Origin of the sequence: Promicromonospora sp. NPDC090134 (assembly GCF_044746965.1) — a bacterium.
GTDB lineage: Bacteria > Actinomycetota > Actinomycetes > Actinomycetales > Cellulomonadaceae > Promicromonospora.
Genome location: NZ_JBIVCZ010000004.1, coordinates 57,672 through 114,617, shown reverse-complemented (window position 1 = coordinate 114,617; position 56,946 = coordinate 57,672). Strand labels below are relative to the sequence as shown.

Below are 56,946 nucleotides of genomic sequence, written 5' to 3'. Positions count from 1 at the left end.
GGCCGCGGCCCGCGACGTCCTCACCGCGCGTCGCTACCGTGCCCAGGTCGAGGAGGAGCAGCTGCGCGCGCAGCGCATGGGCGCCACCGGCACGCCGTTCGTCGTGATCGACGGTCGGTACGGCATCGGCGGCGGTGTGGACACGGCCACGCTGGTGAGCGTCATGGAGCGGGTCCGGGCCGAGAGCAGGCCCGTGCCGCTGAGCATGCCGTTCGGTGCGGGCGAGCAGTGCGGGCCCGGTGGCGCCTGCGCGGTCTGAGGGCCGACCACCGCGATCGGGCCCTGTCGTCGTGAGCGGCTCCGGTGACCTCGGGCCACGCGCGCGGATCAGTCGAACAGCCTCCGGAACACGTTCGTGTCGGCGAGGTCGACGAGCTCGTCGCCGCGCCCCGACATGATCGTGCGGATCGCGTACAGCGTGAAGCCCTTGACCTGCTGTGCCGAGATCGCCGGCGGGATCGACAGCTCCTGGCGGGCCGTGACGACGTCCACCAGCGCCGGGCCGTCGTGCTCGAAGGCGGCGCGCAGGGCGCCCTCCAGGTCGTCGGGCTGCTCGACCCGCCGGCCGTGGATGCCCATGGCGTTCGCGACGTCCGCGAGGTTCGGGTTGTCGAGCTGGGTGCCGAAGTTCACGAACCCGGCGGCCTTCATCTCGACCTCGACGAAGTTCAGCGAGGAGTTGTTGAACACGACGATCTTCACCGGCAGCTTGTTCTGCCGGAGGGTGAGCAGCTCGCCCAGCAGCATTGCGAGCCCGCCGTCGCCCGCCAGCGCGACCACCTGGCGCCCCGGGAACGCCGACTGGGCACCGATGGCGTGGGGCAGGGCGTTCGCCATGGTCCCGTGGTTGAACGACCCGATCAGCCGGCGCCTGCCGTTCATCTCCAGGTAGCGGGCCGCCCAGACCACGGGGGAGCCGACGTCGGGGATGAACACCGCGTCGTCGCTCGCCAGCTCGCTCACCAGTCGCGCGACGTACTGCGGGTGGATCGGTTCGCGGTTGCGGTCGTTGTCGGCGAGCTCGTCGAGGTCCTTGCGCGCCTTCGCGTAGTGCTTGAGCGAGGTGTCGAGGTGCCGGTGGTTGGTGCGCTCGTCCAACCGCGGCAGCAGCGCATCGATGGTGTCGCCGACGTCGCCCACCAGGCCGAGGTCGATCGGCGTGCGCCGGCCGAGCTGCTCTCCCCTCAGGTCGACCTGCACGATCTGCGCCTTGGACGGGTAGAACTGCTGGTACGGAAAGTCGGTGCCGAGCATCAGCAGCGCGTCGCAGCTCTCCATGGCCCGATAGCCGGAGGCGAAGCCGAGCAGCCCCGTCATGCCCACGTCGTAGGGGTTGTCGTACTCCAGGAACTCCTTGCCGCGCAGCGCGTGCACGACCGGCGCCTTGAGCTTCTCGGCGATCCGGACCACCTGCTCGTGGGCGCCCTCCGTGCCGGCGCCGCCCAGGATGGTCACCTTCTTCGCCTCGTTGAGGATCTGTGCGGCGATCCCCAGCTCGTGCTCGCCCGGGCGCACCACCGGCTGGGTCGCCCGGATCGGTGCCGACTTCTTGCGGCCCGTGCTCTCGGCGAGGAACACCTCGCCCGGCACGACGACGACGGCGACGCCGCGCCGCTCCACCGCGGTGCGCATCGCGATCTCGAGCACCCGCGGGAGCTGCTCGGGCATGCTCACCAGCTCGGTGTAGACGCTGCACTCGCGGAACAGCTCCTGCGGGTGCGTCTCCTGGAAGTAGGTGCTGCCGATCTCGGCCCCGGGGATGTGCGCCGCGATCGCGAGCACCGGCACCCGGCTCCGGTTGGCGTCGTAGAGCCCGTTGATCAGGTGCAGGTTGCCGGGCCCGCAGCTCCCCGCGCACACCGCGAGCTCGCCGGTCAGCGCCGCCTCGGCGGCCGCCGCGAATGCCGCCGCCTCCTCGTGCCGCACGTGCTGCCAGGTGACCGTCTCGTTGCGCCGGATGGCGTCCGTGAACCCGTTCAGCGAGTCGCCCGGCAGGCCGTAGACCCGCTCGACCCCCGCGTCCTCGATGATCTCGACGATGGTCTCGGCAACGTTCGACATGCCGCGAACGTATGCCGGGTCGAATCGCGTCGCAACGCCGGACGCGAGGTCACCCGTACTTGCCTGGAACGTGCGGCCGGGGCGCTCTAGTCTCGGCGTATGACCTCCTCGCGGGTGTCCGACGACGTGCTGGCCTGGCTGCTCGACAGCGACCCGGCGCTGCGCTGGCAGGTCGAGCGGGACCTGCTGCGCGCGCCCGACGCCGTCTGGCGGGCCACCCGGGCCCGCGTGGCCACGGAGGGCCTGGGGGCCGGCCTGCTGGCCCGGCAGGACGACACCGGGACCTGGGCCGGCGGGGCGTACTTCCCGGCGAGCTTCGACTTCTCCGGGCCGGAGGCCCAGCCCGGTGCGGGGCAGCCCTGGACGGCCACCACGTGGTCGCTCAACACGCTGCGGGAGTGGGGCCTGGACGCCGCGGTGCTGCGCGACCGGGACACCGTGGCGCTGATCTCGGCCAACGCCCGCTGGGAGTACGACGACCTGCCCTACTGGGGCGGCGAGGTCGACGCCTGCATCAACGGGTTCACACTGGCCAACGGCGTGTGGCTCGGGGCGGACGTCCAGGGGATCGCCGACTGGTTCGTGTTTCACCAGATGGACGAGGGCGGCTGGAACTGCGAGTGGGTCGAGGGGTCGACCCGCGCCTCGGTGCGCTCCACGCTCAACTCCCTTAAGGGCCTGCTCGCCCATGAGGAGGCCACGGGCGGCACGGACGCCGTCCGCCAGGCGCAGGCGCGGGCCGAGGAGTACCTGCTGGAGCGGCACCTGATCCGGCGGCTGACGACGGGTGAGCCCGTGGCCGACTGGGTGTTCCGGCTCGCCTACCCGTTCCGGTCGTTCTACGACGTGCTCAGCGCCACCGACTACTTCCGCGCCGCCGCCGAGCTCCGCGGCACGCCGCCCGACGCACGGGTCGGGGAGGCGGTCGAGCTGGTCCGCGCGCAGCGGCAGCCGGACGGCACCTGGCTGCAGGCGCGGCGCCACCCGGGCCGCGTGTGGTTCGAGGTCGACGTCGACGCGGGCCAGCCGTCGAAGTGGCTGACGTTCCACGCCGCGCGGGTGCTGGCCTGGTGGGACGACGCGGCGCACGGGAGCTGCTGAGGCGCGTCCGGCCGGGACGGGGTCAGGACGAGGCGCTCGCCGCCAGGTGCGCCGCGGTCTCCACGAGGCCGTCCAGCGCCGCCGACCGGGCGCCCGCCGGCCAGGCGAGCAGCGTCGTCACCTCGGGTGCGTCGACGACGGGCACCGCCACGTGCTCCGGCCACTGCCAGGCCCGGCTGGAGCCCGGGATGACCAGCAGCGTGCGGCCGAGGGCGACGAGCTGCGCGAGCTGGGACTGGGTGCGGACCTCGGGCCCGGCACCGGGCGGGTAGGTGCCGTCGTGCTGCGGCCAGCGCGCGATCGGCAGGCCGGGCACGTCGCTCACCTCGGCCACGGTCAGGCTGGTGCGCTGCGCGAGCGGGTGCGCGGCGGGGACGATCGCGACCTGGCCCTCGGTCACGATCTCGACGGTGTCCAGGCCCGTCAGCACGTCGAACGGGGAGTGCACGAGCGCGACGTCCGCGCTGCCGTTGCGCAGGAGCTGGCCCTGCCCGCCGATCTCGCAGAGCAGCACGTCGACCTCCACGGCACCAGGCCGCGCCGCGTACGAGTCGAGCAGCCGCTTGAGCAGCTCGTGGGAGGCACCGGCCTTCGTGGTCAGGACCAGCCCTGGCGTCGGCGCCGCCGCGCGCCGGGTCCGGCGTACGACGGCGTCCACCGCGTCGAGGGCGAGCCGCGCCTCGGCCAGCATGGCCGCCCCGGCGGCCGTGAGCGAGACGCCCCGGCGGTCCCGGTCCAGGAGCACGACACCGAGGCGCCGCTCGAGCTGCTGGACGGCGCGCGACAACGGCGGCTGGGCCATGTTCAGGCGCTCCGCGGCCCGGCCGAAGTGCAGCTCCTCCGCCACGGCGACGAAGTACCTCAGCTCGCGGGTCTCCAGTCCGTCCACGAGCCCAGGGTATCGGTGATACCGGTGGGGTATCAGCCCCGATCGAACCGGTCTTGGACGCCGCCGTGGTGGCGGCCGCACGATCGACGTCGGGGCCGGACGGCCGCACACCCGCCGTCGTCCGCGACCTCCACGACGAGAGGCCACGATCTTGAGCACCACCGCTCCCACCCTGCCCGGCGGCACCTGGACCCTGGGGGACATGACCGTCACCCGCTTCGGCTACGGCGCCATGCAGCTCGCCGGTCCCGGGGTGCTGGGTCCGCCCGCCGACCGGGACGGCGCCCTCGCCGTCCTGCGCGAGGCCGTCGACCTGGGCATCACCCACATCGACACAGCCGGCGCCTACGGGCCGCGGATCACCAACGAGCTCATCCGCGAGGCCCTGCACCCCTACCCCGACACGCTGCACGTGGTCACGAAGGCAGGCGCCTACCGCGACGAGCAGGGTGGCTGGCCGGTCGAGCGCCGGCCCGACCAGCTCCGGCGGCAGATCGACAGCGACCTGGAGACCCTCGGGCTGGACACGCTGGACCTGGTCCATCTGCGCCTCGGCGACGCGTCGGGCCGGAAGGAGGGTTCGCTCGCGGAGGCCTTCGAGACGATGGCCGCGCTGCAGCAGGAAGGGCTGGTCCGGCACCTGGGCCTGACCAACGTGACCGCCCGTCAGGTCGCGGAGGCCCGGACGATCGCGCCGATCGTGAGCGTGCAGAACATGTACAACCTGGCCCACCGCGAGGACGACGGGCTGATGGACCGGCTCGCCGACGACGGCATCGCCTACGTGCCCTGGTTCCCGCTCGGCGGGTTCAGCCCGTTGCAGTCCGGTGCGCTGACCGCCGTCGCCGCCCGGCTGGGCACCACGACGATCGCAGTGGCGCTGGCGTGGCTGCTCCAGCGCTCCGCCAACGTGCTGCTGATCCCGGGCACGTCGTCGGTCGCGCACCTGCGGGAGAACGTGGCCGGCGCGGGCCTGGTGCTCGGCGCGGACGAGCTCGCCGAGCTGGACCGGATCGGGGGGTAGCGTGCTCGCCGGCGCACGCGATTCGATCAATACCGATCAGAACATTGACCCGGTCCTGCGCCCCGTCCTACGTTCTGGCTGAGCAGAGCACGAGGCGATCGCGTGAAGCGATCAGAAACGATCACTGCTGATCGTCGCCCCGTGCGCCCGGTCCAGTCAACGACGACGGAGAGAGTGCCCCATGCCACGTCCCCACCGCCGCACGGCCAGATCCACCGCGGTCGCCGCGGTCCTCGTCCTCGCCGCGGGCGGCCTCCTGGCCCCCTCGGCGAGCGCGAGCGCACCGCGCGACGCGACCACGACGCCGTCGTCGGCCACCGCAGCCCAGCCGGACCTGCCGGTGCTCCGGCTGGACGACCCGTCGATCGACTGGCGGGAGCTCCTGGTCGACGGCGACGACGTGGAGCGCCGCGCCGACGGTGGGGCGTACAACACGTTCGGCGGGTTCGGCTCGGTGTCCTGCAACAACACCTCGAACCTGCTGCTCGACTACAAGGAGGAGCAGCCGGAGGCGTACTGGCGGATCATGCGGATGCTCTTCGACCCGGTCACGGGCGCGGGGCTCAAGCACATCAAGGTGGAGCTCGGCGCGGACAGCAACAGCTCGTCCGGGGCGGAGCCGGCCACGAAGCGCAGCGCCGACGAGCCCGCGAACGTGCTGCGCGGCGCGGGCTTCCACTTCATCGCGGACGCGCTGACGATCAACCCGGACATCGAGACGGAGGCGCTGCGCTGGGGCGAGCCGTCCTGGACCGGCAACGACCCGGTCAAGCGGTACCAGTGGTACAAGGAGACGATCGACGCCGCGTACGACACGTACGGGGTGGAGCTCGACTGGATGAGCCCGTCGCAGAACGAGGTGCGCGGCGCCACCTACCAGGCGTCCGAGCTGGCGTGGACGGTCCGGTTCGCGCAGTGGCTGGAGCGGGACGCCGCGGCGCCGGACGCCCGGTACGACTACTCGCACATCAAGATCGTGGCGCTGGACTCCTACCGCGAGGGCGACGCCGTCGCGGCGCGGATCCTGGCCGACCCGGCGGCGCTGGAGCAGATCGACGCCCTGGCCTACCACTACGACATCGTCGGCGGGCCCAACGTCACGCGGCTGAACAAGGAGTTCGGCAAGGAGATCCTGTACTCCGAGGGCGTGGCCCCGATGATCGACCCGCAGTACCGGGTCGCGGCCGACCCGTCGCGCGGCGGTGTGGGCGGCACGGTCTCGGCGGCCGACATCGCGGACCGGTTCATCAACGCCTACCGCTGGAGCAGCGCCGGGAACGACCCCGCGCACATGACGACGTTCCTGTTCCAGCCCGCGGTCAGCGCGATGTACGAGGGCACGCAGTACTCGCCCAAGCACCTGGTGCGGGCCTCCGACCCGTGGTCCGGCTACTGGGAGGGCGACGTCGGTCTGGTCGCCGTGCGGCACTTCCACCAGTTCGTCGGCGACGGCTGGGAGTACGTCGAGGGCGCCACGGGCGGCGACGGCACCAAGGGTGACGGCGGCACGAACGTCGACACCTCCACCCGCACGGTCCTGACCGCCCGCACGCCCGCGGGCGCCGAAGGCGAGGCGCAGTGGTCGCAGGTGCACGCGAACAACACCCGCACCGACCGGTACTTCGAGGTCAAGGTCGCGGACCTGGGGCCGGGCGGCCGGCCGCTGTACGCGTGGGAGACGCGCGGCCCGGACACCGGTGAGGCCTACGACGCGAACTACTTCCAGAACACCGGCGTCTACGAGCCCGTCCGGACGGAGACGGTCGGCGGCGTGGAGCACGACGTCTACCGCGTCAAGGTGCCGGCGTACTCGATCGTCACGCTGTCGACGCTCGCGCACGGCGTGGCCGGAACGACGGAGTCGTACGCGCCGGGCGACTTCGCGCCCGACACCGCGGACACGATCCTGCCGCTGCCGTACCGCGACGACTTCGAGTACGCCGGGTACCCGGTGACGAAGGTCGGCGGCCAGAAGATGACCTACCTGGAGCGGCGCGGTGGCACCCCGCGGTACACGGCGGACCAGGACGGCGCCTTCGAGGTGGTCGACGCCGACCGGCGGCGCGGGCACGTGCTGCAGCAGCAGATCAACGCGGGCAACCGCGGGTTCGCCTGGAACGTCTGGGGCAACGGGCGGCAGGACGTGCTCCAGACGGCGGCGCCGTCGACCGTGCTGGGCGACCACCGCTGGGCCGACTACACCGCGGCGGTGGACTTCCGGCTCGACGCCGTGGACCGCGACGCGGCGCTGGAGAACTTCGCCGGGCTCGGCGTGCGGCAGGTCTACGCCCGCGGCGGCGACCAGGCCACCTACGCGGTCCGCGTGCACGAGGACGGCCGCTGGCAGCTCCGCAAGCTCGACCAGGTCGTGGCCTCGGGCACGGTGGCCGGGTTCGACGGCGGCCGATGGCACCGGCTCGCGGTCGAGGCGCGGGGGAACGTCGTCACGGCGACCCTCGACGGCGACCGGCTCGCCCGCTGGACCGACGCCGCGGCCAACCCGGTGCTGACCGGCCGGATCGCGCTGACCAGCGGGTTCTACAACACGCAGTACGACGACCTCGCGGTCACCCCGGTGCCCGGCCACGCCTGGGCGTCGGAGAAGATCGACGACTCGGACGCGCGGCTGACCTACCCGGACGGCTTCACGTTCACCCAGGCGGGCTACGCGCACTTCAACCGCACGCAGCACGTGCTCCGCGCGGGGCAGTCGGTGGGCGTGGCGTTCACCGGCACCGGCCTGAACCTGTTCGGCGCCACGGCCGCCGCGACGCTGGAGGTGGTCGTGGACGGCGGCACGCCCACGACCGTGCAGGCCGGGCCCGTGGGCACCCGCGAGACGTCGTACTGGCTGCGCGACCTGCGGCAGCGGTCGCACACCGTCACGGTCCGCGTGGTCAGCGGCACCTTCACGCTCGACGGCGTGGACGTGCTGACCCAGGGGCGGGAGTCCCGGACGTGAGCGACTGAGGCGGCGGCCGGCCCGGCCGACGACGGCTGATGCCGTCGTCGGCCTCACCAGTCGCGGGTGGCGTCGACACCGTCGAGCAGCGCTTCCCGCTCGCTGGAGAGGTCGACGCCCCGGTCCTTGGCCGCGGCCTCGAGCACTTCGACGACTGCCGCGATGAGCTCCTCGCGTTCCTCGGTCATGATCAGGTCGTCGCCTGTTGCGAGGTCGATCGCGTTGAAGGCCTCGGCGTACGCGGAGCCGATGCTCGTCATCCGTGACGTCCTGTCCGCGGGCGGCGTGTCGAGCGTCGCGAGGATCTGGCGACGGGTCTGCTTGAACTGCGCGATCGACTTCCGGTAGGCGCTCGCGCTGATGCCTTCACGCTGGTCCCAGTCCCGGAGCGGGTTGTCCTTGTTCTCCGCGACCCATTCCGGCTTCCGTGCGCCGGTCACGCTCAGATACGTGCCGTTCGCGGCCTCGGGCCGCCAGAGACGGCGCATCGCGGTGGCGAACTCGTGCGGAACGTTGTGCAGGTCGATGTACTCGAGCTCGGGTGCGTCCTCGACGGTGAGGGCGTCCGCCGCCGTCATCCCGAAGTACCCGGTGACCGAGAGCTCGCGCAGGCTGGTGAGCTGGTTGAGGGCGGCCGCACCGGTCATCTCGCAGAGGTCGCCGTAGAGGCTGAGCTCCGTGAGGTTCGGGAACGTGGCGGCGATGATCGCGCCGTCGAGCCGCACGACGTCCTTGACGTGCAGGCGCCGGATCGCGGCGAGGTCGTCGACGCCGTCCGGGACCTGGAGATCGGGTCCTTCGATCGACACCTGGGTGGGGTCGTCGTCCCAGTTGCTCTGGCCGCTCGCGGCGAGCCGCTCCCAGCTCAGCGCGTCGCCGATGCTCCATCTCAGGCCGTAGGTCTGCGACGATCGCTCGACGAGCGGGGGCGCAGTGCCGATGACCGTGCAGCTGCGTGGCAGCACCCACGGTGCGTGGCAGTGGCTGCGCTCGCCCTTCCAGTTCCCGGCCTGTCGAGTGAGCGGACGGAGGTGGCCCAGGTCCTCGAGCGACTCCGGCCGGGTCGAGCTGGACCAGTCGAGGTCGAGCACGTCCGCGAGCTCCTCGTCCACGTCCAGGCGGGTGACCTGTGCGGCGGTCCACTCGCCGAGGCCGTGGTGGAAGGTCACGACGACATCGCCGGCCGTGAGCGGGCGGGGCGGAGTTCTGGTGCGTCGAAGGGCCATGCGCGCAAACGTATCCGGGCCCACTGACACTGACGCCGAGAGCCGGGGCGACCGTCACGGGACGACCCTGAGCGGGTACGCGATCCCCGTCCCGGCGTCGATGAGCGCCGCCCGGCTCAGCGTGCCGGTGAGCGGCACGATCTCGTAGACCGCCTCCAGCACCAGCGGCGTCTGGTCGAGCCGGACGCGGGTGGCCACGGTGACGTGCGGCGTCCAGACGCCGGGCACGTAGTGCTTGTGCAGCTCGTCGTCGGTCGCGCCGAGCGCCTCGACGACTCGCTCCTGGCGGGCCGCGAGCGCGCTCGTCACCGCCGGGACCAGGCTCATCCGGCCCCGGCGGAACGCGGCGACGGCGTCGAACCGCACGGTCGTGGGGCCGGCGTCGGGCAGCGCGTCCAGGGCTGCGCGCACCTTGTCCAGGTCCCAGGAGCGCAGCACCGCCAGGGAGAGGTGCGGCACGTGCCGGCGGTGGGTGTGGCTCGCGAGCGTGGGCACGCCCTGGTCCTCGAGTCGCTGCCACAGCCGTCGCAGGACCCGCTCGGTGGGCCTGTCGAAGAGCAGGCAGACGGCCAGCGCCACGAGGACAGCCTAGGGCGGGCGGCCGGTCGGGTCCTTGTCGGTCGAGCAGGAAGGTGCCGCCCGCCTCGACGGCCAGGTCCGGTCCGAGGACGGCCGACGGCGTGTACGCCCCCGCCTTGCCCTCGCCGCGCGCGAGGCGCTCCGCGACGACGGCGGCGACACCGGCGGTGAAGTCCATCGCCTCGCCGGCGCGCAGCCAGCCCTCCCGCCGGGTGCCGTCGGGCCACGTGACGACCGAGTCGGACAGCGCCGGCTTCAGCGACGGACTGCGGGGCGTCGTCGGGACCCTGCGCGAGGTGGGGTCAGCGGTGGACGCCTAGCTAGGACGTACCCGCCTCCTTCATCCGGTAGAAGCGGAAGAATCCGAAGCCCTCGATCGGCAGCACCTCGAACTCGCTGAACCCGGCGGCCGCGCCGTACTCCCGCAGCAGGGACGGCCGCATCACCGTCCCGGTGGCCGCGCTCGGCTGACTGGAGCGGCCGTCGGGCAGGCAGACGAAGAGGCTGAAGCCGTACATCATGCGCTCGAGCTCGTCGCCGTGCGGCGCGAACGACTCGGCCACGGCCTCGTCCATCACGATCAACGGCGCCCCTGGGGCGAGCGACGCCCGGACGGCCGCGAGCACGTCGACCGGGCGGGGCATGTCGTGGACACACTCGAAGGCGAAGGCTGCGTCGTACCGGCCCTCCGGGAGGTGGGCGGCGTCGCCGTGCGAGAAGCGGACCCGGTCGCCGACGCCGGCGGCACGCGCGTTCTCGGTGGCCATCGCCACCGACGGCGCGTCGATGTCGATCCCGTGGACCGTCGCGCCGGGGTATGCCCGGCCGAGCGCGATGCTCGACCAGCCGCCGCCGGAGCCGACGTCGAGCACCTGGGCGCCGGGTCGCGCGAGCCGCTCGTGCAGGTCGGCGACGCCGGCGAGCGCGTCGGCCAGCCGGTGCTCGAACCACGGCCTGTTCGCGTCCGCCTGCCCCTCGCGTGCATGGTCGCCCAGCTCGTCCCAGCTCACGCCGTCGCCGGTGCGGTAGGCGGCCAGCAGCCGGGGGAGAGCGGGGCCGACGGCTCCGAACATCCGTCCCACGGGGGCCAGGAAGTTGAGGCTGTCCTGGTTGGTCAGCACCTCCGCGGTGGCCGGCGGGATGCTGAAGACACGCTCGTCAGGGGTGCCGTCCGAGTCGAGCTGCAGCAGGCCGGTGACGGTCTGCTGCTCCAGCCACTCCCGCGCGTAGCGGGCGTCCGTGCCGGTGCGCTCGGCGAGCTGGGGCGGCGTCGCGGGACCGTCGTCGGCCAGCGATCGGTACCAGCCCAGGCGGTCGCCCAGGAACGTCGACATCAGGTCGACGGTGCCGAGTACGGCGCCGAAGAGACGTTCGGCCACGGCGTCGGCGGAGGGTGTGACGGTCGGTGTCGCGTCCGTCGAGGCTGCGTCCGGGGTGGGATCCATCTCTCCACGGTCCGCCTGTCGCGGGCGGCCCACCACTGCGGGAGCGGGGGATCTTTCCGGGCGCCCGGTACAGCATGTCAACGGTTGTCAGCTCTCGGGTCGGCGACGACGGCACGTCGGATCTGCGCGAGCTCTACTGTGTGCGCGTGCAGCATGTCTGGGTTAGTCCCCGTCCGGGCCGTTTTCTGGCGTTCGCCTGGTTCGTTGAGAACGTGACGTCGCCGATCTTCATCGCGCGCAGCATGGCGACCGGCACGGCGCCCGAGTCGGGAATCGATCGCTGGGTCGTCGTCGTCGACCCCTCCGCGCCGCCGGAGGCGCTCGCGGCGGCTCAGGGCCGGATCCGCGAGGTCGGGCGCCGGGCGCGGTTGCGCTACCTGCTCGCCCGCGTGTCGACCGGGCTGATCTTTGCGTGGCCGGTGCTCTTCGTGGCGGTCGCGGCCTCGGCCAGTCAGTCCGCGGGCGGCGACACCGGGTCGGCCTTCGACGAGGCGACATCGGTGACTGTCGCCTACCTCACCGTGCTCGGGGTCGCCGCGTTTGTCGCCGGCTGGCTCGCCCGCGGTTCCGTCCGCGAGATCCGAGAGCTGCGCGTCGACCAGACGGCGCGCAGCGCGGTGCTGGGCCGGAGCCGCGACGTCCTGCGCCTGATCTCGCGGTTCGACCGGCTGGGCGTCGTCGAACGGCGGCTGCTCCTGGACCACCTGTGGGGCGTCGCTACGGCCGACCAGGCGCGCTCCGGGTACCTCGACGGCGACCCGCCCTTCGATGAGACCGAGTTCGCGGCACTGCGGCGTGACGTCGAAGCGGCCGAGGCGGCGCTCGGGCGCTGGGCGACCACCGCACGGGTTCACGTCTGAGCGGCGTCTCCGCCACCTGCCCCTCAACCGGGTACGCGGGCGCTGGGCATCGAGATCCTTCCGGGCTGTCCGTGGGTGACGAATATTCGGTCAGCCGACGATGCAGGTGCCGGCTAGCCTGCGACGTTCGCCACGCGTGAGAGGGCAAAGTGGAACATACCGACGCCGAGATCGCTCGCGCCTGGCTGGCCGAGTACGGAGTCGTGCAGACGGGGCCCGGCACCTGGATGTACGACGACCAGCCCGAGCGCACGGTGGCGAAGGATGACATCGCACTGAACTGCTCGTCCTGGATCTTCGAGGACGAGGAGCTCGACGAGCCGGGCAAGATCCAGGTCGCTCTGGGGATGGTGGACCTCATCGACGAGCCGTGGACCTTGGAGGAGCTTCATTTTCCGTACTGCCTGAGAGGCACGGTGCCTCCGCCAGAGCTCTGGGCCGGGCTGCGGGACCGCCTGGAGGCCGAGTCCGTCTCGAACGTCATCGAGGACTCGATCTGGCATACGTGGTTCGAGTGCCGAGCGACCTCGGACCGCGCGTACCGGGCGCTCGTCGGTGACGACCTCGCGGGGCTGGATCTCCTCGCGCTCCCGACCAGGGCGGCGTCGGACTCGTTCCTGCGGCGCGCGCGTCGGGTGCTGGAGCTCTCTGGTCCGGTGTCATGGGACGTGAAGGAGCACTCGTACCGTTCGGCGTCGCGCCTCGAGTCCCTGAGCCACGCCGTCTTCAAGGCGATCCTGGCGAGCTACCACGACCTCTACGGCGACGCCGAACCCGGCCCGGCGCTCGATCTGCTCGACCGGCTCGACCTCCCGGAGAACACCGAACATCTGGCCCCGCTGCGCACCGTGCTGGCGGCCGGTCATCGAAAGCACTACGCCGCGCCGGACGCCTGGACGGCCGCTTGCGCGGCCATGGAGGGCACGGCGAACCCGTGACGCCCTACCGGGCCTCTTTTCCCCGGTAGTGCGCGTGCGCCCGCGCCCGTAGCTCCGGCGTCGCCGCCGCGCGGAGCGCGTCGAAGTACTCGCGCAGGGGCTGGCCGGTCTCGATCCAGCGCAGCTCCGCCTTGGACACGTAGTCGCCGCAGCCGGTGCAGAACGAGCGGTCGCCGTAGAGGAACGGGTTGGCCAGGTAGCTGCGGACGATCTCCTCGGGCATGCCCGTGCCCGCCCCGCAGACCAGGTGGCGGTAGGCCTGGGGGACGCCGTCGAGCGAACCCTCGTACCGGGCGTCGGGCGTCAGGGTCACATGCTCCTTCTGCTGGCCGTCCCGGCGGCGCCGCTGGTGCCACCACGAGTGCAGGCGGAGTGCGGCCGGCGAGACGGCCCGGTGACAGAACGGGCAGGTGAGGCGTGCGGCGTCGGACATGCCGGACATGATGCCAGCGCTTCCGGACGGCTCCGGGCCCTTGACGCCCCAGGTTTCGCCCTCGTAATATCCGAACCGCAAGACTGCAAGAACTTGACAGACCACGAGCACAAAGCAGTGCACGTACTGCAACTCTGCAATCTCGCCCCCGGTACGCGGCCCTCCTCGGGCTGCCTCGGTGGCGCCGACCCGACCCACCCAGGACGTCGACGCGCACCGGCCCGGTCGCGCCGACGTCGGGCGCCGTTGCCCGCGGGTGGCCGAGCCCGCCACCGGCGGGAGAACGAGGACGTTCATGAGAATCCCCTGGAAGCACACGGTCGTGACGGGCGCCGCGCTGGCGCTGGTCGCGCCGCTCGGCCTGGCCGCCGTCGCGCACGCCGCGGACGCCACCAACCTCGCCCTCGGCAAGCCGATCACGGCGTCGTCCGTGACGCAGACCTACGTCGCGGGCAACGCGAACGACGGGAACACCGGCTCCTACTGGGAGGGCGCGGGTGGGCAGTACCCGGCGCACCTCACGGTCGACCTCGGGCAGGAGGCCGACGTCGAGCGCGTCGTGGTGCAGCTCCCGCCGCCCGCCGCGTGGTCCCCGCGCACCCAGACCTTCAGCGTGCTCGGGCGGTCCGACGGCGAGTCGGCGTACCGGACGCTCAAGGCCTCCGCCGCCTACTCCTTCGACCCCGCGACCGGCAACACCGTCGAGATCCCGCTCGACGGCGAGGCGGACGAGGTCCGCCTCGCGTTCAGCTCCAACACCGGCGCGGGCAACGGCCAGGTCTCCGAGCTGCAGGTCTGGGGCACGCCCACCGGCGACCCGACCGACCCGACGGACCCCACCGATCCCACCGACCCGACCGGCACCAACTACGCCCTGAACCGTCCGGCGGCGGCGTCGTCGACCGAGTGGACATACGTCGCGGCGAACGCCGTGGACGGGCAGACCGGCACGTACTGGGAGGGCGCCGGCGGGCAGTACCCGTCGACGCTCGACGTCTCGCTGGCCGCGCCCACGCAGGTCAGCAGCGTGCGTGTGCGGGTCAACCCGGACGCCGCCTGGGGCGCGCGCACGCAGACGTTCTCCGTCTGGGGACGCTCCGGAACGGGTGCGTGGCAGGAGATCAAGGCGTCCGCCGGGTACGCGTTCGCACCCACCAGCGGCAACCTCGTGGACATCCCGGTCACGGGCACCGTCACCGACGTGCGCCTGCGCTTCACGGCCAACACGGGGGCGGGCAACGGCCAGGTGGCCGAGCTGGAGGTCTACGGCGCCCCGGCGCCCAACCCGAACCTCACCGTCACGGCGGTGACGGCGTCCCCGGCGTCGCCCACCGCGACCACGCCCCTGACGCTCACGGCGACCGTGAAGAACACGGGCGACCGGGCCTCGGCGGCCACGACGCTGGACGGGAAGATCGGCGGCAGCACCGCCGGCTCGGCGGACGTCGCCGCGCTGCAGCCCGGCGCGACCGCCCAGGTGCAGGTCGCGGCCGGCACCAAGCCCGCCGGTGAGTACACGGTGGGCGCCGTCGTCGACCCCGGAAACACGGTCGCCGAGCAGGACGAGACCGACAACGGCTTCACGGCCACGGCCAAGCTCGTCGTCGGTGAGGCGCCCGGGCCGGACCTCGAGGTCGTCTCGGTGTCCTCGAACCCGGCCAACCCCGCCGTCGGCGCTGTCGTGTCCTTCTCCGTCCAGGTGCGCAACCGCGGCAACCAGGCGGTCGCGGCCGGTTCCGTGACGCGGGTGGTCGCGGGTTCGACCACCCTGAACGGCACGACGCCGGCGATCCCGGCGGGCGGCACCGTCACCGTCACCCCGTCCGCGACGTGGACGGCGACCAACGGCGGCGTCACCGTGACCGCCACGGCCGACGCCACCGACGTCGTCGACGAGACGAACGAGGACAACAACACCGGCACGCTCGCGGTGACCGTGGGCCGCGGCGCCGCCGTGCCGTACACCACCTACGAGGCCGAGGCCGGCCAGTACACGGGCGCGCTCCTGCAGACCGACCCGCTGCGTACGTTCGGGCACACCAACTTCGCGACCGAGTCGTCGGGCCGCGAGTCGGTACGGCTGAACGGCACCGGCCAGTACGTGCAGTTCACGTCGACCAACCAGACCAACTCGATCGTCGTCCGCAACTCGATCCCCGACGCCGCCGGCGGCGGGGGACAGGAGAAGACGATCAGCCTCTACGCGGACGGCCAGTTCGTGCAGAAGCTGACGCTGTCGTCCAAGCACTCCTGGCTGTACGGGACCACCGACCAGCCCGAGGGCCTCGTCAACACCCCGGGTGGCGACGCCCGCCGCCTGTTCGACGAGTCGCACGCCCTGCTGAGCCGGTCCTTCCCGGCGGGCACGGTGTTCAGGCTCCAGCGTGACGCCGGGGACGACGCCGCGTTCTACATCATCGACCTGGTGGAGCTCGAGCAGGTCGCGCCGCCCAGCTCGAAGCCCGCGCAGTGCACGTCGATCACCGAGTACGGCGCGATCCCGAACGACGGGCTCGAGGACACGGCCGCGATCCAGGCCGCCGTCACCGCGAACCAGGAGGGCGAGATCGACTGCGTGTGGATCCCGGCGGGCCAGTGGCGCCAGGAGAAGAAGATCCTCACCGACGACCCGCTCAACCGCGGCACGCACAACCAGGTGGGCATCAGCGACGTCACGATCCGCGGCGCGGGCATGTGGCACTCGCAGCTCTACAGCCTCATCAAGCCGCACCTCGCCCCGGGCGTCATCAACCACCCGCACGAGGGCAACTTCGGGTTCGACATCGACGACAACGTCCAGATCTCCGACATCGCGATCTTCGGCTCCGGCGACATCCGCGGCAACAACGGCCAGGAGGAGGGCGGCGTCGGCCTCAACGGGCGCTTCGGGCAGAACACCAAGATCACCAACGTGTGGATCGAGCACGCCAACGTCGGCGTGTGGGTGGGTCGCGACTACACCAACATCCCCGAGCTGTGGGGGCCGGGCGACGGCGTCGAGTTCTCCGGCATGCGCATCCGCAACACCTACGCGGACGGCATCAACTTCAGCAACGGCACGCGCAACTCGCTCGTGTTCAACTCGTCGTTCCGCAACACCGGCGACGACGCGCTGGCCGTCTGGGCCAACCCGTACGTCAAGGACCGCAACGTCGACATCGGCCACGACAACGCGTTCCGCAACAACACCGTCCAGCTCCCGTGGCGCGCCAACGGCATCGCCATCTACGGCGGCTACGACAACTCCATCGAGAACAACCTGGTCTACGACACCATGAACTACCCCGGCATCATGCTGGCGACCGACCACGACCCCCTGCCGTTCTCGGGGACGACGCTCATCGCCAACAACGGCCTGTACCGCACGGGCGGGGCGTTCTGGAACGAGGACCAGGAGTTCGGGGCGATCACGATCTTCCCGCAGACCCACGACATCGTGGGCGTCACCATCCGCGACACGGACATCGTCGACTCCACGTACGACGGCATCCAGTTCAAGAACGGCGGCGGCAACATGCCCGACGTCCGCATCACGAACGTGCGGATCGACGGGTCCAACAACGGCTCGGGCATCCTCGCGATGGCGGGCGCTCGCGGCAACGCGATCCTGTCGAACGTGACCGTCACCAACTCCCGTGACGGGGACATCGAGAAGGAGCCGGGCTCTCCGTTCGTGTTCACCGGGCAGTAGTTCATCGCCCGTAGCAATGGGGACGACGGCGGGGCGTCGGCACGTGGTGCCGGCGCCCCGCCCTGTCCGCTCGTCCGCCGGCAGTGTCAGAGGTGGCGCGTACCTTCGGAACCACGGTGCTGCGACGGGAGGAACCAAGGTGCTGCGACTCGAGGAACTGAGCGTCGACAATCTCGGTGACGTCCTGCGCCTGCCGCCGCAGCCCGGTGACGACGAGCCGGTCGCGTCCACGGCCTGGTCGGTCGCCGAGGCGTACGTCCACCCGACGGCCTGGCCCCGGGCGGTGACCGACGACGGCGTGGTGGTCGGCTTCGTCATGGCCAGCTGGAGCCCCGAGGAGCCGGAGCCCGCATTCCGCGCGGGCATCTGGCGGCTGAACGTCGCGACGGCGGCCCGTGGGCGCGGCGTGGGGCGGTTCGCCGTCGAGCAGGTCGCCGCCGAGGCGCGACGCCGCGGCGTGGACCGGATCACCGTCCTGTGGGACGCGACCCATGGCAGGAGCCCCGAGCAGTTCTACCTGAGGTGCGGGTTCCGGCCCACGGGTGAGCTGCTGGGCGAGGTGGTCGGGGAGCTCGACGTGCGGACGTGAGCCCGGCGGGGACCGGCGTGAGCCGACCGGGGATTTCACCCCCGTGGTCGGGTTCCGAAAGGGCTTTTCCCGACATTTGTCCGGACTTGACCTCTACGATGTTCAGCCAGAGAGGGCGCCGGTGGCTCAGCCGGAGCGGGCGGCGGCTACAGACGCGTGACGCGGCGACGGGGGTAGACGGGTGGACGAGCGGGACTCGGAACGGACGCAGGACCTGCGGTTCACCGCGCCGGAGCCGCCGGTCGGGGACACGCGGCCGATGGCACCGCCGTCGTCCGCCGCCCCCGGGCCCACCCCGCCGTCCGTCGTGCCGCGCCCGTACGAGCCGTACCCGCAGGGCGCTTACCAGTAGGCGCCCCACCAGCAGGCGCCGTACTCGCAGGTGCCGTATCCCCAGGCGTACGCGGGGGTGCCGGGTGTGCCCGGCACCGGGCCGGCGGCGCCGACCAACCCGCAGGCGACGGCGAGCCTGGTGCTGGGAATCTCGTCGCTGTTCCTGAGCCTGCTGTTCGTGCCCTCGATCCTCGGTGTGGTGCTGGGGATCGTGGGGGTCGCGCGCTCGCGCCGCACCGACCCGCCGGTCGGGCGAGGTGCGGCGATCACCGGCATCGTGCTCTCGCTGGCCGGAGCGGTCCTCGGCGTGTTCGCCGCGGCGGCCGTGACGGACCTCGTGTCCGACGCGGCGCGGACGATCGTCGAGGAGGCCGCCACCACGCCGCCGGAGGAGGACGGCGGCGCCACGACCCCCGCCCCGGAGGAGTTCGTCCGGCTCGACGCGGCGCAGTGGGCGTCCATCGCGAAGGACCCCGACAAGGCCCAGGGGCGGGCCGTCGTGGTGTTCGCCGAGGTCATGCAGTTCGACAGCACCACGGGCCCGGACCGGTTCCTGGCCGGCGCGGGGGTGGACCAGCCGGGCTCCGCGTACGAGCTGGAGACCCAGTCCGTCTTCGTCGCCGAGGAGGCCCTGCTCGGCGGCGTGGAGGCCGGCGACGTGCTGAAGGTCCACGCCGTGGTGGACGGCTCCTTCACGTACGAGAACCAGATCGGTGGCGCCTCGACGGTCCCGGCGCTGACCGTCGCGAAGATCGAGGACGTCGGCCTCGCCGACCTGGGCAAGGACGTCGAGTTCGGGGCGATCGAGCTCATGGCTCCCGGCCTGAACCGGGTGTCGGTCACCGTCACGAACAGCGGCGCGCGGACCTTCGATTACTTCATCGACGTGGTGGCCGAGAGCAAGGACGGCAAGACGACGTACGAGACAGGCACGGCCTTGGTCCGGGCCCTCAAACCCGGACGGACGGCCGAGACGACCGTCGACTTCTTCGTGGACCTCCCGGCGGACGCCGTCGTCCGTACCGAGCTGGTGGAACGGTACCCGGGGTAACGGACCCACCGGACGCCGCTCGGCCTGACCCGGCTGGCCTCGCCCGCCTGGCCTGACCCCGCCTCGCCTGGCGCGACTGTGGCGCGGGCGCGATTCGCCATCTTGTCATTCGTCATACATGTCACTAGTCTGTGTCGGCCAGGCATGTTAGCGCTCACAATGAAGGAGCAGCCATGACCGATCACAGCGGCGTGATCCGGACAGCACGCCGAAGCCCGCTCGTCCTCGGCCTCGCGGCCGCCGTCCTGGCGGCGTCGATGGTCCCGGCCGGAGGGGTGCCGCCCACCGCGCCTGCCACCACCGCGCTTGCCACCACGGAGCCGACCGGACCGGACGCGCTCCAGCGCCCGTTCGCCCTGCCCGGCCACGTCGAGCGCGACGCCAACGGCGCGCTGTTCGTGGGCGAGGGCGAGAGCCGGTTCGCGCTGCGCGTGAACCTCCTGACGACGTCGGGCCGGCTCATCCGCGAGAACCAGGGCCTGCTGCCGTACGTGGCGGACGTCGGGCCCGTGACCGTGGACGGCTCGTACTACGAGGTGCGGATCAGCAGCGACGACCGGACCGTCACCCCCGACCGGCTGGGGGCGATGCGCGAGATCCTCGCCCACCCCGACGACTGGCCGCAGGAGCAGGTCGACCAGGCCCGCGACCTCCTGCCGACCCTGGAGTCCCGGTACGAGCAGACGCGGCGCGACGAGCAGCAGATCGTCATCCGGTTCGCGCGCACCGCGCCCAACACGCTGGTCGGCGCCGTCACCGCGCTGCAGGACGACACCACGGTGTTCCTCGAGGCGGCCCCGCCGTGGGGCGAGCCGAGCAGCTACCGCGTCACCGACCGGGGCATCCGCGCCTCCAGCCCCGGCCTGGACGACCCGGACCTGACCGGCCACTTCGCGCTGACCCCCACGCGACGGCCGGACAGCGGCGCGTCCTACGCCTCGGTGAGCGACCTGGTCGCGGGTATGCAGGGCGGCGACGCCGCCCCCGGCTCGGCCGCCGCGGCGCTGCGCTACACGCTCGACGAGGACGAGACGATCACCTTCACCAGCACCGTCTCGGACGCCCCGGCGAGCGCCGAGGCGAGCACCGCCGCGACCGGACAGGCCGGTCAGGGCGCGATCCTCGCGGCCCTTGCCCGTGCCAGGGCCCGGGCCGACGCCGGGACGCTCAGCGGCAGCGGACCCGCCGGGCGGTCGGCGACGGCCATGCGCACCGCCATGGGGCTGAACGCCAACTACGACGAGAGGTTCCGCCAGCGATTCCTCGTCTGGGGCTGGGGGCGCGGCGGCGCCGAGAACGACACCATCTTCACCGGCTGGGACTCCGCGTGGGACGCGATCATCGCGCTCACGGTCGACCCCGAGCTCGCCCAGGAGCACGAGCGCGACCTCTTCGACGCCGGCGGGCCACGCTACGACCAGCTGCACTCCGGGCCCATGCACGCGTACGCCGTCAAGCGCATCTACTCCGCGACGGGCGACCTCGACCTGGTGCGCGAGGCGTACCCGGCGCTCGCCGACTTCATCGACCGGCTGCCCGAGTGGGACGTCAACGGCGACGGGCTCCTGGAGGCGCCCTACGACGCCGACCCGAGCAAGGTCGGCAACCACCTGGGCCTGGACGACCTGCCGTCGTACTGGTCGGCGAACCGGGTACCCAAGGACGGCGGGAGCGGCGACGAGCGGGACAACACCGACCTCACGGACGTGGCCCTGACCTCGTACTACGCGCTGATGGCACAGACGATGGCCGAGCTCGCCGACGCCCTGGGCCGAGACGCGGACGCGCAGCGGTACGGCGCCCTGTTCCACGACGTGAAGCGGGCGGTGAACGAGACGCTCTGGAACGAGGAGCGCGGCATGTACCTCGACCGGCACCTCGACGGCCGCTGGGGAGACGTGGTGACCGGCACCGTCTTCTACCCGCTCTTCGGCGGCGTGGCCACCGACGAGCGTGCCCGGCGGACGGTCCGGGAGAACCTGCTCGACCCGGAGCAGTTCTGGGGCGAGTACGCCGTGCCGAGCATCAGCCGGGCGGGCGCCGAGTACTGCGCGAACGGCCTGGAGGCGCCCAACGCCTCGTCGTCGTACCGGTACTACGCGGGGTGGAACCAGGAGAACTCCTGCGAGCAGTGGCGCGGCGCCGTGTGGCCGCCCATGAACGCGACGATCTACGACGGCCTCAAGCGGTACGGGCTCGACGAGGCGGCCGGCGGGCTCGCGGCGCGGAGCACGGCGATGTGGCTGGACACGTGGGACAGGAACGGCCAGTTCCCCGAGTACTTCGATCCCGAGCCGGGGCAGACGATCAACGCCTCCGCCGTGGACAGCGCGTGGCGGTACTACACGTGGTCGAACGTGATGCCCCTGATGTCGGTGCACGAGCTGGTCGCCGAGGACCCGTGGGGCACGCCGGGGTCGGTCACCTTCGGCTCGCTCGTCCTGGAGGGCCGCAACACCGTGGACGACGTCCGCGTGGGCGGACGGACGTACGCCGCGACGGTGAGCCCCGACGGTACGGAGCTGCGGCAGGACGGCCGTCAGGTCTTCCGCGCCGTGGGTGCGCGGGTCGTCGTCCGCGACTTCGTGGCGACCGACCGGCGTGCGTGCTTCGAGGTGAACGCCGAGGCGCCGGCACGCCTGCAGTTCTTCCCGGTGCGGGGCGCCCCGCACCGGACCACCGTCGACGCCGGGCGCACCGAGCTGTGCCTGTGACCGACCTACCGATCAGCACGAAGAACGAAGGAGCACCCACCATGCCAGCCACGCACACCCTCGAGCACGAGGGGCCACCGGTTCGACGGCGGGGTAGCCGACGACGGGGCCTCGCGGCGTCGGTCCTGGCCGGGGCGCTGCTCACCGCGGGCGCCCTGGCGGGCGGCGCCTCGGCAGCCGCCGATGTCGTCCCCGCCGGTCTCCCCGGGGCGGCCGGCTCCGGCGCCGGCGTCACGATCGCCGTCGACGGCGCGAGCACCGGCCGCACCTACGACGGCGTCGGCGCGATCTCCGGCGGCGGGGCGACGTCCCGGCTGCTGCTGGACTACCCGCGCGAGGAGCGGGCCGAGATCCTCGACCACCTGTTCAAGCCCGGCTACGGGGCGTCGCTGGAGATGCTGAAGGTCGAGATCGGCGGCGACACCAACACGACCGACGGCTCGGAGTCGAGCCACGAGCACGTGCGCGGCGAGGTCGACTGCGACGCGGGCTACGAGTGGTGGCTCATGCGGGAGGCCGTGCGGCGCAACCCGGACATCACGCTGGGCGCGCTCGCGTGGGGCGCGCCGGGATGGCTCGGCGACGGCGAGTACTACTCGGCCGACACGATCGACTACTTCGTCGACTGGCTCGACTGCGCGGCCGGGCACGGCCTGACGATCGACAACGTGGGCATCCGCAACGAGCGCGAGTACGAGGCGCAGTGGGTCAAGGACTACCGCACCGCCCTCGACGCGGCCGGCTACGCGGACGTGCGGATCATCGCCTCGGACGAGGCCGCGCGCCGCGGGGAGTGGCCCATCGCCGTCGACATGACGAACGACCCCGAGCTCTTCGACGCCGTCGACCTGCTCGGCAACCACTACTCGCGCGGGCCCAGCTCCGCCACGGCCCAGGCGCTGGGCAAGCCGCTGTGGATCTCCGAGGGCGGACCGTGGTCGGCCGAGTGGGGCGCGGGCGGCTCGTCCGCCTCGGTGCCCTCGCTCATCAACCACGCCTACCTCGAGGGCCGCATCACCGGCGTGAACTTCTGGAACCTGCTCACGGCCTACTACGACGGCCTGAGCATCTCCGACGCCGGCCTGATGCGGGCGAACACCCCATGGTCGGGGGCGTACCAGGTGCAGTCCGCCGTCTGGGCGGTCGCGCAGACCACGCAGTTCGCCGAGCCGGGCTGGCGGCACCTGGACGCGTCGTCGGGCTACCTCGACGCCGCGGACACCGCGCAGGGCAGCTTCGTCACGCGCAAGGCGCCGCGCGGAGGTGACTGGAGCACCGTGATCGAGACGATCGGCGCGACCGCGCCCCGTACCGTCACGCTCTCGGTCGAGGGCGGCCTCAGGGCGCGCGACCTGCACGTGTGGCAGTCGACGGCGGACGACCGCCTGGTCCGGCAGCCCGACCTGCGGCGCGCCGCCGACGGCACGTACACGGTGACCGTGCCGGCGAACGCGGTGGTCACGGTGACCACGGTCAACGGCAACGGCAAGGGCACGGCCAGCGGCCTCGGCGACGCCGAGGGCCGGCACGAGTCCGCGTTCCCGTTCCCGTACGAGAACAGCCTCGCGGACGGCGGCCCCAGCGGGCAGACGCCGTACTTCTCCCAGATGGAGGGCGCCTACGAGGAGCGTCCGTGCGCGGGTGACCGCCGCGGCACGTGCCTGACGCAGGTCTCGCCGCAGCCGGCGATCTCGTGGGCGGCGTGGAAGAAGCCGACCGGGATCCTGGGCGACCTGAACTGGTCCGACTACTCGGTCGGGGTCACGGCGTACGTGCCCACGGGCGGCACGGCCGAGGTGCTGGGCCGGGTGTCGAACGACGCGATGCAGCCGGTGCCGAACGGCTACGGCCTGAGCCTGGGCGCCGACGGCACGTGGTCGCTCGGCCGGGGTGAGCCCGGCGGGCGCACGTGGCTGGAGCTCGGTACAGGGACGCTCGACGGCGGTGCGTCCCAGGGCGCCACGGCGGACGGCGCGGGTGCCGGCTGGCACGACCTGGAGCTGTCCTTCGACCAGGACGTGATCACCGCGACGGTCGACGGCGCGCAGGTCGCCGAGGTCACCGACACCACCTGGACGTCCGGCATGGTCGGGCTCTCGGGCGACTACGCGCCGGTGCAGTTCGCCGACCTCGCCGTCGGGCCGCTCCGGCCGGTCGCGACGATCGACGACGCTCCGGGCACGGGCACGGCGGCGATCGGCTACGAGGGCGACGGCTGGACGCACTGCTCCGCCGGCGAGCGGCACGGCGACCGGTGCCCCGCCGTGCCGGCCGAGCAGCTCCGCGACGCCGTCGGCGGCACGGTCAGCGCGAGCCGCGACCGCGGCGACGTGCTGACCGTGGCCTTCGACGGGACGCAGGCCACGCTCACCGGCGTGGCCGGGCCGCGGGGCGGGACGGCGAAGGTCTCGATCGACGGGAACGAGCCCGTGGCGCTGTCCTACGCCGACCGCGGCGAGGTCGAGTGGCGCACCCCGGTGCTGGTCGACGGCCCGCACACCCTGCGGTTCGAGGTGGCCGACGGGCGCTCCGGCGGCTGGGTCTCGGTGGACCGGGTCGACGTCGCGCCCGGGGGCGGCGGGACGAGCTCGGTCGACGACCAGAGCGAGGGCACCGGCCAGGGGCGCCTCGACTACCACGGGGACGGCTGGCTGAGCTGCCCGGGCTGCATCAACCGCACGGGTCTGTACCACTCGTCGGTGACGTCGACGACGGTGGCCGGCGACTCCGTGGACTTCCGGTTCACGGGCTCGTCCGTGGACCTGTACGGGCTGCGCGCCTCCAACCAGGGGCTCGCCACGGTGCTGGTCGACGGCGTCGAGGTCGGTTCCGCCGACTTCTACGGCCGCACCCGGGTGGGCAACCAGCTCATCTGGTCGAGCCCCGACCTGGGCTCCGGCGAGCACGTGCTGACCCTCGTCGCGACGGGTCAGGGCAGCGGGTCGGCCTCCGGGACCGGCATCAACGTCGACCGGCTGGTGGTGCGGCGGTAGTCCGACGTCGGCACGTTCGCCGCGCCGCCGGCCGCCCTGCTCAGGGGCGCCGGCGGCGCGTCCGTGCGCCGCTGCAGGTCCACGCGGTACGCCCCGCAGGCCGCGCACCGCACGTAGAGCACGTATCCGGCCGAGGTCCGGTGGCGCGAGTCCGTGGTCCACGCGTGCTCGTGCCCGGTGTCGCGGGCGGGCGGGCGGAGGGCGGAGCGGGTCTCGGTCGTCGTCATGCACCCCACGATGCTGTAATGGCCTTGTGCATCTCAACCCTTACGGCGAGTACGCCGTCCTGCTCGCGGCGTCCCTCGCCAACGACTGGCCGGACGACCGGGCGGGCATCGAGGCCCGCACGCGCGAGTTCGGCATGACCATGGAGTTCCGGGAGGAGCCGGCGGACCATGCGCGCTCGCGCGAGGTGATCGACGACTGGCTGCGCGTCGTGGACGCCGCCGACCCGGCCGAACGGGCCGCGCTGCTGAACGCCCAGATGGCCGCCGTCGCCGCCTACCCCCGCCTCACCGACCACGACGGCGAGGGCTGGCACCTGCACTACCGGGACGACAACCAGGTGCTGTCCGCGGTGCTGCGCGCCGTGATCGGCGTGGGCACCTCGCTGCACCTCGTCACCCGCGGGATGCACCGGCTGGGGCGGTGCGCGTCGGAGCCGTGCACCAACGTGGTCGTCGACGTCACCCGCAACGGGCGGCAGCGGTACTGCTCCGTGCGCTGCGCCAACCGTGCGGCGGTGCGCCGGCACCGGGAGCGGGCGGTTCCGTAGGCCCAGGGGCGCTGTCGACGCCGCTCTCCTCCTGGCCCTCCAGGCGCTCGCGGGGGAGGGTGAAGTATCGACGGAGTCGGCAACTAGGACAGCGGTTGTCCTCCACCGCGCCTAGCGTGGCGGGCATGGACCAGATCGAGCTGCTGCAGCCAGAAGGACTCGTGAAGAGCCCCGCGTTCAGCCACGTCGCCGTGGTCCCGCCCGGGGCCACGACGATCCACGTGGGCGGGCAGAACGCCGTCGACGCGACCGGTCAGCTGGTCGGCGGCGACGACGTCGGGGCGCAGACCCGGCGAGTCATGGAGAACCTGACCACGGCGCTCGCCGCCGCCGGAGCCGGCATCGAGCACCTGGTGAGCGTCACCGTCGTGCTCGTCGAGGGCGTGGACATCAACGCCGCCTACGGCGCCGCGTCCGCCTCGCTCGCCGGACTGTCCGAGCCACCGCTGGTCATGGGCATGTTCGTCCGCGGGCTCGGCATGCCCGGCGCGCTGGTCGAGGTGTCGGCGCTCGCGGCCGTCGTGCGCTGATCGGCGTCGTCGCCGTCGTCGTCGCCGTCGGCCCGGGCGCGCGTCCGGGCGACGCCGACGGCCACGCCGACCGCCAGGGCCACCAGCCAGAGCAGCGCGAGCCAGTGGAGGATGATCAGGTGGGAGCCCGGCTCCGCGAACGCCGCCCGGAACACGTCCCAGGCGATCATCAGCGGCCCGTCCGGGTTGGCGGTCAGCCAGGTGGCGCCGGGGTAGACCGAGCTCGCCGCCATGTAGAGGGCGGGTGCGGCCGACTGCGCGACCCAGAACATCAGGAGCGCCGGGACCCACGACAGCCACGACCAGCGGCTCCGCGTGACGCTGACGCCGAGCACCACGCCGAGGAGCACGAACACGAGCACGGAGACCGTGTGCCCGAGGCTCAGCCCGCCGGCGCGCAGGCCGCTCGTGGCGAGGTGCAGGACGTCCTGCACGAAGAACACCGGGGCCGCGAGCCAGAACCCGCGCAGCCACACCGGCCCGAGCACGGCGAACAGGCCCGCGAGGAGGCCGAGCAGCGACGCGGCCAGGGCGACCAGGAAGGTCGCCTGGGCCACCACCGTTCCCGCGGAACCCGCGCGCCACGTGGTCGCGAGCAGCGCGTCGAGGTGCTGGGCCTGGCCGATCAGCCAGATGGCACCCGCCACGACGACGATCCCCAGGGCGCCGGCTCCTGCCGCCCAGCGGGGCCGCGAGCTGAGCCACGACGTGCAGAGCGCGCCGGCCGCGCCGGCGAAGGCCACCGTCGCGACGGCCGAGGCCTCGGGCATGCTCGGCGTGGAGACCGCGGCGAGCAGCGCCGCCTGCGGGCCCGCACCCACCACCAGCCACGTCACCGGTGCGATGAGCAGGAAGAACCAGGGCGAGATCCGTGCACGCCGGGTGGTCATCGACATGCGGCAGATTGTTTCACACAGTTCGGGCGGAAGATCCTATTTGTCCCATCCGGCGTCCTGCGGGGCGGGCCCGGCGGCGGATGCCGGCCGCGCGAGGCAGGATCAGAAGAGCGGAACCGACCTGGAGGACGTCATGGCTGACACACCCACCACGCCCCGGACCTACCCGCACGGCGTACCCAGCTGGATCGACCTGGAGACGCCGGACGTCGACGCGGCGCTCGGCTTCTACGGCGACCTGTTCGGCTGGAGGTTCACCGAGATGCTGCCGCCCGGCGCGCCGGCGCGCTATGTGATCGCGTCGCTGGACGGTACGGACGCGACCACGGTCGCCGCGGTCGCCACACCCTCGGCCGGCCTCGACGGCGAGGTGGCGTGGCACACCTACGTCGCCGTGGACGACGTCGACGCGGCGGCCGCGCGCGTCCCCGAGCTCGGCGGCTTCGTGAGCTCGGGGCCCGAGGACGTGGGGCCGCCGGGGGAGCCCGTCGGGCGGATGGCGCGGATCGTCGACCCGCAGGGCGCGCCCAGCCGGCTGGTCCAGGCGGGCACCCGCCCTGGCGCGCAGGCCGTCAACGGCCCGAACACGTGGAACTTCAGCAATCTGTTCACGCCCGACGTGGACGCCGCGCTGCGGTTCTACGGTCCGCTGCTCGGCTGGGAGCGCAGCGACGACCTCGGCGCCGGCATGGCGCGGGTCCCCGGTTACGGCGACCACCTCGCGCGCACGGTCGATCCCCGCATCCACGAGCGGCAGGAGTACGTCCCCCCGGGCTTCTCCGACGTCGCTGCCGGGATCCTGCGGGGCGAGGGGCCGGCGCACTGGTCGGTGGCCTTCGCCGTCGCGGACCGGGACGCGTCCGTCGCGGTGGCGGAGGGTTCCGGCGCGACGGTCCTGGGCACGGAGGACGGTGAGTGGAGCAAGGAGGCCGTGATCCGCGACCCGTTCGGCGCCGAGCTCGTGCTCGCGCAGTTCGACCCGCCCGACTCCTACCTCGAGGCCGAGCGGCAGGCCCCGAAGGGCTGAGTCCACCCCGCCCTACGCGACGAACGAGTACCGGCCGGACCCGACCCGTACCACGACCGCGTCGTCCTCCACCGCGACGCCCGTGACGCCCTCCGCGCGGCGCAGCGGGCGCCCCTGCTCGGTGACGGCCTCGGGGTCACCGACCGGGAGCCGCACCGTCGCCGCCGACCCGACGGGGACCGTCACGTTCAGCCGGAGCCTGCCGCCCGCACGCCGCCAGTCGCTCGTGACCGTGCCGAACGGCGTCCGGACGCTCGCGCTCGCCCGGTCCAGGTGCCCCGTGACCGCCGGGGCGATCGTGATGTCCCGGAACCCGGTCTCGGGCGAGGCCTGGATGCCGGCCACGTGCTGGTAGAACCAGTCGTCGACGGTGCCGAGAAAGTAGTGGCCGTAGGAGCGCGCCTCCCGTGACCAGTGCTCCCACATCGAGGTCGCGCCGCTCTCGATCATGTAGCCCCAACTCGGGTAGCCGGTCTGCACGGCGAGCTCGTAGGCCAGGTCCGCGTGCCCGTGCCGGGTCAGGACCGGCAGGAGCCACTTGGTGCCGAGCACGCCCGTGTTGAGCTTGGTGCCCTTGGCGCGCACGTCGGCCACGATGCTGCTGACCACCCGCTGCGTCGTCGCGGCGTCCGGCACGAGCCCGAACTCCACGGCGAGCACGTTGTGCGTCTGCCGGTACCCGCGGTCCCCGTCGCCGCGGTAGTGCTCGGCGTCGGCATCGAGGAAGGTCTCGTTGAACGCGGCCTTGATCGTGGCGGCGTTCCGGGCGAAGTGCTCGACGTCGGCGGCCTTGCCGAGGAACCCGGCGCCGCGCCGCATGAACAGGGTCATGGAGTACAGGAACGCGGTGGCGGAGACCCGGAGGTCCTCGGGCGCGTTGCCGCCCGCGGGGCTCGCCTCGGGGCTGACCCAGTCGCCCAGGCGGGCGTCCGGGACGATCCCGCCCTGCGACCGGTCGAGCTCGAGGTCGACGTACCGCTTCATGCCGTCGTAGCACTCGGTCAGCACGCGGGTGTCCCCGCCGTACTGGTAGAGCCACCAGGGGATCATCACGTAGGCCGCGTGCCACGGCGGGCACACGCCCCACTCGCCCCAGTCCCCGGAGCTGGGTGCGATGACGAGCGGCCGACCCTGCTCGTCGCGCGTCTCGTGCACGTCGCGCAGCCACTTGGCGAACAGCTCGTGCACGTCGAGGTTCAGCAGGAACATCTCCGCGCCGATCGCGGCGTCGCCGGTCCAGCCGTTCTTCTCGAACATCGGGGTGTCGGTCGGGATGCCGTGGATGTTGTTGGTCAGCGTGTCCACCACGGCCCGGTGGGTGCGGTTCATGATCTCGCTGGAGCTGTCGAACGTCCCGGTCTCGGCGGCGGCCGTGTGCACCACCTGCGCGGTGAACGCGTCGAGCGGCGGCGGGCCGTCCTGCGGCCAGCCGGTGACCTCGATGTACTGGAACCCCTTGTACGAGAAGCGCGGCTCCCACGTCTCGGGCTGCCCGGTGCCCGCCAGCGTGAAGCGGTCGGTCTGGAACCCGGCCTGGAACCCGCCGTTGTTGCTCAGGTTCACGCGTCCGGCGGCGGTCAGCTTCTCGCCGTGGGCGGCCCGGATCGTCGCCCCGGCCGGCCCGGTCGCGGTGTACCGCACCCAGCCCGCGAGCACCCGCGGGAACCTCACCACGTACACGCCCGGCGCGGGCTCGGTCACCTCGACGGCGGGCAGCGACTCGATCACCTTGATCGGCTGTTGACGCTGGTTGACCAGTACGCCCCGCGGCCCGGGCGCCACGGTGGCGGCGGCCCAGCCGGCGTCGTCGAACCCGGCCGTGTCCCAGCCGGGCAGCGTGCGGCGGGCGTCGTAGGCCTCGCCGCCGTAGAGGTCGTCGAACACCGTCGGACCGTCGTGGACGCGCCAGGTCGCGTCCGTGACCACGTGCTCGACGGCGCCCCCGGCGTACTCCAGGCGCAGCACCGCGCGCACCACCGGCTCGTCGTGCCACGGCGGCGCCTCCCAGCGCCACACGTTGCCGCCCGTCATCCCGTAGAAGCCGCGGCCCAGCTCGATGCCCAGCGCGTTGCGGCCCCGCCGCAGCCTCCGGGTCAGGTCCGTCGCGGTGTACTGGACGGTGTCGTCGTAGTCGGTGAACCCCGGCGCGAGCACCTGGTCGTCGGCGGGCTCGCCGTTCAGCGACACGTCCGCGTACCCGCCCGCGGCCAGGTAGAGCGTGGCGCTCCGCAGGCCCGCCCGCACGTCGAGCTCCGTGCGCAGCAGCGGGGCCGGCAGCGGGTCCGGCGTCGGCAGGCGCACGCCGCGGCCCCACGGCCCCGAGCCGTAGGTCGCGACCTGCGCGGCTTGCGCCCAGGCGGAGTCGTCCAGGCCGGGCCGCGCGAAGTCGTCCTCGAACGCGGTGGCGGCCTTCCAGCCGCTCCCGCTCGTGAGGGTCGCCGTGGTCCCGTCCGAGTACGTCAGGCGGACGACGGCGAGCACCGCGCCCGCGCTGACCGCGTCGTTGGTGCCGCGCACGGCGAGCACCGTGGCGGCCCCGGGCGTCCCGGGCGACCCGGCGGACAGGTCGACGGCGTAGAAGCGGGCCGCCTGCCAGCCGTTCTCGGCGGGCTCGGTGCCGCCCGCCTCGACGCCGTCGACCCAGAGCGTGAACGCGTCGTCCGCCGTGATCAGCACCTCGGCCCGGGTGGCCCGCGCGCCGTCGGGCGCGGGCCGCGTGATCCGGAACGCGCGGTCCTGACCGGGCAGCTCGCCCTCGGCCGCCCACATCCACGCGGCGTCGTCGAACCTCAGGTCGGTCACCTCGGCCGGGACCCGTTCGTTGCCGATCCACGCCGCGCCCGCCCAGTCGCTCTCGGCGTACAGCCCCGTGCGGAACGCCGCCGTCGCCGAGGCGGACCCGTGCGTCGTGCCGACGTCGACCCGCCAGGTGTGCTCGGTCGCCGCCCCCAGCGGGGGCCCGGCGTACCCGACGTTGGCCGACTCCCGGGAGCGCACGACGCCGCTGTCCCAGACCGTGCGCGACCGCGGGCCGCGGGTGCTGACCCGCAGCCGGTACGACTCCTGCTCGACGCCGCGCCGGTCGGTCTCGATCGTCCACGAGAACCGGGGGCGGTCCACGTCGATCCCCAGCGGACTCGACTTCTTCTCGACGAGCAGGTCGGTCAGCCGGATGCTGCCCGGTCCGCCGGGCCGCGGCTCGTGCGCTGCGGCGGCGGCGCCCGGCAGGGCAGCGGCGGTGCCGGCGGGGAGCGCGGCAGGGAGCGCGGCGGCGGTGGACGCCACGCCGGCGGTCTTGAGGAAGGTTCTGCGGTCCAGGGCCATGACGCCTCCAGGCATGTGCGGTGTCGAGAGAACGAGCTCCGTTGCAACGTTTCAAACACGCGAGCGCCAGTGTAGGGGTGATATGTCGCCCGGGACCAGGGGTGACGGTACGGCGGTGTCAGCCCGCCGCCGGGAACGCCTTGCCCGGGTTGAGCAGGCCGCGCGGGTCCAGCGCGTCCTTGACGGCCCGGTGCATCGCGAGCACCACGGGGCTCAGCTCCGCCGCGGCGCCCGGGAGCTTGAGCAGGCCGACGCCGTGCTCGCCGGTCACCGTGCCGCCCAGCGCCCGGCACTCGTCGACGATGCGGTCGAACGCCGCCTTGGCGCGGGCCTTGGCGGCGTCGTCGCCCTCGGGCGCGATGATCAGCGGGTGCAGGTTGCCGTCGCCGGCGTGCGCGATGTTGGCGATGACGACGTCGGCCTCGCGGGCGATGGCCTCGATGCGGCCGAGCATCGTGGGCACGGCGCCGCGCGGCACGCAGACGTCCTCGGTGAGCACGGGGCCGAGCCGTTCGAGCGCGGGGTAGGCGAGGCGGCGGGCCAGGAACAGCCGGTCGACGTCGTCCGGCGCGAAGGCGCGCTCCACGTGGGTGCCGCCCGCCTGTTCGAAGTACGCGGCGACCCGGTCGGCCAGCGCCTCGCCCGCGGCCCCGGGCTCGTCGACCTTCGCCAGCAGCAGGGCGGCCGCGCCCTCGGGGAGCGTCCAGTCCTGCCAGTCGGCGACGGCGCGCAGGCACGTGCTGTCGATGAGCTCCAGGGCGGCGGGCACGATGCCGGCGGCGGAGACGGCGGCCACGGCGTTGCCGGCGTCGGCGAGCGAGGGGAACCAGCCCACGATCGCCCGGTCCTCGCGGCCGCCGAGCGGGCGCAGCTTCAGGGTGACGTCGACGATGACGCCCAGCGTGCCCTCGGAGCCCACGAGGAGCCCCGTCAGGTCGTAGCCCGTCACGCCCTTCGCGGTGGTGCGGCCGAGCCGGGCGACCGAACCGTCCGCGAGCACCACCGTCATGCCGAGCACGTAGTCGCGCGTGACGCCGTACTTGACGCAGCACAGGCCGCCCGCGTTCGTGGCGACGTTGCCCCCGATCGTGGAGATCGCCTGGCTCGCCGGGTCCGGCGGGTACCAGAGCCCGTGCTGGGCCACGTGCCGGCGCAGGTCGTCGTTGAGCACCCCGGCCTCGACCACGGTGTACCGCTCGGCCGTGTTCACCTCGACGATCCGCGTCATCCGCTCCAGCGACAGCACCACGGCCCCGGCCACGGCGTTCGCCCCGCCGGACAGCCCCGTCCCGGCGCCCCGCGGCACCACCGGCGCGCCGTGCTCGCCCGCGATCCGCACCGTGGCGACCACGTCGTCCAGGTTCGTGGCGAGCACGACGGCGGCCGGCGCGGCGTACTCGGCCCACTCGGCGTCGTCGTGGGCGTAGCGCTCGACCGCTTCCGGGGCGGTGAGCACGGCGTCGTCGGGCAGGGCGGTCCGCAGGGCCGCGGCCAGCGCGGAGGATTCGTCGGTGGTCATCGGTCCCGGATCGTAGTCGCGCCACCTGGGGACCGTGCGTGACCTGCACGGATGCTCCGAGGCCGCCGCGAGACGCTGCCATACTGTCCGCGCCCTGCTCAGGCATCAGTCCACCGGAGAGAACTCATGGAACACGACCAGCTGGTCGCACCGGGCACCGCCCACGTCATGTCGTCCTACCTCACGTGCGAGGTCGCCACCGTCTCGCGGTCGGGCACGCCGGTCGCGTGGCCGGTCTCGGGCGTGTGGCGCCCCGCCGACCAGACGTTCGTCCTGTCGACGTCGATCGGGTTCGCGCAGAAGGCCCTCAACGTCCGCAGGGACGCGCGCGTCGCCCTGCTCTTCTCGGATCCCACGGGCAGCGGCAGCGGCAGCGCGGCCGGACAGGACCAGCCAGGCCAGGTGCTCGTCCAGGGCGACGGCGCGTGCCCGGACGAGATCGTGACCAGCTTCTCGCGCAACGGCGACCTGTGGCGCAAGATCGACTCGGCGCAGCCGTCGTCGCGTGCCCTGTCGGGCGGCAGGCTCACGCGCCGCCTGCTGGACGTGTATTACATGCGGCTGATCATCAGCGTGACGCCCGCCGCCGTCACGACGCGGCCGGCGCTGACCGGCGCCGGACGGCCGCTCTCCGTCCCCGCGATGCCCGGCCTGCCGGCGTCGTACGCCCGGGAGCTGGGCGACTTCACCAGCGGGGTCCTGGCCCGGCTCGACGACGACGGCCTGCCGACCCTCGACCGCGTGGTGCCCGAGCCCGCCGACGGCGGCCTGCTGGTGCCCGGCATCGAGGCGAAGCCCGGTCCCGCGAGCCTGCTGTTCCACCGGCACGACGAGCAGCTGGCCGGGAACCGGAGCCTCGTCGTGCTCGGCGAGCTCATCGAGGGCACCGGCGGCCTGGTGTTCCGCCCGGACCGCGTCGTGGACGGCGTGCGCACCGCGGGGCTGCTGACACCCTTCCGGTTCGTCCGCGGGCTGCGCGCCCGGGCCCAGGCCTACCTCGACCGGCGTGGCCTGGAGCGTCCGGTCGTCGCGTGGGACGAGCTCGAGGCCATCCAGGCACGCGTGGACGCGGACACCGCCTCACGCTGACCTCCCGTCGCCGCGGGCGCGCCTGAGGGACCGCGCATCTCAGGGGACCAGGATGGCGCGCCCGCGGACCCGGCCGGCGTCGAGGTCGTCGATCGCCGTCTGGAAGTCGTCGAGCGCGTACTTCGCGGTGTGCAGCGTGACCGCGCCGCGGGCGGCGAGCACCATGAGGTCGCAGAGGTCGTTGTAGGACCCGACGAGGTTGCCCACGATGTTGATCTCGCTGGAGATGACGTCGATGGTCGGCACGTCGATGTTCTCGCCGTACCCGACCACGTGGTAGTCGCCGGCCTCGCGCAGCATCCGCAGGCCCTCGGCGGTCGCGCCGCCCTCGCCCACGAAGTCGACCACCACCTCGGCGCCGCTGCCGCCGGTCGCCGCGAGCACCTCCTCGACGTGCGCGCCGTCGGCGACGACGCCGTGGTCGGCCCCGATCTCGACGGCCAGCCGGACGGCGTCGGAGTTGCGGTCCACGACGATCAGCTCGGCGGGCGTCAGGGCCTTGAGCACCTGGATGCCGATGTGGCCCAGCCCGCCCGCGCCGATCACCACGCACCGGTCGCGCGCCGTGAGCCGCCGGGCCGCCTTCGCCGCCGCGTGGTACGCCGTCAGGCCGGCGTCGGCGAGGGCCGCGACGTCGGCCGGCTCCAGGCCGTCGTCGATGCGCACCACGCTGCGCGCGGAGGTCCGCAGGTACTCCGCGTACCCGCCGTGGGTGTCGATCCCGGGGAAGGCGCTCGCCGCGCAGTGCACGTCGTCGCCGGACCGGCAGGCGCGGCACAGGCCGCAGGTGATCAGCGGGTGCACGATCACCTTGTCGCCCTCGGCGACGTTCGTCACGGCGCTCCCGACGGCGTGCACCCACCCGGCGTTCTCGTGCCCGATCGTGTACGGCAGGGTCACCCCGGACTTCTGCGCCCACTGCCCCTCCAGGACGTGCAGGTCGGTGCGGCAGACGCCGGCCCCGCCGATCCGCACGACGACGTCGAACGGGCCGACGGGCTCCGGGACGGGGACCTCGGTCAGCTCCAGCTTCTGGTGGTAGCCGACCACCTGGACGGCTCGCATCGTGCTCATGGGGTGTGCTCCTTCGTGGGGGACTGGTCGTTCTCCGACCCGGGGTAGCGGGTGCGCAGCAGGCCGCGGCAGAAGTGCGCGTTGCCGTCGACCGAGATGCGGGTGGACCGCGCCCGGCGCAGCGCCAGCGGCACCTGGTCCGGCGCGGGGCCGACGCCGTCGTGGTCGACCAGCACCAGCGCGTCGGCGTCGTCCGGCAGCCCGACCGCGGCCCGCCGGCGCAGCAGCGCCGCCGTCGTCGCGTCGTCGGGGAGGTCCCAGAGGCGGATCCCGCCCAGCTCGGTCTCCGGCAGGCCCGGACGGGCCCGGAGCAGCGCCGTCAGGGCGCGTTCCGTCGCCGCGGTGTGCGCCTTGCGGCGGAACGTCGCGCGCAGCTCGTCGAGGTCCTGCTCGGCCTCGTGCCGGAACGTGCCGCGGTAGCCGGCATCGGCGGCCAGGCCCGTGTTGATGATCGCCGAGTCGTGGTGGTCGTCGAGCTCGACGACCACGTGCGACGCACCGGGCAGCGCGACCAGGGCGTCCTTGCTGTCGGACGCCATGAGGTACGCGAAGCTGGGCGAGCAGAACGACGTGGGCAGCCGCAGGTGCACCTCGACCCGGCCGCCGTCGACCGCGACGGACCTCACGAACCCCAGGTCGGTGATCGGCTCGTCCAGCTCGGGGTCCAGCACGGCGTCGAGGGCGCGGCGCACCTCCGCCTCGCCGAACGCGCGGGCAGGGGCGGGCGCGGACGCGTGGGCGGGGGCGCTCATCGCGCTGCCGCCAGGTCGGCCCGCCCCGGCTCCCGCGGCCCGACGGCGGGCTCGCCGGCGTCGGGCAGCCGCAGCTCCGCCGGGACCTCGATGCCGTACATCTTCGCGGCGTTCAGGCCGAGGATCTTCTTCTTCTGCGCCGTGGTGATCGGGCCGTACTCGGCCGACATGTCGTCCGGGATCTGGAAGTCCACGAACGCCTCGACCAGCCAGCGCGGCGTCCACAGCGCGTAGTCGGAGGAGAACTGGATGCGGTCCTCACCCACCCAGTACAGGAGCTCGCCCATGATCTGCGCGAAGTAGCGCGGCCGCGTGTGGATGAACGGCATCGCCACGGCCAGGCCGCCGTGCACGTTCGGCTCCTGCGTGGCGATCCAGCAGAAGTCCTCCAGCCGCGGCAGGCCCACGTGCTCCACCACGAAGTTGAGGTCCGTGAAGTCGCTGGCCACGTGGTCGATGTCCGCGACGTCGAACGCGTCCCGGTCCAGCGGCCGGATCGTGGGGCCCTTGTGGACGTGGATGTTCGTGATGCCCAGCTCGCGGCACGCCTCGAGGTACCGGTACGCCCACGGGTCGCTCAGCTTGTAGCCGCGCGACTCGCCGTGCCACTCCGCGGTGTAGAGCTTGACGCCCTTGAGGTGCATCCGCTCGGCGTCGGCCCGCAGCTGGTCGAGCCCCGCCTCACCGTTGCGCGGGTCGAAGTGGTGGTTGTACGTGAGCCGGCCCGGGTCGGCCTGCGCCAGGGCGAACGCCTCCTCCGTCTGCCCGAACCCGTTGACGTAGAACTCACCGAGGTGCGCCGGCTGGAAGATGGCGTGGTCCACGTAGCCGTCCTCGAAGAGGTCCCGCCTCAGGCGCTCGCCGCCCTGGTAGAGGTACTCCTCGTACGTCCACTTCTCCGCGTCCGGCGACAGGTTGGCGTGGTAGTCGTAGAAGCAGTCGATGAACTGCTTGCCGTGGATGTTGCGCTGGTTCTCCGGCCGCGCGTCCCACAGGGCGATGTGCGCGTCGACGATGAAGTAGCGCTCGCCGTCCTTGGTGTACATGCTGTTCTCCGTCCTCGGTGACCTCGTCGACACCGACTGCCGCGAACGTATGCGGGGGCCGAGCGGCACGGCAGGGGTGCGGTGTCTCAATCTGAGACGGCCGGCCCGACGGCGGCGCGCGGGGCCCGGCGGTAGCGTGGCCCGCACGCCAGGACGGACTGACGGAGGCTCCGATGCGCGAAGGGCACCTGCCGGAGCGGGCGCGGCTGCACGACGCCTCGCTCGTCCCCGTGCCGCAGCGGCTCCTCGACTCGTGGCAGCGCAGCGAGGAGTACGGCGTGCCGCTCGACGACGTCGAGCCGGTGTTCACGGGCACCTACGACGACGAGTCGCTGTTCTACCGGTGCGGTCAGGAGGTGCTGACCAGCCTGCACCGCACGCTCGCCGGCGAGCCCGTCAGCCTCATGCTCACCGACGCCGACGGGCTGGTGCTCAACCGCCTGAGCGGGGACCGCTCGCTGCTGCGGGCGCTCGACGCCGTGCACCTGGCACCCGGCTTCTCGTACGCCGAGCGGGAGGCGGGCACCAACGGGCTCGGGCTGGCGCTGGCCGACCGGGCGCCCACCGTCGTGCGCGCCGACGAGCACTACGCCCTGAGCCTGTGCACCTACACGTGCGCCGCCGCACCGGTGCTGGACCCGGTCACCGGGCGGGTCGAGGGCGCCGTCAACCTCACCACGTGGTCGAGGTCGTCGAGCGACCTGCTCCTTGCCCTGGCCCAGTCGGCGGCCGGGACGACGGCCGCGCTGATGCTTGCGCGCTCGCGCGGCCAGTCGCCGCGGCCGCAGCCCCGCGGCGAGGTGTTCCGGATCGAGAAGCCCGGGCCGGCGCCCGGCGCCGGCACCCTGGACGACCTGTCCCGGCCCTGGACCGACGCCGTCGCGCGCGCGAGCGCGGGCGTGGCCGAGGGCCGGGTCGTCGCCGCCGTCGGCGAGGCCGGGTCCGGGCGGGCCACGCTGCTCGCCCAGGCCCTGCGGTCGGTGCGGCCGCGGGACCGGATCCTCGCGGCCCGCGCCCCCGCGCCGCAGGACATCCAGGCCTGGCTCGACCTGTGGACCCCCGAGCTCGCCAAGCCGAGCACCGCCGTCGTGCTCCGCGGCGTCGAGGCCCTGCCGCTGTGGGCCGCCGAGCGGCTGCGCGACCTGGTGCTCGCGGCCCACGCGCGGGCGGGGGATGACGGCGCCCGGCGCGTGGCCCTCGCGATCACCGCCGAGAGCTTCGAGGACGTCCCCGCGCCGCTGGCGACCCTCGTCGAGTCCGTGGTGGAGGCTCCGCCCCTGCGCGACCGGCCCGACGACGTCCTGCCGCTCGCCCGGCACCTCGCCCGCCGCCTGCGGGGGCACGAGATCGCGTTCACGCCGGCCGCCGGGCGCGCGCTCGGCAACCAGCCGTGGCCCGGCAACGTGCGCGCGCTGGCCGACGCCGTCCGCTTCGCGGCGACCCGCGCCGACGTCGTGGACCTGCGGCACCTGCCGCCCGAGATCCTGTCGGCCACCTCGCGCCGGCTGTCCCGCATCGAGTCGTTCGAGCGGGACGAGATCGTGCGCGTGCTCAGCCGGCACGGACCGTCCATGCAGGTCGCCGCCGACGAACTCGGCATGAGCCGGGCCACGCTCTACCGCAAGGTCTCGCAGTACGGCATCCAGGTGCCGCGCGGGTAGGAGGCCGGACGCGGGGCCGCCGGCACTTTGCGTGCGGGGAATCACCGGAGAGGGCACGCTGGACGGCGACGGGACGCTGATCGAGCGTCCTGCGGACAGGGGGACTCGCATGAACCGGATCAGAAGAACGCTGGCGGCGGTGGCAGGGCTGACGATGCTGGCGACGGTGCTGACGGCGGCACCGGCCAGCGCGTGGACCCGCGTGGCCGGGCACTGCGTGGGGGACAGGGTCGACCGCTGCGTGTCGATCCGGCAGAACTCCAACGGAACCGTCTATGTACGCGGATCGGTGTCGGACGACTCCAACCGTCCCGGCGACTATGTCGTGCGCATCGTGGAGACCGACATCACGATCACCAGGGACTGGACGAACCCGCCCAGCATCACGTTCTTCCCGGTGAAGCGGAACTTCCCCTACGAGGACGTCTCGGACGCCCTGGCGACGCCCGCGTTCGACATGTCCTGCGGCACGGATGTGACCGGCAGCGCGAAGCTCCAGTGGAAGCCCAAGTCCGGTGGTTCCGTGGAGACCGGCTGGGTGCACGTGAGCGCCACCGTCTGCTGACCTTCTGACCCTCCCGCCTTCAAGGACGTCGGGAGGCGGGCCCGGAGCGACTCCGGAGTCCGCCTCTCCTCGGTTCTCGCAGGGTGTCAGTCCTCGCGCCGGGGCTTGGCGGAGCGCAGCTTCTTGGTGGCCGACCGCTGCTTCTTGGCGGTCAGGCGCCGCTCCTGCGAACCGCGGGTGGCGCGCGTGGCGCGGCGGGTCCGTGGGCCAGGGGCCAGGGCGTCGGTCACCAGAGCCGCCAGGCGCAGGGCGGCGGCGTCGCGGTTGCGCCGCTGCTCCCGGTGCTCCGAGGCGACGACGGTGAGGACGCCGTCGACCAGGCGGGCCGCCAGCCGGTCCAGGAGGCGCTGGCGCTGCGTGTCGCTCAGGACGGCGGACCGCGCAATGTCCCAGGAGAGCTCGACGCGCGAGTCGGTGGTGTTCACGCCCTGCCCGCCCGGGCCGGAGGAACGGGAGAACCGCTCGGTCAGCTCGGCGCGGGGGATGGTCAGCGCGGAGGTGACGCTGAGACCGGGGCGGACGGGAGCGGGCATGTGCTCATGGTCTCGCACCCGGGGGTTCGGCTCACGCTCGTCCCGGGTCGACGACGGCGTGACCAGGGGTTCCGCGCTGCCATACTCAGCGGCGTCATTGTCGAACCCGACGATCTGCGAGGGCGTCACCCATGCGTTTCAGCTCGCCACCTGGCTGGCCCACGCCCCCGGAGGACTGGTCGCCGCCAGCCGGCTGGCAGCCACAACCCGACTGGCCGCCCGCCCCCGCGGACTGGTCGTTCTGGACCGACGAGGAGGGACGCCCCGTCGACGGGCCGTGGGTCCCGGAACACCACGGCGTCTCGGAGCTCGACGTGCCGAGCAGCCTCGCCCTGTGGGCGTTCACGGCCGTGCAGGTCGTCCTGATCCTCGTCGAGATCCTGCTCCTGAGGTCTGGCACGCCGTCGACCGGCGGGATCCTGGCCGTGGGTGGTGTCCTCAACCTGGGCTGTTTCGTCGCCGACGTGACCCTCGTGCGCCAGGCGGGTTACCGCGTGCCCGTCTACCTCTACATCTGCGGGCTGCTGCTCGTGCCGCTCTACCTCATCTTCCGGATCCGGCTGACCAGGACGAGCTGGTGGCCCCTGGTGGGGTGGATCGGGATGATCGTCGCCTCCGTCCTGGTGACACCGCTCGTGGCATACGTGGGCGGCGTCGAGCTGGAGCCGGCTGATGTCGAGTCCTCCATCGAGGGCTCGTTCTCGACCGGGGACGGCGCCTCGCTCATCGAGGTCAGCCTGCCGGTCCAGGCGACCTGTCCTGACCCGCTCGTCGTCCGGGTCGGTGAGACCTTCGACTGCGAGACCGGGGTGGTCGGCGAGGCGCCCGAGACCGTCACGGTCACCCTGGAGTCGTGGCTGGGGGAGATGTCGTGGCGGAGACCGACGAGGTGACGAGCGCTGAAGGACCGCCGGGGCGTTCTCGTGCGCGCCGACGAACCGGTCGAACTACATGACGTATCGCTGGACGGGATGGCCCCACGAGTTGGTGCAGTAGAAGAGCTGCAGGTTGGTCCATCTGGCGGGCACCAGCCCGGTGGGCTCGCTGCACTCCGGGCCGCGCGGCTCAGCGGCCGGCGGCACGAGATAGCTCGTGGTGGTCGTCCGGGCGGTGTGGGCGACCTCGGTGCTGGCCAGGCTGAGCAGTGCTTCCAGCGGGGTACCCGCGCAGCTCGGGAAAGACAGTCGTGATGTCCGACGGCGGGGGCGGGGTGCTCACGGAGACGCAGCGTACGCGCGTCGTCGAGCCGGAGTACGGGACGCTGCTAGACCTCACGTGACAAGGGCTGCGGCGGTGGTCAGGTGGGGTGTGTCCAGGAGAGGTCGGGCCGGCGGGACCGACCTCGTGCCCGGTTGGACGGTTGGTGTGCCGGGCGCGGCTGTCGAGGTGGTGGGCTCGGGCGGTAGGTGATCGCGCCGTGGGTTGGGCTGGTGTCGCAGCCGATCTGGTAGCGGCTGCGCGGGACGTGGCCGGGTGCGGGGCCGGCCACGCCGACCGCGGGGGTCCAGGCGGGCGTCGGTGGTTCCGGCGCGACCGAGACGTAGGTGTGCCCTGTGGGGGTGACCGTTTCGACGGCGTGTCTGCCGTCGAGCTGGGTGGTCTTCTGTGACCAGCCCGGTGCCTGCTTCGCGTGATTGCACCTGGCGCACAGGCCTTGCCCGTTGTCGAGGCTGGTCGGGCCGCCCTCCGCATACGGGGTGACGTGGTCGGTGTGCCGGACGGGAGCGTCGCACCACGTGGTGGCGCAGATGCCCTGGTCCCTGGCCCGCAACAGGCTCGCGAGCCCCTGCGGGTGGAATCGGGACGTGGAGGTCGTGGCTAGCAGTCGGCCGTGCGGGTTGACGTAGATGCTGCGCAGCCAGGCCGCGTCGGTGTCGATCGCGTGCGCCGCGAGGTTGCGGGCGACCGGGGCCGGGACGATACCCGCACCTGCCGGGGCACCCTCGAGCACGACGGCGGGTTGGTTGCCGCCCGCGAGGAGGGTGTCGTCGGAGACCAGCAGATTGATCGTGACCGGAACATCCTTCGCTCGGCCAGGGTCGCGACCGGTGGCGCGTTCGATCAGGGTGTCGGCCATGATCTGCCCCACCCCACGCCCGTCCCCGGCCGCCTTCGCTGTGTCGGCGTGGGTCTTGAGCTGGGCATAGGCCTGCACGCCTTGGGCCATCGGCACCAGCGCGGTGAGGTAGACCATCAGGTCGGGTGCCGGACGGATCGAGACCCGGCGTTCGGACACGGCACGGGCGTTGCGGTTCACGCACGCGTGCACGTCCAACCGGGCGGCGAGTTCCTTGATCCGGGCGACGAGCCGGCGGGTGCCCATCCGGGCCAGGTCGGCCAGGTGCGCGGGCCCGCAGATCTCCTCGTCGATCAGCGCACGATGCTCCACCGACAGGTGCGACGTCTCCCGGACCAGGAGCGTGGCCCGCCACGGGGACAGCATCCCGGCCTGCAGCGCGGCGAAGGTGTGGGGCATCTGGGTGACCCAGACCCGGGAGGTGGACACGAACCCCGCTCCGGCATGCGGGCTCGTCCGCAGGGCCGCGCCGACCTGGTTGGGCACACCCCGCCCACGCCGCTCCGTGCGGATGCCCTGTGCAGCCTCGTCGGCACGGGTGGCCTCGTCCAACGCGACCGCGAGCCTCGCCTGGGTCGCGGTGATCGCGTTCTTGACCGCCTCGAGCTCACCGAGCAGGTCGACCCACTCCGCCTGCACCTGCTCTGAGAGGCCGACACCGGAAGACCCGGTGTCAGTGGCACCAGGCAGAGTCATGCCTGCCAGCATCTGACGTACCGCCCGCACACCCGCAATGCCGCCAAGGGCGGCCGCACCGGATGACACGGCTACAACGGCCGACGCGGCACCTCCGGGCGGCACCGAACGAGCAGGCTGCTCGCCTGCCCGTCCTGGCACATCACCGGTTCGCGTCATGCCACCAACTTATGGCACACCCGTTCGCACCGCTCGCCCAACCAAGCCCCATCCGCCAACAGCAGAAACTGGCTGCACGGCTTGTGGACAAGCCTTGGACGCCGGGCGATTGGGCTACCGGGCAGCCGGCATCCGGAGGTCCGCCATTCCGAGTCATGAGGCATCAGCACCAGTACCTCACCCGCCGCCGGAGCCCGACCCCCCCACGACTACCGATCCCTTGGAGTCAACGATCTAGATGCCGACCGACCCGTCGATCGCCTCGCGGAGCAGGTCCGCGTGGCCCAGGTGCCGGGCGTACTCCTGGATGAGGTGGAGCAGGATCCACCGCAGCGAGGCCTCCTGGCCGTCCCAGAACTTCTCCTGGGCGATCGTGCCGAGGTCTGCCGTCTCGGCGACGATCTGCTCCGTGGTGCGCTGAGCCTCGTCGAGCCAGGCCAGCAGCTGCTCGGGCGAGTCGTCCGCGGCGGTGGCGAAGGTCCAGTCCTGCCGTCCCTGCTGGTCCTTGTACTGGGCGTACCAGGTCGGTGTCTCGACCGTCCCCGCGAACGTGACGTTGACCCACGCCGCCTCGATGACGGCGAGGTGCTTGAGCAGGCCGCCGAGCGACAAGGTGCTCGGCGCGTGCCGGTAGGCGAGCAGCGTGCTGCTCAGTCCCGAGACCTTCCAGCGCAGCGTGTCACGCTGGAAGGCGAGAATCCCGAGCAGGGTCTGCTTCTCGTTTGCGGTGAAGGGGATGTCGAAGCGGTCCGTCGGGTCGGTGATCGTCGTCATCCTGGAACCGTAGCGACGTCCGGCCGTGTCGTGGGGCGGGTGCTGACGGGGCCGCATCCTGCCAGGTGCCCGTGTGTGCGCTCCCACCTGCGGCATCGTCTAGGTTCGGAGGATGACCTCCCCGACCCCGCTGCGTACCGGACACCTGCGCGTCGCCGACGGCAACGAGCTGTACCACGAGGCGTTCGGCAACCCTGAGGGCCCGGCCGTGCTGTGGCTGCACGGCGGCCCGGGCAGCGGGTCGATGGCGGGCCACCGTCGTCGGATCGACCCGGACCGGCAGCAGGCCGTCACGTTCGACCAGCGCGGCTGCGGGCGCAGCCGCCCGCTCGTGACGGAGCGGCTGGACCTGCTGGACCAGAACACGACACCGGCGCAGATCGAGGACATCGAGGCGCTGCGCCGCCATCTCGGCATCGAACGGTGGACCGTGACGGGCGCGTCATGGGGCAGCACGCTCGCGCTCGCGTACGCGCAGGCCCACCCCGACCGGGTGACCGGGATCGCGCTGTTCGCCGTGACCAACACGTCGACCGAGGAGGTCGAGTGGATCACCGAGGCCATGGGCCGCGTCTTCCCGGAGGAGTGGGAACTGTTCGCCGACGCCGTCGACCGAGAGCCCGGCGAACGCCTCGTCGATGCGTACGCCCGGGCGATGCGTGACCCGTCGCCCGACGTGCGGGCGAACGCCGCCGCCGCGTGGGGGCGGTGGGAGGACACCCACGTCTCCCTCGGACCCGGGTGGAGCCCCGACCCGCGCTGGCAGGACCCGCCGGTGCGGGACGTGCTCGCCACGCTCGTGACCCACTACTGGTCCAACTCCGGGTTCGGCGGCGACGAGATCGTGGGCCGCATGGACCGGCTGGCGCAGGTGCCCGGCGTGCTCATCCAGGGCCGGCACGACATCTCGAGTCCCGCCGTGACCGCCTGGAACGTGCACCGCGCCTGGCCGGGGAGCGAGCTCTTCGTGCTCGGTGACGGGCACGGCGGGCAGGACTCCGTGGCCGAGCTGACGCGCGCGATCGCCCGCTTCGCCGTCTAGGTTCGCCGTCCAGAAGGCGCCCCGGACGGCGCCTCCGGCCAGACTGGGACCCATGGCGACGACGAGCGCGGGACTCCTGCCCTTCCGGCGGCTGCCCGACGGCGGGGCCGAGGTGCTGCTCGGCCACATGGGCGGGCCGTTCTGGGCCCGCAAGGACGCTGGATCGTGGTCCCTGCTCAAGGGCGAGCTCGAACCCGGTGAGGAGCCCCACACCGCGGCGCTGCGCGAGGCCGCCGAGGAGCTCGGGCTGGAGCTGCCGCCGTCGTCGGCCCCGGACCTGGAGCTCGGCGAGGTGCGGCAGCGCGCGGGCAAGGTGGTCCACGCCTGGGCGCGGGAGTGGCCACAGCCTGGACCCGACCTGTCCACGATCAGCAGCAACACGGTCGAGATCGAGTGGCCGCCGCGGTCGGGCAAACGTCTCGAGATCCCCGAGATCGACCGCGTGGCCTGGTTCGCGCCCGACGAGGCGCGGCGCGTCGTCGTCAGCGCGCAGGCCGCGTTCGTCGACCGGCTGGTCGAGGCGCTCGCGGGGTGAGGCGGGCCCCGGCACCGTGCCGGGACCCGCCTCCGCTCAGCTCAGGATCAGGGCTCGATCGTCGGCACGAAGTTGTCCAGGAGGAACTGACCCTCCTCGCCCGGGGGCAGCTCGCCCATGAACCGGCTGACCACACCGGTGCTCTCGGACTCGACGAACACCTGGAAGTCGATCGTCTCGACGCCCGGGGCGCCCCAGTGCTCGGTCTGCGCGGCCGTGAGCACGGCCTCCGAGGCGCCGTCGATCTCGATGTACGAGGCGTACCACCCGAGCTCGTTCAGCACCTCGGGGTCGGGCATCTCCTGGTCGTAGAAGGGCGACTGCATCAGCACGCGCCAGTGCAGGTCGCCGAACTCGTCGGAGTAGATGGTCTCGGGGGACTCCCACTCGTGGCCGGGTCCGCCGTCGCCCACGACCGCGCGGCCGGTCCAGTCGGCCGGGAGCTTGTAGCTCACACCGTTGGTCTCGGTGGACTGCCAGGTGTCGGTCGCGCCGTCGGTCGGCTCGCCCAGCTTGATCGGGGTCCCGACCGGCTCGCACCCGGGCAGGTCCGCCACGTGGCTCGGCACGTGCGCGGCGGTGGCGGAGCACGCCACCTGGGAAGGGGCGGCCACGGCGGCCGTCGTCGCCCCCGCGGTGAGGCCGACGACGAGGCCGGCCGTCAGGACGATGGAGCGTGCCTTCTCGTGTGTGTGTCTCATGACTTCTAGGACGCAGCACACGGGTGAAAGGTTGGGTCCGCATGAGAGGTCGGGAGATGTTCACGCAGGTCGCATGGCCTTTCCGGACACCAGTGCCACCGCTGGCCTGCCTGGGTGACCACTGCCGACACACCCCCGGATCTCACCTGGCAGCAGTTCCCGCCGGGGTCCGTGATGACCCAGCGGCAGGTGCTGGACCGGGACGAGCTCGGCGACAGCCCGCCCACGGTCGCCCGGTGCGACCTGCTGCTGGGCTCGGTCCAGGAGCGCCTCAGCCGCGCCGGGCCGTGAGGAACTGCTCCGGCCGCAGCGCGCGCGACACGATCCGGGTGTCGCCGATCCAGCCGTAGAAGCCCTGCCCGTACCTCTCCGCCGACTGGGTGCCGCCGATGGCGAACGGCTTGCCCAGCGTGGAGATGCCGCGCGACTCCTCGGCGGCGTTGCGCACGATCTTCGAGCCGTCCACGTACATCACCGTGTGCCGGCCGTCGTTGACGAGCGCGACGTGCATCCAGCGGCCCACCGGGATCGCGTGGCTCCACGAGGTCGGGTCGGCGTCGACGGGCACGGGGTAGACGACGAACTGCAGGAACCGCTCGCCGGACAGGTTCAGGCTGCACGTCGGCTCGTCGTCGGACCAGCCGCTGTGCTTGCCGGCGTCGCCCGCGCGGCCCTCCCAGCTCAGGATGCCCATCCAGGAGTGGTCGCCCTCGAAGGGCTCGGGCAGCTTGAGGAAGGTCTCGATCGTGTACCCGGACTCGAACGTCGCGCTGTTGACGGGTGCGTTCGGGCCGGTGCGCAGCACGGCGCCCCGGTCGGGTCCCTTGCCGCCGTCGAACCGCAGGCTCGCCCGGGCCGGCTGGGCGTCGTGGTGCTCGGCCGACCAGGTCAGTGCCTCCGGGGCGCTGGAGTGCAGGAGCTGGGAGGTCAGGTCGTTGCCGTTGCCCGTGAGGTCGCGGGCCACGGTGCCGGGCGCGACGGGCACGCCGTCCGACCCCGCGGCGGCGAACCCGGCGGCGTCGAACCGCCAGTACGCGACCGTGCCGCGCGGCATCACGGCCGACGGCGGCAGCGGCGCGGGCAGCACCGGCGGCGCGAACGCGGCGAAGCGCTCGTCGAAGTCGATCTCCACGGTGAACCGGTCGACGTCGCCGCTGAGCTCGACGTGCTCCGCCTCGAGGGGCGTGGGGTCGTCCTTGGCGAGCAGCCACGGCGAGAAGGTCTCGACGTCGATCACACCACGCACCAGGTCGAAGTTGTAGTACCGCACCATGCCGGCGCCTCCGTAGTAGCGGTCCTGGTAGTTGGTGATGTGCAGGTGCACGGGGTTGCCCGCGTCGTTCGTGAGCGTGGTGCGGCCGGACGGCCAGTAGTGCCCGCCGAGCGCCAGGAAGATCTGGTCGTTGCCCTTGATCAGGCGGTCCCACAGGCGCTGGCCGTTGTCGGACAGGTGGGCCTTGCCGTCGTCCTCGGCCCAGACGAGGTCGTGCGTGGTCAGGATCGCCGGCAGCGCGGCATGGTTGTCCAGCACGCCCTGGGTCCAGGCGAGCCCGGCGTCGGACAGCCGCCAGTCCAGTGCCAGGACCAGCCACTCCCGGCCGCCGCCGCGGACCACGTGGAAGCTGTTGTAGCCGTCGGGGGAGGAGCCGCCGTAGGTCTCCATCCGCGAGAAGCGCTGCGGGCCGAACGTGCGCAGGTACGGCGAGTCGCCGCGCTGGTCGTCGCCGCTGACGTCGTGGTTGCCGGCCAGCACGCTGTACGGCAGGGGGCCGGCGGCGTCGAACGCGCGGCTCGCCGCGCGCATCTCGGTCTCGGTGCCGTGCTCGGTCACGTCGCCGAGCTGTGTCATGAACACGATGTTGTCCTGCGCGCGCTCGCGCACGAGGTGCCGCAGCGTCGCGCGGACGGGCTCGGCGTCGGAGCCGCCGTCGTCCAGCAGGTACTGCGTGTCGGGCAGGACGGCGACGGTGAACCGCGCGGCCGCCGCGTCCGGGCGACCGCCGTTCGAGGAGGCCGACGACGGCGCCGCGGCCGCCGACGTCGTGCCGGCGGCCGCGGCGGCCGCCGAGAGAACGGGGACGGCCGCTGCCGCCTGGAGCAGGGAGCGGCGAGAGAGCTTGTTTTCCACGGGTCAGATCGTGGCGGCGCCGTCTGGCGCAGGGGTGACGCGCGGCCGAACGGCGGCTGACCATTGGGCGGAACACCCGCGCGGCCGGCCGGCGGGCCGCGCGGGTTCCGCGCGCGGCGACCACCCGCCGAACGTAGCCTCTGAGCAGTTCGGCCGACCCCGACGACGGGAGTGCGCGTGGCGACACACAGCGGTGCGGGAGCACACCGATGAGCGCCGTGGGTGACGCGATCGCGCAGTTCTTCTCGGCGGACGACCTCGACGGCTGGGACGTCGTCCTGGCCGTCCTGACCCTGCTGGCCACCTGGCTGGCGACCCGGTACGCGCGCCGTGCGGCGCTCGCGGCGACGGCGCGGATCAAGGGGCTGCACCCGCAGGTCCGGGACGCGCTGGTCCGGGCCGTGCACTACCTCGTGCTGCTCGCGGGCATCGGCGTCGCGCTCGGGTTCCTCGGCGCGCAGACGCAGCCGATCCTCACCGTGGCGGTCGTGGTCGGCATCGTGGTGGTCCTGACGGCGCGGGGCCTGGCCGACAACTTCGGCGCCGGGATCGTGCTGCAGACCAGGATGCCGGTCGTGGTGGGCGACGAGATGGCGTTCGGCTCGTGGGTGGGCACCGTCAAGGAGCTCAACAACCGCACCGTGGTCCTGGAGACGTACGACGGCGTGCGGGTGCACGTCCCCAACTCCCTGGTGATCGCCGAGCCGCTCGTGAACGGGTCCACGCCCGGTGTGCGCCGCAGCGAGGTCGAGGTGCGGCTCGCGGACCTGCGCGACGACGAGACCGACGGCGTGCTGCGGGCCGTGTCGGCCGTGCCCGGCGTGCTGCCCGCCCCGCCGCCGGACGTGCTGTACGTCGCCGCCGACCCGGCCCGCACGACGCTCCGGCTGCGGTTCTGGCACGGCCCGACGGAGGGGACCGCCGTGTCGTCGGCGATCGTCGCCGCCCTGGGCACCGCGCTCCGTCCCCGCGCCGCGGCCTGGGCGGTGGACGCGCCCCCGCCCGCGGACGTCGAGCGACGGGTCCCGCCGCCTGCCGTGTGACGCGCGGATCGCGCCTCCGGGTGCGACGATCGAAAGGCGGGGGCCGACTGTCCAGGAGGATGAGGATCAACGATGACCACCTTCACCGTGTGGAAGTTCGACGACCCTGAGGGTGCGCAGGCCGCGGCCGGGAACCTCAAGCAGGCCGCGTCGGAAGGGCTGATCACCGTGGTCGACCACGCCGTGGTGTCCTGGCCCGTCGGGCGGGCGACCCCGACCACCAAGCAGGCGCACGAGAACGAGCGGCGCGGCACCGGCTGGGGCGCGTTCTGGGGGCTGCTCCTGGGCACGCTGTTCTTCATGCCGCTCATCGGCGCCGCCGCCGGTGCGGCGATCGGCGCCCTGGCGAAACACACCGAGGCGGTGGGCATCGACCGCACCCAGCTCGAGACCATCCGGGAGCAGGTCACGGTCGGCACCTCCGCGCTGTTCGCGGTCACGCAGGACGGGGATCTCGACCGCGTCGGCGAGCGGTTCCACGGCATGAGCGGCAAGCTCATCGCGACCAACCTCACCGACGCGGAGCGGTCGACGCTGCTGGAGACGTTCGGGGGCTGACGTCCTGGCGGACCCGCCGCCTCGCCTGGCGTCGAACGTAGGAGTGGTGGGGGGGCGAGGGGGCGACTGCTCCCCCCCCACACAGCAGAGCTGCGGGCCGGCCACACACCCCCCCGCCGCGGGGGGGGGCGCCGGGGGTGGAGCGGGGGGGGGGCGCCGGCGGGGGGGCCCCCGCCGCCCGGCGGCGCCGGGCGGTTTGGTGGGGGCGGGGGTGGCGGCCCCCCCCCCCCACCACTCCTACGTTCGATGGCGGCTCGGACACCAACCGTCCGGCGTCTGGCGGGGCTCGTGGCGCCGGCAGTGTCAGTGGGTGCCCGTACGGTGCGGCGCATGAGCATGATCGGCGAGTACATGCGCCTGGCGCCGCACGACCTGGACGTGGCGTTGGCAGATCCCGAGTCGATTCGCGACCTCATCGACGAGCTGTGGGACCTGGAGGACGCAGGCTCTGAGCCCGATGCGCGCCTGATGGACGTCGACAAGGCCTGGCACGGGCTGGCGTTCGTCCTGGAGCGTGCCGGCGTGCCGACCGCCGTCGTCCACGGGGACGCGCAGGTGCCTAGATCGGACGACTGGGGGTACGGCCCGCCGTCGTGGCTGAGCGTGGAGCGGGTCGGGGAGCTGTCGGCGGCGCTCGCGGAACTCGACGCCGACGCCGTGGTCGGTGCCGTACCTGGCGCAGCTCTCGTGGAGGCCGAGGTCTACCCGCTCGGTATGTGGGCCGACGGGGACTGCAAGGACTACCTCATCGGCCACCTCAAGCGACTTGCGGACTTCTTCGCCGAGGCCGCCGACGCCGGGATGGGCATGCTCGTCTGGATCGACTGAGCCAGCTATTCCTCGCACTTAGAGGTGGCTCCGTGAATTGTCCAGCCGAAACGGCAAACAATGCGTTGACGCAATGTGTTCTGCGTACCGCGCAAACGAACGAACTCCCCTCGCGGAATTCCGCGAGGGGAGTTCGTCTGCTGGGGGAGTGATTCCAGCTCCGCTACCGGCGGGCCCTGGACGGGACTACCGAATCAGCGGTGTCGCACCAGGTCAGAGACCCAGCAGCTGCAGGATCTGCTCAAGTGTGCAGCCCAGGTTGTCCAGCAGGTGCGAGATGATGTCGATGAGGCTCACGTGTGCGAGTCCTTTCACAAAAGGGGATCACCGGACGATGTCCGGTGAGTCGAACGGTGTTCGCGTTCCATACGTTAAGTAGGCGACACGGACACTGCAACGTGAAAGGGATATTGGCGTGTAAAGCGCGAAATGATTCCCGCTGTGATAGCGGCGGTACGCTCGGTCTCAGCGGGCCTCGAGGACGACGAAGAGGAAGCAGATGAACGCGGTCCGCTCTCCGTTCGCGATGCGTGGCGGGAGGAGCTCGGCCGGCGTGTCCGGGGACGGCGGGGGCTCGGCGATGGACGCGATGCCGAATCCCGCGGCGGTGAAGGCGTCGATCATCGCGTGCAGGGGCCGGTGCCAGTAGGTCAACGTCCCTGGCTGGCCCGCGAAGTCGTACTCCTCCGAGAACTGCCGGACTGCGAAGTAGTCCTCCTTCGGAAAGTTGAAGGGGCGCACAAGGGGGTGGTTGACCGAGAGGATGAGCCGGCCGCCCGGCTTGAGGACCCGGTGCAGCTCCGTCAGCGGTGGCTGCCAGTCCTCGAGGTAGTGCAGGACGAGGGAGGACACGACGTCGTCGAAGGTGTCGTCCGCGTAGGGCAGCGGCCGTGCGAGGTCCGCGACGGTCAGCGGGACGTCGTCCCCCAGCCTGCGGCGGGCGAGCTCGACCATCTCGGGGCTCCCGTCGAACCCGGTCATCTCGGCGCCGCGGTCACGCAACTCGGCGGACAGCGGTCCGGAGCCGCAGCCCGCGTCGAGGATCTTGCGCCCGCGCACGTCGCCCGCGAGGCGGACCATGGCCGGTCGTTCGTACCAGGCGTTGAGCAGGCTCCCGGAGTTCTCGGTGTCGTAGCTGGCTGCGAACTCGTCGTAGTGGTCGGCCTTCATCGGATCCTCTTCGTCGGACGGTCCATGTCCCGCCTGAAGTTATCGGGAGGGATCGCCGTGCAGGCCGTGGCGCGGGGCCCCTCCCTCAGGTGCGCTGAGTTCCTCCCGAACACGCTCACAAGATGCTCGTCGGCGGGGCTTGTGCGCTTCTATCCCGTCATTGGGCCCGGATTCACGCTGATTACGGGCCCAATGACGGGGTAGAAGCGCACCTCGCTCGGGCGGGGTCGGCCAGATGCCCTGCGCGCTAGGGTGCTTTTCCATGGCACCGGCCCCGTGGCTTCGCGTCCCGATCGACCGCATCCTCGTGACACGTCTGCGGGGCGAGCTCCGCGGCCTGCCCCGGCCCGCTCATCTGGGCTTGATCATGGACGGCAACCGGCGGTGGGCGCGCAGTGTCGGCGTGGACGACATCCGGTTCGGGCACCGGGTCGGGGCCGAGCACCTCGACCGTGTCCTTGGCTGGTGCGCGAAGGCGGACGTCGGCGCGGTGAGCGTGTACGTGCTGTCGGCCGACAACATCACCAAGCGGGACGACGAGCAGGTGAGGTTCCTGTTCGGCCTGCTCGAGACCTTGATTCCTGAGCGCATCCGGCGCCCTGACGGGGTGTGGGAGCTGCATGTCGCCGGGAACCTCGACCTGGTACCGGACGCGACGGCGCGTGCGCTCAAGGAGGCCGTCGCCGCCACCCGCGGGCGCCCCCGCCGGCTCACGCTCGCGGTCGGCTATGACCCGTACGGCGACGTGGTCGACGCCGTCCGCCAGGTGCTGTGGGACGCGAACGACCGTGGAGACACCGTCGACGACGTCGTCCGCGCCCTCGAACCCGAGAGCATCGACGCGCACGTCGTCGCGCCCGACGACAACATCGACCTGATCATCCGAACCAGCGGCGAACGCCGCCTGTCCGGCTACTCCCTGGCGCTCGGTGCGCGCCGAACTCATCTTCGGTGACGTGTACTGGCCCGGGTTCCGCGAGCTGGACCTGCTCCGCGCGCTGCGTACCTACGGCCGACGACGGATGCGCTCTCAGTAGGCCCGGAAGGTCTCGACGGTCCTCGACGCGCCGCCCGACAGCCACCACCGTCCGCGGTCGATCGTCCGGATGTCGACGTCGAGCTTCAGGTCACGGACGGCCCAGGTCCCCGGTCCTCCGGCGCGGGAGTAGTCGGACGGGAAGATGTAGACCCGCTCGGAGAACGTGGCGTTCTGGTCCGGCTTGCTGCCCTTGCGGACGCGTCGCAGGTCGGCGTGGAAGGAGCCCGCCGTCCCGTCGTGGCTGCCGAGGCTGAACCCGACGGCACCGCCCGCCAGCAGCTTGTGGTTGCACAGAACCTTGCCCTTCACGGTCACGTAGCCCGGCAGATTCTTGGCACCGACGGGACGGACGTCCACGCGACAGCGCACCTGCACGTAGCGGTCCTGCGTCGGTACGTAGTACGTGTCGCGGACGACGAGGTCGTTCTCCCACGCCGCGGCGCTCGCGGGCGCCGCGGTCAGGGACGCACCGATGACGAGCGAGTACACGCCGGCAAGGGCGGCAACCCAGTGCCTGAGCCGCGTCTGGTGTTTTTTCTCCTGCATGACTACCTCCTTGTGCCAGGTCGGTCACTACCAGGCCTACTGCTCACGGCGTGCGGGCGCCACGTGGCGGTACGGCACGGAGCAGAGATCACCCTCGGCAGAACGCGACGTAGGCTCTGGCACCGTGGCCCTCCTCGACGACGCAGCACTGATCCAGCCCGACCTGGTCGCCCTGCGACGACGCATCCACCAGCACCCCGAGGTCGGCCTGCGCCTGCCGCGCACGCAGGCGGCCGTGCTCGACGCCCTGGACGGCCTGCCGCTGGAGGTCACCACGGGTACGGGGCTCAGCTCCGTCGTCGCCGTCCTGCGCGGGGACCTCCAGCCGGCAGGGCAGGGGCCCACGGTGCTGCTGCGCGGCGACATGGACGCCCTGCCCGTGGTCGAGGACTCGGGCGAGCCGTTCGCCTCGACCAACGGAGCCATGCACGCGTGCGGGCACGACCTGCACGTCGCCGGGCTGGTCGGCGCGGCCCGCCTGCTCAGCGCCCGGAAGGACCAGCTCGCGGGCAACGTCGTGTTCATGTTCCAGCCCGGCGAGGAGGGTCCCGGCGGCGCGCTCCCGATGATCACCGAGGGCGTCCTGGACGCCGCCGGCACCCCCGTGGACGCCGCGTTCGGGATCCACGTCACCGGCCTGTACGACAAGGGGCTGTTCGTCTCCCGGCCCGGCCCCGCCTGGGCCGGCGTCAACATCCTGGACATCACCGTGCACGGCAGGGGCGGCCACGGCTCGTCGCCCTGGATGTCCGTGGACCCCGTGCCGGTCGCCGCCGAGATCGTGCTGGCGCTGCAGTCCTACGTGACCCGGCGCGTCAGCGTGTTCGACCCCGTGGTGATCACCGTGGGCCAGCTCCACGCGGGCACTGCCTCCAACGTCATCCCCGACACGGCGGAGCTCACCGCCTCGGTGCGCACGCTCTCGGACGCGTCGCTGGCCCAGCTCACGGCCGAGCTCCCGCGGCTGGTCCAGGGCATCGCCGCCGCCCACGGCTGCACCGCCGACGTCGTCCTCGAACCGGAGTACCCCGTGACGGTCAACGACGCCGGCATGTGGGACCACGCCAGCACCGTCCTGGCCGGTCTGTACGGGCCCGCACGGGTCGTCGAGCGGCCCGAGCCGATCATGGGCGCGGAGGACTTCTCCTACGTGCTGCAGCGGGTGCCCGGCTGCTTCATCCAGCTCGGCGCGCGGCCCGACGACGTCCCCGCGGACGCCGCGCCGTCCAACCACTCCGCGAAGGTCCGGTTCGACGACTCCGTGCTCGGCGAGCAGGCGGCGGCGCTCGCCGAGCTGGCCGTGACCACCCTGACGAGGCTGGGGACGCCGCCGCCCGCGTGACCGGCTACCGCGCCGGCCCGCCGGAGACCGTCCGGGCCGGAACTCCCAGGGCGTGGCGCGTGAGGGCGTCGAGCACGGCGATGCCGTCGGCCGACAGCACCGACTCCAGGTGCCCCTGCACCGAGGCCACACCCGGCCCGCGCAGCGCCGTCAGCACGCCGTCCGCGTCGGCGGACGGCTCCAGCGCGAGCCGTGCCACGGGGTTGTCGGCGGCCGCGGCGGAGACCTTGGTCAGGTGCGCGCCGAAGGTGTTGTAGTAGCCGACGGCGGCCGTGGTGCCGAACACGTCGGCGTCCAGCCGCACGCCCTGCCGCGGCGCGGGCAGAGCGCGCAGCGGGAAGCCGGCCAGGCCTGCGAGCACCTGGTGGCTCAGGCAGACGGCGAGCAGCGGGCGGCCCGCCGTGACGCGCTCCAGGATCCGGTGCGTGAGGGCGGCGACGCGCGGATCCTCCTGGTCGCGCGGGTCGCCCGGGCCCGGGCCGAACACCACCAGGTCGTCCGCGAGCACGTCCGTGACGGCGTCCCACCGGACCACGCGGGCGGTCATGCCGAGGTGGCTGAGCTGGTGGGCGAGCATCGTCGTGAACTGGTCCTCGTGGTCGATCACCAGGACGTCCTGGCCGGCGAGCGGCGAGGTCTCGGGAACGGAAACGGGTGCCGCGTCCTGCGGCCGGACCCAGAACTCGGCGAGCTGGCCGTTGCGCGCCGTCAGCGCCTCGGCGACGCCGGGCTGCGCGTTCAGGTCGACGACGGCGTCGGGCCCCGCGCCCCGCGGCACCAGGCCGAGTGAGGCGAGCACCCCCGCCGCCTTGGCGCGGGTCTCGGCCACCTCGTGCTCGGGGACGGAGTGCCGCACGAGGGTGGCACCAGCGGGGACGGACACGCGGCCGCCGTCGTGCAGATAGGCCGTGCGGATGAGGATGGGGGCGTCAAGGGAGTAGCCCCCGGCCCCGGGTTCGAGCTCGACGTCGCCGGCGCCGTCCGGCTCGAAGAGGGCGAGGAACCCCGAGTAGTAGCCACGCGGCCGCGTCTCGTGCCGGGCGATGACGGTGCAGGCGTTCTCCATGGGCGACCCGGTCACGGTGGGCGCGAACATCGTGAGCCGCAGCGCGTCGCGCGGGTCCGCCGTGGTGCGGCCCTCCAGCAGGTACTCGGTGTGGCTGAGCCGCGCCATCTGCTTGAGGTACGGGCCCACGATGCGCCCGCCGTCCGGGCAGAGCGCGCTCATCATCTTCATCTCCTCGTCGACCACCATGAAGAGCTCCTCGTTCTCCTTGGTGTCGGCCAGGAAGTCCAGGACGCCCTCGCGGGTGGGGCCCGACGCCGGGTGGCGGTAGGTGCCGCTGATCGGGTTCATGCTGGCCACGCCGTCGTGCAGGGTCAGGTGCCGCTCCGGGGTGGCGCCCGCCAGGGACACGGCCTCCGCGGCCGGGCCGGCGGCGGGCGCGCCCGCGGGCGCCGGGGCGTGGATCGCGAACGTCCAGTACGAGCCGACCTCGTGCGTGAGCAGGGCGCGGAACCACGAGGCGAGCGTCGGCACGGGGCCGGCGTCGGTGCGGGCCTCGAAGCTGCGCATCACCACGAAGTTGGCGCCCGCGCCGTGTCCGATCTCGTCGTCGATCACGCGGCGCACGATGCCCGCGTACTCGTCGTCGGGGATGTCGAAGCCGAGCGGCTCGGCGGCCACGGGCTCGGGCGGCAGCGCGGCGACGGCGTCGGACAGGGCGACGCGCTCCGACGCGCGCACGACCAGGCAGCGCAGCGGGACGCCGTCGTCCTGCACGGTGAAGCCGCGCTCGCGGGCCTGGCGGTAGGGGACGATCGCGAGCACGGGCGCGCCGTCGAGCGGGATGTCGCGTAGGAGGTCGGCGTCGACGACGTCGCCGGTCAGCACCTCGACCTCGGTGCCGCCGTGGCGGCGCAGGAGCGCGAAGGGGAGCGACCCGTCGGAGGCCAGGACCCGGTCGAGGAGCGGGTGCCGGCCGGCGGGGCGAGCGGTGTGGGGCATGCGAGACCTCTCGGTTCGGGGTGCCCGCCCGGGACCGGGTGTCTCGCGGAAACACGAAACGACCGCCTCGGGCGAGGCGGTCGTGGACGTGTGTGGATGCGTCGCGGGCCCGCCTAGTCGGCGGGCCACCAGTCGAGGGAGATCAGGTGCGACGTCATGGCCGGAACGTTAGCCGTGCTCGGGCGGTGGTGTCCACAGGTGGCCGTCGAATCGTCCAGGCCCCTCCGCAGAACTCCCCATTCCGGAGCAACGCGGCCGACCCTACGGTCTGGACCATGATCACCGTCGATCGACACCGGACCCGCGCCACCCGCGGGTCGCGGTCGCACCGCAGCAGCACGCCGGCACGCACCCTTCTCGCGCTCGGGGGCGCGGCGACCCTGCTCGCCCTCTCGGCGTGCGGCGCGGGAGGGGCGGGGGACGGCGACGCCGCCACCGGCACCATCCAGTGGTGGACCTGGGACGACAAGCAGGCCGTGTCCTGGGGCAAGTGCGTCGAGCCGTTCGAGCAGGCCAACCCCGGCATCGAGGTCAAGGTCCAGCAGTACGCCTGGGACGACTACTGGACCAAGCTCACCGCGGGCTTCGTGGCCGGCAACGCCCCGGACACGTTCATGAAC

The 56,946-nt window shown here is 72.7% G+C and carries 49 protein-coding genes and 1 pseudogene (2 of these 50 running past the window's edge); 29 read left to right on the top strand and 21 right to left on the bottom strand.

The features are described from left to right. A protein-coding gene (locus ACIPN7_RS12845) for a DsbA family protein (protein WP_400542266.1) crosses the window boundary here: on the top strand, positions 1-259 show its final stretch. The gene continues 443 nt to the left of window position 1, outside the view; only the last 259 of its 702 coding nucleotides appear in the window; its start codon lies beyond the left edge, outside the window; its stop codon occupies positions 257-259. Positions 260-327: 68 nt separating this feature from the next. On the opposite strand, the gene poxB is transcribed toward ACIPN7_RS12845, so the two are convergent. After that, positions 328-2,061 carry a ubiquinone-dependent pyruvate dehydrogenase gene (gene poxB / locus ACIPN7_RS12840; protein ID WP_400542263.1) on the bottom strand — a complete coding sequence of 578 codons (1,734 nt, stop codon included), beginning with the start codon at positions 2,059-2,061 and terminating at the stop codon, positions 328-330. Between the two features lie 99 nt (positions 2,062-2,160). Here poxB and ACIPN7_RS12835 point away from each other — a divergent pair, with 99 nt between their 5' ends. Then, a complete protein-coding gene (locus ACIPN7_RS12835) occupies positions 2,161-3,162 on the top strand; it encodes a squalene cyclase (protein ID WP_400542260.1) in 1,002 nt (333 codons plus the stop codon). A gap of 22 nt (positions 3,163-3,184) precedes the next feature. On the opposite strand, the gene ACIPN7_RS12830 is transcribed toward ACIPN7_RS12835, so the two are convergent. Then, positions 3,185-4,051 carry a LysR family transcriptional regulator gene (locus ACIPN7_RS12830; RefSeq protein ID WP_400542258.1) on the bottom strand — a complete coding sequence of 289 codons (867 nt, stop codon included), beginning with the start codon at positions 4,049-4,051 and terminating at the stop codon, positions 3,185-3,187. A 151-nt stretch (positions 4,052-4,202) separates the two neighbouring features. Between ACIPN7_RS12830 and ACIPN7_RS12825 the strand changes: the two genes are divergently transcribed. Together ACIPN7_RS12825 and ACIPN7_RS12820 are read left to right on the top strand one after the other, a co-directional pair. Next, positions 4,203-5,075, top strand: a complete 873-nt coding sequence (locus tag ACIPN7_RS12825) for an oxidoreductase (protein WP_400542255.1) — start codon at positions 4,203-4,205, stop codon at positions 5,073-5,075. 181 nt (positions 5,076-5,256) lie between these two features. Next, positions 5,257-8,037 carry a hypothetical protein gene (locus tag ACIPN7_RS12820; RefSeq protein ID WP_400542252.1) on the top strand — a complete coding sequence of 927 codons (2,781 nt, stop codon included), beginning with the start codon at positions 5,257-5,259 and terminating at the stop codon, positions 8,035-8,037. 53 nt (positions 8,038-8,090) lie between these two features. On the opposite strand, the gene ACIPN7_RS12815 is transcribed toward ACIPN7_RS12820, so the two are convergent. Beyond that, positions 8,091-9,263 (bottom strand): hypothetical protein, encoded by a 1,173-nt coding sequence (locus ACIPN7_RS12815; RefSeq protein ID WP_400542249.1) that lies wholly within the window; start codon positions 9,261-9,263, stop codon positions 8,091-8,093. Positions 9,264-9,317: 54 nt separating this feature from the next. Next, positions 9,318-9,842, bottom strand: coding sequence for a 2'-5' RNA ligase family protein (locus ACIPN7_RS12810; RefSeq protein ID WP_400542246.1), 525 nt, complete (start codon positions 9,840-9,842; stop codon positions 9,318-9,320). A 116-nt stretch (positions 9,843-9,958) separates the two neighbouring features. Between ACIPN7_RS12810 and ACIPN7_RS12805 the strand changes: the two genes are divergently transcribed. Continuing rightward, a complete protein-coding gene (locus ACIPN7_RS12805; RefSeq protein WP_400542243.1) occupies positions 9,959-10,162 on the top strand; it encodes a hypothetical protein in 204 nt (67 codons plus the stop codon). Here ACIPN7_RS12805 and ACIPN7_RS12800 read toward each other — a convergent pair whose 3' ends face one another. After that, complete coding sequence (locus ACIPN7_RS12800) at positions 10,163-11,287, bottom strand: class I SAM-dependent methyltransferase (protein WP_400542240.1); 1,125 nt, start codon at positions 11,285-11,287, stop codon at positions 10,163-10,165. A 212-nt stretch (positions 11,288-11,499) separates the two neighbouring features. Here ACIPN7_RS12800 and ACIPN7_RS12795 point away from each other — a divergent pair, with 212 nt between their 5' ends. Next, positions 11,500-12,147: a hypothetical protein gene (locus tag ACIPN7_RS12795; RefSeq protein WP_400542237.1), complete on the top strand. Its 648-nt coding sequence runs from the start codon at positions 11,500-11,502 to the stop codon at positions 12,145-12,147. 149 nt (positions 12,148-12,296) lie between these two features. Further along, the gene (locus ACIPN7_RS12790) at positions 12,297-13,085 is read left to right on the top strand and encodes a hypothetical protein (RefSeq protein ID WP_400542234.1); all 789 of its coding nucleotides are present in this window, start codon (positions 12,297-12,299) and stop codon (positions 13,083-13,085) included. A 4-nt stretch (positions 13,086-13,089) separates the two neighbouring features. On the opposite strand, the gene ACIPN7_RS12785 is transcribed toward ACIPN7_RS12790, so the two are convergent. Next, a complete protein-coding gene (locus ACIPN7_RS12785) occupies positions 13,090-13,518 on the bottom strand; it encodes a hypothetical protein (protein ID WP_400542231.1) in 429 nt (142 codons plus the stop codon). Between the two features lie 295 nt (positions 13,519-13,813). On the opposite strand from ACIPN7_RS12785, the gene ACIPN7_RS12780 reads away from it, so the two are divergent. From ACIPN7_RS12780 to ACIPN7_RS12755, 6 genes are all read left to right on the top strand, one after another. Further along, positions 13,814-17,209: a CARDB domain-containing protein gene (locus ACIPN7_RS12780; protein WP_400542228.1), complete on the top strand. Its 3,396-nt coding sequence runs from the start codon at positions 13,814-13,816 to the stop codon at positions 17,207-17,209. A 139-nt stretch (positions 17,210-17,348) separates the two neighbouring features. Next, positions 17,349-17,798: a GNAT family N-acetyltransferase gene (locus tag ACIPN7_RS12775; protein ID WP_400542225.1), complete on the top strand. Its 450-nt coding sequence runs from the start codon at positions 17,349-17,351 to the stop codon at positions 17,796-17,798. Between the two features lie 181 nt (positions 17,799-17,979). Then, positions 17,980-18,150 (top strand): hypothetical protein, encoded by a 171-nt coding sequence (locus ACIPN7_RS12770; RefSeq protein ID WP_400542222.1) that lies wholly within the window; start codon positions 17,980-17,982, stop codon positions 18,148-18,150. A gap of 30 nt (positions 18,151-18,180) precedes the next feature. Next, entirely contained in the window at positions 18,181-19,182 is a 1,002-nt protein-coding gene (locus ACIPN7_RS12765; protein WP_400542220.1) for a DUF4190 domain-containing protein, read from the top strand. Between the two features lie 173 nt (positions 19,183-19,355). After that, positions 19,356-21,896 (top strand): amylo-alpha-1,6-glucosidase, encoded by a 2,541-nt coding sequence (locus ACIPN7_RS12760; protein ID WP_400542217.1) that lies wholly within the window; start codon positions 19,356-19,358, stop codon positions 21,894-21,896. Between the two features lie 41 nt (positions 21,897-21,937). After that, a complete protein-coding gene (locus ACIPN7_RS12755) occupies positions 21,938-24,889 on the top strand; it encodes a hypothetical protein (RefSeq protein WP_400542214.1) in 2,952 nt (983 codons plus the stop codon). On the opposite strand, the gene ACIPN7_RS12750 is transcribed toward ACIPN7_RS12755, so the two are convergent. Next, positions 24,826-25,116: a hypothetical protein gene (locus ACIPN7_RS12750; RefSeq protein ID WP_400542211.1), complete on the bottom strand. Its 291-nt coding sequence runs from the start codon at positions 25,114-25,116 to the stop codon at positions 24,826-24,828. The genes ACIPN7_RS12755 and ACIPN7_RS12750 overlap by 64 nt on opposite strands. Before the next feature lie 26 nt (positions 25,117-25,142). On the opposite strand from ACIPN7_RS12750, the gene ACIPN7_RS12745 reads away from it, so the two are divergent. From ACIPN7_RS12745 to ACIPN7_RS12735, 3 genes are all read left to right on the top strand, one after another. Beyond that, positions 25,143-25,664, top strand: a complete 522-nt coding sequence (locus tag ACIPN7_RS12745; RefSeq protein WP_400542208.1) for a CGNR zinc finger domain-containing protein — start codon at positions 25,143-25,145, stop codon at positions 25,662-25,664. 125 nt (positions 25,665-25,789) lie between these two features. After that, the gene (locus ACIPN7_RS12740; protein WP_400542205.1) at positions 25,790-26,194 is read left to right on the top strand and encodes a RidA family protein; all 405 of its coding nucleotides are present in this window, start codon (positions 25,790-25,792) and stop codon (positions 26,192-26,194) included. Between the two features lie 1,029 nt (positions 26,195-27,223). After that, positions 27,224-28,117: a VOC family protein gene (locus ACIPN7_RS12735; RefSeq protein WP_400542202.1), complete on the top strand. Its 894-nt coding sequence runs from the start codon at positions 27,224-27,226 to the stop codon at positions 28,115-28,117. Between the two features lie 12 nt (positions 28,118-28,129). On the opposite strand, the gene ACIPN7_RS12730 is transcribed toward ACIPN7_RS12735, so the two are convergent. Together ACIPN7_RS12730 and ACIPN7_RS12725 are read right to left on the bottom strand one after the other, a co-directional pair. After that, on the bottom strand, positions 28,130-31,441 hold the full coding sequence (locus tag ACIPN7_RS12730) for a family 78 glycoside hydrolase catalytic domain (RefSeq protein WP_400542199.1): 3,312 nt from the start codon (positions 31,439-31,441) through the stop codon (positions 28,130-28,132). 118 nt (positions 31,442-31,559) lie between these two features. Then, the gene (locus ACIPN7_RS12725) at positions 31,560-32,960 is read right to left on the bottom strand and encodes an FAD-binding oxidoreductase (protein ID WP_400542196.1); all 1,401 of its coding nucleotides are present in this window, start codon (positions 32,958-32,960) and stop codon (positions 31,560-31,562) included. Between the two features lie 126 nt (positions 32,961-33,086). Between ACIPN7_RS12725 and ACIPN7_RS12720 the strand changes: the two genes are divergently transcribed. Next, the gene (locus ACIPN7_RS12720; RefSeq protein WP_400542193.1) at positions 33,087-34,049 is read left to right on the top strand and encodes a pyridoxamine 5'-phosphate oxidase family protein; all 963 of its coding nucleotides are present in this window, start codon (positions 33,087-33,089) and stop codon (positions 34,047-34,049) included. Between the two features lie 39 nt (positions 34,050-34,088). On the opposite strand, the gene ACIPN7_RS12715 is transcribed toward ACIPN7_RS12720, so the two are convergent. The 3 genes from ACIPN7_RS12715 to ACIPN7_RS12705 are packed head-to-tail and all read right to left on the bottom strand — an operon-like array spanning position 34,089 to position 36,921. Beyond that, the gene (locus tag ACIPN7_RS12715) at positions 34,089-35,123 is read right to left on the bottom strand and encodes an NAD(P)-dependent alcohol dehydrogenase (protein ID WP_400542190.1); all 1,035 of its coding nucleotides are present in this window, start codon (positions 35,121-35,123) and stop codon (positions 34,089-34,091) included. After that, a complete protein-coding gene (locus tag ACIPN7_RS12710) occupies positions 35,120-35,875 on the bottom strand; it encodes an iron-sulfur cluster assembly protein (RefSeq protein WP_400542187.1) in 756 nt (251 codons plus the stop codon). The genes ACIPN7_RS12715 and ACIPN7_RS12710 overlap by 4 nt, the downstream gene beginning before the upstream one ends. Next, positions 35,872-36,921, bottom strand: coding sequence for an amidohydrolase family protein (locus tag ACIPN7_RS12705; RefSeq protein ID WP_400542184.1), 1,050 nt, complete (start codon positions 36,919-36,921; stop codon positions 35,872-35,874). Before ACIPN7_RS12705 ends, ACIPN7_RS12710 begins: the two co-directional genes overlap by 4 nt. Positions 36,922-37,094: 173 nt before the next feature. Here ACIPN7_RS12705 and ACIPN7_RS12700 point away from each other — a divergent pair, with 173 nt between their 5' ends. Next, on the top strand, positions 37,095-38,582 hold the full coding sequence (locus ACIPN7_RS12700) for a GAF domain-containing protein (RefSeq protein WP_400542182.1): 1,488 nt from the start codon (positions 37,095-37,097) through the stop codon (positions 38,580-38,582). 109 nt (positions 38,583-38,691) lie between these two features. After that, positions 38,692-39,147, top strand: coding sequence for a hypothetical protein (locus ACIPN7_RS12695; protein WP_400542179.1), 456 nt, complete (start codon positions 38,692-38,694; stop codon positions 39,145-39,147). A gap of 86 nt (positions 39,148-39,233) precedes the next feature. On the opposite strand, the gene arfB is transcribed toward ACIPN7_RS12695, so the two are convergent. After that, positions 39,234-39,680, bottom strand: coding sequence for an alternative ribosome rescue aminoacyl-tRNA hydrolase ArfB (arfB, locus tag ACIPN7_RS12690; RefSeq protein ID WP_400542176.1), 447 nt, complete (start codon positions 39,678-39,680; stop codon positions 39,234-39,236). Between the two features lie 131 nt (positions 39,681-39,811). Between arfB and ACIPN7_RS12685 the strand changes: the two genes are divergently transcribed. Continuing rightward, entirely contained in the window at positions 39,812-40,573 is a 762-nt protein-coding gene (locus ACIPN7_RS12685) for a DUF4333 domain-containing protein (protein WP_400542173.1), read from the top strand. 54 nt (positions 40,574-40,627) lie between these two features. Here ACIPN7_RS12685 and ACIPN7_RS12680 read toward each other — a convergent pair whose 3' ends face one another. The 3 genes from ACIPN7_RS12680 to ACIPN7_RS12670 all read right to left on the bottom strand — a co-directional run bounded on the left by ACIPN7_RS12680 (position 40,628) and on the right by ACIPN7_RS12670 (position 43,386). Next, complete coding sequence (locus tag ACIPN7_RS12680; RefSeq protein WP_400542170.1) at positions 40,628-40,762, bottom strand: hypothetical protein; 135 nt, start codon at positions 40,760-40,762, stop codon at positions 40,628-40,630. Positions 40,763-40,977: 215 nt separating this feature from the next. Then, complete coding sequence (locus ACIPN7_RS12675; RefSeq protein ID WP_400542167.1) at positions 40,978-42,453, bottom strand: DUF222 domain-containing protein; 1,476 nt, start codon at positions 42,451-42,453, stop codon at positions 40,978-40,980. A gap of 393 nt (positions 42,454-42,846) precedes the next feature. Further along, complete coding sequence (locus ACIPN7_RS12670; protein WP_400542164.1) at positions 42,847-43,386, bottom strand: DinB family protein; 540 nt, start codon at positions 43,384-43,386, stop codon at positions 42,847-42,849. Positions 43,387-43,498: 112 nt separating this feature from the next. On the opposite strand from ACIPN7_RS12670, the gene ACIPN7_RS12665 reads away from it, so the two are divergent. Continuing rightward, on the top strand, positions 43,499-44,428 hold the full coding sequence (locus ACIPN7_RS12665; RefSeq protein ID WP_400542161.1) for an alpha/beta fold hydrolase: 930 nt from the start codon (positions 43,499-43,501) through the stop codon (positions 44,426-44,428). Between the two features lie 52 nt (positions 44,429-44,480). Further along, complete coding sequence (locus tag ACIPN7_RS12660; protein ID WP_400542158.1) at positions 44,481-44,963, top strand: NUDIX domain-containing protein; 483 nt, start codon at positions 44,481-44,483, stop codon at positions 44,961-44,963. Between the two features lie 47 nt (positions 44,964-45,010). On the opposite strand, the gene ACIPN7_RS12655 is transcribed toward ACIPN7_RS12660, so the two are convergent. Next, entirely contained in the window at positions 45,011-45,664 is a 654-nt protein-coding gene (locus tag ACIPN7_RS12655) for a hypothetical protein (protein ID WP_400542155.1), read from the bottom strand. 114 nt (positions 45,665-45,778) lie between these two features. On the opposite strand from ACIPN7_RS12655, the gene ACIPN7_RS12650 reads away from it, so the two are divergent. Then, positions 45,779-45,955, top strand: a complete 177-nt coding sequence (locus tag ACIPN7_RS12650) for a hypothetical protein (protein ID WP_400542152.1) — start codon at positions 45,779-45,781, stop codon at positions 45,953-45,955. On the opposite strand, the gene ACIPN7_RS12645 is transcribed toward ACIPN7_RS12650, so the two are convergent. Then, a complete protein-coding gene (locus tag ACIPN7_RS12645; protein ID WP_400542149.1) occupies positions 45,936-47,792 on the bottom strand; it encodes a LamG-like jellyroll fold domain-containing protein in 1,857 nt (618 codons plus the stop codon). The genes ACIPN7_RS12650 and ACIPN7_RS12645 overlap by 20 nt on opposite strands. Before the next feature lie 209 nt (positions 47,793-48,001). Between ACIPN7_RS12645 and ACIPN7_RS12640 the strand changes: the two genes are divergently transcribed. From ACIPN7_RS12640 to ACIPN7_RS12630, 3 genes are all read left to right on the top strand, one after another. Further along, positions 48,002-48,835 (top strand): mechanosensitive ion channel family protein, encoded by an 834-nt coding sequence (locus ACIPN7_RS12640; RefSeq protein ID WP_400542146.1) that lies wholly within the window; start codon positions 48,002-48,004, stop codon positions 48,833-48,835. 72 nt (positions 48,836-48,907) lie between these two features. Continuing rightward, positions 48,908-49,393 (top strand): DUF1269 domain-containing protein, encoded by a 486-nt coding sequence (locus ACIPN7_RS12635; protein ID WP_400542143.1) that lies wholly within the window; start codon positions 48,908-48,910, stop codon positions 49,391-49,393. A 330-nt stretch (positions 49,394-49,723) separates the two neighbouring features. Further along, positions 49,724-50,221: a DUF1877 family protein gene (locus ACIPN7_RS12630; RefSeq protein ID WP_400542140.1), complete on the top strand. Its 498-nt coding sequence runs from the start codon at positions 49,724-49,726 to the stop codon at positions 50,219-50,221. Positions 50,222-50,686: 465 nt separating this feature from the next. On the opposite strand, the gene ACIPN7_RS12625 is transcribed toward ACIPN7_RS12630, so the two are convergent. Then, complete coding sequence (locus tag ACIPN7_RS12625) at positions 50,687-51,391, bottom strand: class I SAM-dependent methyltransferase (RefSeq protein ID WP_400542137.1); 705 nt, start codon at positions 51,389-51,391, stop codon at positions 50,687-50,689. A gap of 235 nt (positions 51,392-51,626) precedes the next feature. Here ACIPN7_RS12625 and uppS point away from each other — a divergent pair. Then, positions 51,627-52,428 (top strand): annotated as a pseudogene (gene uppS / locus ACIPN7_RS12620) (polyprenyl diphosphate synthase). Here uppS and ACIPN7_RS12615 read toward each other — a convergent pair. Further along, on the bottom strand, positions 52,422-52,976 hold the full coding sequence (locus ACIPN7_RS12615; RefSeq protein ID WP_400542134.1) for a hypothetical protein: 555 nt from the start codon (positions 52,974-52,976) through the stop codon (positions 52,422-52,424). The pseudogene uppS and the gene ACIPN7_RS12615 overlap by 7 nt on opposite strands. A gap of 124 nt (positions 52,977-53,100) precedes the next feature. Here ACIPN7_RS12615 and ACIPN7_RS12610 point away from each other — a divergent pair, with 124 nt between their 5' ends. Next, positions 53,101-54,318: a M20 family metallopeptidase gene (locus tag ACIPN7_RS12610; RefSeq protein ID WP_400542131.1), complete on the top strand. Its 1,218-nt coding sequence runs from the start codon at positions 53,101-53,103 to the stop codon at positions 54,316-54,318. A 4-nt stretch (positions 54,319-54,322) separates the two neighbouring features. Here the strand turns inward: ACIPN7_RS12610 and ACIPN7_RS12605 are convergent, their stop codons facing one another. After that, positions 54,323-56,326 carry an anthranilate synthase family protein gene (locus ACIPN7_RS12605; RefSeq protein WP_400542128.1) on the bottom strand — a complete coding sequence of 668 codons (2,004 nt, stop codon included), beginning with the start codon at positions 56,324-56,326 and terminating at the stop codon, positions 54,323-54,325. A 275-nt stretch (positions 56,327-56,601) separates the two neighbouring features. Here ACIPN7_RS12605 and ACIPN7_RS12600 point away from each other — a divergent pair, with 275 nt between their 5' ends. Then, positions 56,602-56,946, top strand: the 5' portion of a protein-coding gene (locus tag ACIPN7_RS12600; protein ID WP_400542125.1) for an ABC transporter substrate-binding protein. 1,059 nt of this gene lie beyond the right edge of the window; the window shows 345 of its 1,404 coding nt (coding positions 1-345); its start codon is at positions 56,602-56,604; its stop codon lies off the right edge, out of view.

Coding starts and splice junctions, on each gene's coding strand:
- ACIPN7_RS12735 (WP_400542202.1), top strand. CDS start 27,224: ATGGCTGACACACCCACCACGCCCCGGACCTACCCGCACGGCGTACCC.
- ACIPN7_RS12760 (WP_400542217.1), top strand. CDS start 19,356: ATGACCGATCACAGCGGCGTGATCCGGACAGCACGCCGAAGCCCGCTC.
- ACIPN7_RS12800 (WP_400542240.1), bottom strand. CDS start 11,287: ATGGATCCCACCCCGGACGCAGCCTCGACGGACGCGACACCGACCGTC.
- ACIPN7_RS12820 (WP_400542252.1), top strand. CDS start 5,257: ATGCCACGTCCCCACCGCCGCACGGCCAGATCCACCGCGGTCGCCGCG.
- ACIPN7_RS12630 (WP_400542140.1), top strand. CDS start 49,724: ATGAGCATGATCGGCGAGTACATGCGCCTGGCGCCGCACGACCTGGAC.
- ACIPN7_RS12710 (WP_400542187.1), bottom strand. CDS start 35,875: ATGAGCGCCCCCGCCCACGCGTCCGCGCCCGCCCCTGCCCGCGCGTTC.
- arfB (WP_400542176.1), bottom strand. CDS start 39,680: ATGCCCGCTCCCGTCCGCCCCGGTCTCAGCGTCACCTCCGCGCTGACC.
- ACIPN7_RS12665 (WP_400542161.1), top strand. CDS start 43,499: ATGACCTCCCCGACCCCGCTGCGTACCGGACACCTGCGCGTCGCCGAC.
- ACIPN7_RS12730 (WP_400542199.1), bottom strand. CDS start 31,441: ATGGCCCTGGACCGCAGAACCTTCCTCAAGACCGCCGGCGTGGCGTCC.
- ACIPN7_RS12640 (WP_400542146.1), top strand. CDS start 48,002: ATGAGCGCCGTGGGTGACGCGATCGCGCAGTTCTTCTCGGCGGACGAC.
- ACIPN7_RS12780 (WP_400542228.1), top strand. CDS start 13,814: ATGAGAATCCCCTGGAAGCACACGGTCGTGACGGGCGCCGCGCTGGCG.
- ACIPN7_RS12615 (WP_400542134.1), bottom strand. CDS start 52,976: ATGCAGGAGAAAAAACACCAGACGCGGCTCAGGCACTGGGTTGCCGCC.
- ACIPN7_RS12695 (WP_400542179.1), top strand. CDS start 38,692: ATGAACCGGATCAGAAGAACGCTGGCGGCGGTGGCAGGGCTGACGATG.
- ACIPN7_RS12675 (WP_400542167.1), bottom strand. CDS start 42,453: ATGACTCTGCCTGGTGCCACTGACACCGGGTCTTCCGGTGTCGGCCTC.
- ACIPN7_RS12755 (WP_400542214.1), top strand. CDS start 21,938: ATGCCAGCCACGCACACCCTCGAGCACGAGGGGCCACCGGTTCGACGG.
- ACIPN7_RS12725 (WP_400542196.1), bottom strand. CDS start 32,960: ATGACCACCGACGAATCCTCCGCGCTGGCCGCGGCCCTGCGGACCGCC.
- ACIPN7_RS12700 (WP_400542182.1), top strand. CDS start 37,095: ATGCGCGAAGGGCACCTGCCGGAGCGGGCGCGGCTGCACGACGCCTCG.
- ACIPN7_RS12815 (WP_400542249.1), bottom strand. CDS start 9,263: ATGGCCCTTCGACGCACCAGAACTCCGCCCCGCCCGCTCACGGCCGGC.
- ACIPN7_RS12785 (WP_400542231.1), bottom strand. CDS start 13,518: ATGTCCGACGCCGCACGCCTCACCTGCCCGTTCTGTCACCGGGCCGTC.
- ACIPN7_RS12685 (WP_400542173.1), top strand. CDS start 39,812: ATGCGTTTCAGCTCGCCACCTGGCTGGCCCACGCCCCCGGAGGACTGG.
- ACIPN7_RS12835 (WP_400542260.1), top strand. CDS start 2,161: ATGACCTCCTCGCGGGTGTCCGACGACGTGCTGGCCTGGCTGCTCGAC.
- ACIPN7_RS12605 (WP_400542128.1), bottom strand. CDS start 56,326: ATGCCCCACACCGCTCGCCCCGCCGGCCGGCACCCGCTCCTCGACCGG.
- ACIPN7_RS12705 (WP_400542184.1), bottom strand. CDS start 36,921: ATGTACACCAAGGACGGCGAGCGCTACTTCATCGTCGACGCGCACATC.
- ACIPN7_RS12635 (WP_400542143.1), top strand. CDS start 48,908: ATGACCACCTTCACCGTGTGGAAGTTCGACGACCCTGAGGGTGCGCAG.
- poxB (WP_400542263.1), bottom strand. CDS start 2,061: ATGTCGAACGTTGCCGAGACCATCGTCGAGATCATCGAGGACGCGGGG.
- ACIPN7_RS12750 (WP_400542211.1), bottom strand. CDS start 25,116: ATGACGACGACCGAGACCCGCTCCGCCCTCCGCCCGCCCGCCCGCGAC.
- ACIPN7_RS12625 (WP_400542137.1), bottom strand. CDS start 51,391: ATGAAGGCCGACCACTACGACGAGTTCGCAGCCAGCTACGACACCGAG.
- ACIPN7_RS12720 (WP_400542193.1), top strand. CDS start 33,087: ATGGAACACGACCAGCTGGTCGCACCGGGCACCGCCCACGTCATGTCG.
- ACIPN7_RS12740 (WP_400542205.1), top strand. CDS start 25,790: ATGGACCAGATCGAGCTGCTGCAGCCAGAAGGACTCGTGAAGAGCCCC.
- ACIPN7_RS12660 (WP_400542158.1), top strand. CDS start 44,481: ATGGCGACGACGAGCGCGGGACTCCTGCCCTTCCGGCGGCTGCCCGAC.
- ACIPN7_RS12655 (WP_400542155.1), bottom strand. CDS start 45,664: ATGAGACACACACACGAGAAGGCACGCTCCATCGTCCTGACGGCCGGC.
- ACIPN7_RS12670 (WP_400542164.1), bottom strand. CDS start 43,386: ATGACGACGATCACCGACCCGACGGACCGCTTCGACATCCCCTTCACC.
- ACIPN7_RS12715 (WP_400542190.1), bottom strand. CDS start 35,123: ATGAGCACGATGCGAGCCGTCCAGGTGGTCGGCTACCACCAGAAGCTG.